Origin of the sequence: Acinetobacter sp. C13, from assembly GCF_016809775.1 — a bacterium.
Classification (GTDB): Bacteria; Pseudomonadota; Gammaproteobacteria; order Pseudomonadales; family Moraxellaceae; genus Acinetobacter; species Acinetobacter pittii.
On record NZ_JAFBJL010000001.1, the window covers coordinates 748,892 to 806,562 of the forward strand.

Here is a 57,671-nt window from a genome sequence, read left to right on the forward strand (position 1 = left end):
AAAGTATCAACAGCTCAGCTTGAAAATGTTGAAGCGTTCTTGGCGATAGATATAACAATATTACTTTGGCATAAACTATTTTTTATCAAGTAATTGCAGCTAAATAATCAGACTTAATATTCTATCATCTGATAGTTTGATACAAAACAGTTAAAGCCCCAATTTTTCTAAATAAGTCCATTTATATAGGGGATGGTGTTTTTATTCTCTCAAATTATTTTTACAACCTTAAAATAAATCATTAACCTGAAGTTAATAACAGCTCATCTAGGTTGATTGATTGAAACTCCATAAAGCGTTTTTATAGATTCAGAACAAAACTGCGATCTATATAGGTAAGCACATGGAAGGCTCAGTTCAGAATAAAGAACGTTTATGGACAAAGCGGCGTCATGCCAAACAACTAAAACTAGAGATGGCAAACCAATATACCGATGGTGTGGTGATTCCAACTCAAGACATTATTAAAGTTTTAGAAACTTTAATTACACCGGGTGACAGAGTTGTACTCGAAGGGAATAACCAAAAGCAGGCTGATTTTTTATCGCGCTCTTTGGCTCAAACCAATCCAGATGTTTTACATGATTTACATATGATCATGCCAAGCGTTGGGCGTTCAGAACATCTTGATCTGTTTGAAAAAGGCATTGCCCGTAAACTCGATTTTTCTTTTGCTGGTCCACAAAGTTTACGTATTAGTCAATTAATTGAAGATGGTTTACTAGAGATTGGTGCCATACACACCTATATCGAACTATATTCACGTTTGGTAGTCGACCTCATTCCAAATGTGGTGCTCTCAGCGGGCTTTATGGCAGACCGTCAAGGCAATATCTATACAGGCCCAAGTACCGAAGACTCTCCAGCACTCATTGAACCTGCTGCTTTTAGTGACGGTATCGTGATTGTTCAGGTCAATGAACTGGTCGATGACGTCTCAGAGTTACCCCGTGTCGATATTCCTGCTTCTTGGGTGGATTATGTGGTGGTCGCAGATCAGCCATTTTATATCGAACCGTTATTTACTCGTGATCCGAAACACATCAAGCCAGTGCATGTGCTTATGGCCATGATGGCAATTCGCGGAATTTATGAAAAGCATAATGTGCAATCGTTAAACCATGGTATTGGTTTTAACACTGCGGCAATTGAACTGATTTTACCGACCTATGGTGAGTCTTTAGGTTTAAAAGGAAAAATCTGCCGAAACTGGACTCTGAATCCACATCCAACCTTAATTCCAGCGATTGAAACAGGGTGGGTTGAAAGCGTGCATTGCTTTGGTACCGAACTCGGTATGGAAAAATATGTTGCTGCTCGTCCCGACGTTTTCTTTACAGGTCGTGATGGCGCTTTACGTTCCAACCGCATGATGTGTCAGCTTGCAGGTCAATACGCTGTTGATCTATTTATTGGCGCAACTTTGCAAGTGGATGGTATGGGGCATTCTTCGACTGTCACCAAAGGTCGTTTGGCTGGTTTCGGTGGTGCACCAAACATGGGGCATGATCCACGCGGACGTCGTCACGATACGCCAGCATGGTTAGATATGCGCTTGCAAGGTGCCAATGAAACCGAAACTTATTTGGCACGTGGTAAAAAGTTAGTTGTTCAAATGGTGGAAACCTTCCAAGAGGGGGGCAAGCCAACTTTTGTAGATCGCCTTGATGCGATTGATGTTGCTAAAACTGCAGGCCTACCTTTAGCTCCGATCATGATTTATGGCGATGATGTCACCCATTTACTCACCGAAGAAGGCATTGCTTATTTATATAAAGCAAGCAGCCAAGAAGAGCGTCAAGCCATGATTGCTGCGGTGGCAGGCGTGACCAGTATTGGTTTAACTCAAGACCCTAAAACAACAGCACGCTTAAGAAGCGAAGGCTTGGTGGTATTCCCTGAAGATTTAGGTATCCGCCGCACCGATGCAACACGTGAGCTTTTAGCAGCGAAAAATATTGCCGAATTGGTGACATGGTCTGATGGTTTATATCAACCCCCTGCAAAATTCAGGAGTTGGTAATGATGGCACAAGTTCAATATCAAACATTTAGCGAAAGTCAGCTTTTGGCAAGTTTAGCGGTCGAAGCGTTAATTGATGAAGTGAATCTGACACCGAAACCAGCTTTGGTAGATCGCCGTGGCAGTGGTGCACACAATGACCTGACTTTGGAGTTAATGGAGCGCTCTGCAAAAAGTTTACGCCCGATGTTTGAAGAAATGGCTCAAGCAGCCATACATCATGGTGAGATTTGTTTAGCCTTACGCGAAGACATTGGAGAAATTGGCCGTCAAGGTGAAAAGACCATGATGTTGGCGACAGATGGTGTAAATACACATCGCGGCGCAATTTGGGCTTTGGGTTTAATGGTTACGGCAGCAGCATTGGCGCGCACGAATCAACAGTATTTATCGGCTGTTGAGCTATGCCAGTTAGCAGGCCAGATTGCCCAGCTTGAAGATCGTTTTATTCCAAAGCAGGCCTTGAGTCATGGTCAGCAAGTACAAAAGAAATTAGGCATCTTAGGTGCTAAAGAACAGGCACAACAAGGCTTTCCAACTATTGTGAATTTTGGGTTAAAGCAACTTTATCAAAGTCGTAGTAAACCCATGAAAGAAGAGTTCGCTCGCGTAGATGCCTTACTTGCCATGATGACAGATTTGACCGATACCTGTGTGCTTTATCGCTCTGGCACAAATGGTTTAAAGCGTATGCAACAAGGTGCTCAGCAAGTATTGGATTTGGGCGGTAGCTCAAGCTTAAAAGGTCGACGTGCCTTGCATCTTTTAGAGATTGACCTGCTTCGGATGAAAGCTTCAGCTGGTGGAGCCGCAGATTTGTTGGCAGCAACATTGTTTATAGACCGTGCTGAGCATTCATCTTTAAAAAATAAAAAGGGATTTTAATTATGGAAACACTTCATTTTGAATTTGTGGCCACAGAGCCACCTGTAAAAAAAGCACTAGTAGGATGTGTTGGTTCAGGTGATTTAGAAATTTTGATGGAACCTGGTGAAACAGGCAAAGCCTCTATTCATGTCGTTACCTCTGTAAATGGCAGTGCAGCACGTTGGCACAATCTTTTTGAACGAATTTTTACTGCGCAAATACCACCTGCCGTCAATATTGATATTCATGACTTTGGTGCAACCCCCGGTGTTGTTCGCTTACGTCTGGAACAAGCATTAGAGGAGATTGCTCATGACTGATATCGAGAGTTTGTTAAATAAACAAGATTTTATTGAGCTGAGTGCGAGAGAGCGTGCTAAAGCATTATTAGATGAAGGGACTTTTCGAGAGTTACTCGATCCATTTGCTCGCGTTATGTCGCCTTGGTTGGCTCAGCAAAATATTGTCCCGCAAGCCGATGATGGTGTAGTGATTGCAAAAGGATCGATTCAAGAACGCCCAGTGGTTTTAATTTCAATTGAAGGCTTATTTCAAGGTGGAAGTTTAGGCGAGGTGGGTGGAGCTAAAATTGCAGGTGCCTTAGAACTTGCGGTTGAAGATAATCTGAAAGGTATTCCAACAGCGGCAATTTTACTATTAGAGACGGGCGGCGTTCGCTTACAAGAAGCAAATCTGGGTTTGGCAGCAATTGCTGAAATTCAGGCTGCAATTGTGAACTTACGTCAGTATCAACCCGTGATTGCAGTGGTCGCAGGCAGTGTAGGGTGCTTTGGCGGTATGTCAATTGCGGCTGGCCTATGTAGCTATATTGTAATGACACAAGAGGGACGTTTAGGCTTAAATGGCCCGCAAGTGATCGAACAAGAAGCTGGCGTGCAAGAATATAACTCCAAAGATCGTCCATTTATATGGAGTATTACTGGTGGTAATCAGCGTTTCGCTAGTGGTTTGGCAGATGCTTATGTTGACGATGATCGCCAGAAAATTCGTCAGCAAGTCATCGATTATTTAACTCAAGGCGTGCCTCAGCAGCATCGTAGTTCAAATTACTCATTCTATTTAGCGAAGCTACAACAAGTCGATACTGCTGAGCAGATTACCCCAGCACAGGTTCAAGCTTTGTATCAAGGAGAGCAAGCATGAATATCGCCGTTGATACATTAAAAGCATCTACACGTGGTGCACATTGGTTTAAAGCACTCACGCAGGGATTTAAGACAGTTGAAGGTTTTCCAGCTTCTATTTGGGTGGCTGATGGTCAGATTGACCAGCAAGCGGTACGTGTGATTGCAGTTGTCCAAGACAGCAATAATCTGTTCCCACGCGCGAGACAAGGTGAGGTTGGGCTACTGGAAGGCTGGAGTTTGGCAAAAGCAGTTGATGACGTGATTCAAGCCGATGCACATGCTGAAACTAAACGCGCTATTTTATGTTTGGTTGATGTCCCAAGTCAGGCCTATGGGCGCCGTGAAGAATTATTAGGTATTCATCAAGCTTTAGCAGGTGCAGTAGATAGTTATGCCAGAGCCAGATTGGTAGGCCATCCTATTGTGAGTTTATTGGTTGGTAAGTCGATGTCGGGTGCTTTCTTGGCGCATGGATACCAAGCCAATCGTATTATTGCCTTAAAAGATTCAGGTGTTATGGTGCATGCGATGGGTAAGGAATCTGCTGCACGCGTTACCTTGCGATCGGTTGATGAGTTAGAGCAATTGGCCTCAAGCATTCCGCCAATGGCTTATGACATTGAAAGTTATGCAACTCTAGGTTTGTTATCTGAACTGTTATCTGTTGAAAACCCTGAACAACCAACAACCGATGATCTTTTGTCAGCGAAGCAGGTGATCGCTCAAGCGTTTAAAGAAATTAATGCTGATCAATCGAGAGGATTGGAACAACGACTTCACGGTCCAAACCGTCAGATGTCTAAAAGAGTCCGTGAATTATTGCGTGAGCAATGGTCATGAAACTTAAGCTTGAAGCCCATGATTTACTGTGGGGTATGACGGTCGATTGCTTGGCCGATGATGCTCCGCATTGGGTGAAAGAGGTATTGCAACGAGGTGATCCTGTTGTGGTTCGACGGGCAATTACTCCTGTAGATCAGGTGGCTGTGGGTATAAGAGGGCAATTTCGTCATCAACGATATGCAGCTCAAATGCCACGATCAGCGATTAGCAGACAGCTCAAGCCAGAAGCGCTGACTCGCATAGATACGCAACAGTTTGAGCACTTGGCAGAACGTTTAAAGAGCATTTCTAGCATTATGAAAAACTTTTCAGGATGTTGGGGATATACAGGAAGTTTCGGGTTTGAGCTTGCAACTGGCATTGAAACAGTAACCCCGCAAAGTGACATAGATGTGTTGATTCGAGCTGAACAGCCCTTTGCCAAAAAACAGGCAATTGAGCTACTCGAAGATTTTCGGCAAGCCGGGCTCAATGTGGATATACAGCTGCAACTACCACAAGGCGGTTTGGCGTTAAAAGAGTGGGCTAGGAATAGCGGAAAAGTTCTATTGAAACGTCCTGATGGGGCCGTTTTAGTAGAAAACCCATGGAGTTAGGGAAATAGATATCATGGCCTCAATTTGGGTATATCCGGGACAAGGTGTGCAACGAAGCAATATGCTGCACGACTTACCTCAAAACGCTCTGGTTAAAGAATACCTTGAGCGTGCATCGGATGCACTCAAAGAAGATGTCTTGATGCTAGATAGTCCGGCTGCATTGCAGTCGACACGTGCAGTACAGCTTTGTTTACTGATTTCAGGTGTGGTGAGTTCAGCTTTATTAACAGCGGAAAACTTAACACCTGATTATGTAGCGGGTCTATCAATTGGCGCATGGTCGGCTGCGGTTGTAGCAGGAGTTTTAGCCTTTGAGGATGCCGTTCGTTTGGTTGCCTATCGAGGTGAACTCATGCAAAACGCCTATCCAACTGGCTATGGCATGACAGCTCTGATTGGTACAGATCGTGCAGCAGTTGAAGCATGGGTCAAACAGATTTATGAAATAACGCCAGAGGTTTTTGTCGCGAATATTAATGCACATAACCAGATCGTTATTTCAGGAAGCTTTGAAGCCATGAACCAAGTTGCTGTTTTGGCAAAGCAACAAGGCGTGGTGGCAAAAAAATTAGATGTATCGGTGCCATCGCACTGTGAATTATTAAGCCAGCAAGCAAAGCAACTTGCAGCGTTTATGGAGGGAGTCACTTTAAAGCAGCCTAAAATACGTTATTTAAGTGGTACAACGGCTCGTACACTTGGCAGGCCAGAACAGATTGGTGATGACTTAGCTTTTAACATGAGTCGAACTGTAGATTGGGAAAGTACCATCCAAGCTGCATGGGAGCGAGGTGTGAGATTGCAGATAGAAGCTTTACCGGGAACGGTGCTTACTACACTTGCACGTCGAATATTTAAAGAAGGAACTGTATTGTCATTTCAGGGAACACGTTTAGACAGCATTCAATTGGCAATGCAAAACGAAAATAATGCTTCTTTGTAATTACAATACAAATTAAAAATTGAGTAATAACCCAAGGATATGAGGGATTTACAATGATTATTTATGGAACAGCAATATTAGCAATCTGCCATTTATTAGGTGACTATCTTGGCAACACCTTAGGCATGGTATTAGGCGTTAAAGCCAATGTCGGTGGAGTGGCTATTTCGATGATTTTGTTAATCTTATCTAAAGAATTATTGGCAAAAAAAGGTTACTTACCTCAAGTCACACAATTTGGCGTCCTGTATTGGTCAGGTATGTATATTCCGATCGTAGTTGCGATGTCAGCAGGTCAAAATGTCGTTGCCGCTTTATCAGGTGGCATGTTAGGGCTGATTGTCTCTATTGCATCGTTGATCGGTACGGTTTTAGTCATCCGTTATTTAAATAGAATTAGTGGTGACTATGAAACTTATGAATGGACAATAGAAACCAAAGAAAAAATAGCCTAAGCAAACATAAACTACAAAAAGTTCAATCAAAAAGGATTTAAATGATGGACGCTATAATTGCTGTGTTATCAAAAAATGCATTAGTTACTGCTCTTGCCGTAACGGGTTTAATGATGTTCGTTTCCCATCTACTCTCAAAATATTTGACGAAGGGAAAATTACAAAGCTCTGCAATCGCGATTACTTTAGGTTTGGTTGTTGCTTACTTCGCAGGGGTTTATACGCAAGGAACCAAAGGCGTTTCTGACATCGCTATTTTTTCTGGTTTTGCGCTGTTGGGCGGAGCCATGATTCGTGATTTGGCTATTGCTTCAACTGCATTTGAAGTTGATGTGAAAGAAGTGAAGAAAGCAGGCAAAATTGGTCTAATTGCATTAATGCTTGGTTGTGTTGTGCCTTTTGCAATTGGGGTTATGGTTGCATGGGTTATGGGCTATCGAGATCCTATTTCTATGACAACGATTGGTGCAGGCGCAATGACTTATATTGTTGGTCCAATTACAGGCACTGCAATTGGTGCAAGTTCTGATGTCATCGCACTTTCTATTGCAATTGGTTTAATCAAATCAGTTTTCTTTATGGTCGGTACGCCGCTGCTTGCTAAATTTATGTACCTAAAAAGTCCACGATCTGCCATGGTGTTTGGTGGCTTGGCAGGAACAACCAGTGGTACGGCTGCTGGATTGGCAGGTACAGATGTACGATTGGTACCTTATGGCGCTTTAGTTGCAACCTTCTATACAGGACTAGGGTGCTTACTTGGACCTTCTGTATTTTTCTTAACGGTTAATGCGATTTTTGGATAAATTTTTGAAAATCGCACAACGGCAACTCATTATTTTTTAATAAGTTGCCGATATTTATCTTTTAAAATTAGTGGCGAACATACGACATTCAGCAATCAGAGCAAGTAAGTTTGGGTCGCGCTCTTTACTTTTTAAAAAGACCAGACCAATTTCTTGCTGCATATGATATTGCTGTTTTAGTGGAATAAGTTTTACTGAACTTTCATAAACTGCAGAAATACGGCCGGGCAATAGAGCAAAACCGACACCTGAGCTGACCATACTAATGAGGGTAAAAATATCATTGACCTGTAAAGCAACTTTTGGTGAAAAACCTGCTTTTTTAAAAATGATGTCGCTGTCGTTATGAGTTGCAAAACCCTTGGTTAAAGTTAAAAAAGTTTCTTCTTTTAAAAGGCTTAAATCAATATCTTTAAAATCGGCATATTTTGAATCTTTATTAACTGCCAAAAAAATATCATCTGAAAACATCGGCAAAATTTCAAAGTCATCATCTTGAGTGGTTTCATTTAAAGCTACAATTATTGCATCAAGCTCAGTTGCCTTAAGCTTTTTGACCAAATCCTGATTCGAACTCAGCAACAGTTGAATATCAAGCTCACTACGTCTGAGCTTAAGACCGCTAATCACATTTGGAATGGTGTTTACAGTCAAAGAATAAAGAGAACCTAAATGTAAAACCTTAGCCGCAAAACCAGCAGCTTCTCTGGTTTTATTTACGGTAATAAAGATGTCTTGTACGATTTTTTGCGCCCGTTCTTCAAAGACATAAGCACTTTTTAAAGGAATGAGATTACGGCCTTCATTTTTAAAAAGAGGGCAACGTAAAGCGCTTTCTAAAGAGTGTAAGGCTTTATGAACACTGACATTACTCAACTGCATTTCTGTCGCTGTTTTAGACAAATTTCCACAGCGCATAAAAGCTAAAAAAATCTGTATTTTTTTCAGGGTGAGTTCTTCATCAATTTCCATATTAATTCCTTGAACCTGTTTCCCTTAAAACTATAGATTTGAGCTATAAAGTTACCACAAAATAAAGTCTATAAAATTGTGCTTAGGTCGAAGCATTTCTTTAGAGATTTGCTTCAACTCTTTGTTGAATGGTTTTGATAACCTGATCTAATGCGTCTTGAATTTTAGTGTTCCATTCAAAAGAGCAATTGATTCTCAAATAATGCTGTTGTGCAGGTAAAACGCTAAACAGAGGGCTTGGCGCAACGCCAATATCTTGCTGAATCAACTCTTCATAAACTTGCATACTGTCTAACGCACTAGGAAGTTTGACCCATAGAAAATAGCCACTTGGGTAGTAATACACTTCGCAAGAGCTAGGCAGATGTTGCTTTAAATAGTGATAAAACTGTTTTTTATAACGCTCAAGCGAAAGTCTAAGTGTACGCAAGTGCTTTTCATAATGATGATGAGATAAAAACTCAACCAATGCATTTTGAATGAGTGCATTCACTGAAATGGTACTCATGAGTTGCAAGTGTTGAATATGGTCTGAAAATTTACCTGCATACACCCAACCGACCCGAAAACCTGCACCTAATGTTTTAGAAAAAGACGAGCAGTGAAGTACCAGATTTTGTTGGTCAAAATACTTCATTGAAAGTGGTTTTTGGCCGCCATAAAAAAGCTCTTCATAGACATCATCTTCAATCAAATAAATTTGGTGCTCGTGAAGCAACTTGGCAATTTTATATTTAATGTCATCACTGACGGTAAAACCAATGGGGTTATGAGCATTCAGCATCAGCCAACACACCTTGATTGGATATGTTTGAATAACCTGTTCAAAAGCTTCTAAGTCAAAACCATGCTGAGGATGTTCAGGAATGGTAATCACTTTAAGCCCTAAACGTTCGGCAGCTTGCCAAGCGCCATAAAACACAGTTTGCTGTAATAAAATATAATCGCCAGGTTGAGCAACTGCTTGCAACGAAAGGTTTAATGCATCTAAACCTCCTGATGTAATGACAATGTCATCTGGGTCGGTCTGTATGCCTTGCATACAGTAGCGCTGAGCAATCAGTTTTCTTAAGGCTAAATTGCCTGGCGGTAGGCTGGTGGTCTGGTCATAACTTTGTCTTTGCCGCGCAAGCTGTCCCATAATTTGAATGAGTTTGGGGGCTGTTAAAAGCTGACTGTCCGGAAAAGCTGACCCAAAAGGTACGACAGATTCATGTTGAATCGATTTAAGATATTTAAAAACTAAGGAATTAATTTCAATTTTAGAATTTAATGAAACAACTGAATATTGCTCGAGTGGCTTTAGTGCAATTTGCTCTGCAACAAAGTACCCGGATTTTTCTTTTGAATAGATCAGACCTTGTGATTCAAGCTCCTGATAAGCATTCATTACGGTCATTAAACTAAAGCCAGAGCGTTGTACCTGATCTCTTAATGAAGGTAATTTTTCATGCGCACTTAAAGTGCCACTTTCAATGAGTTGGCGAATGCTATGAGCGAGTTGTTCTGATTTATACATGTATGAGCTGCACGAAATAAAAAAAGATGCACTGAATCAATAATAAATGCCGTTTGCAGAATCTACAAACGGCATTTGTTTAGAAAATTGGAATTACTTTAAGTAAGGGGCTGCATAAATCAAGATAACTTTAAACAATCCTGCAATCACTGCTAAGGCTAAAAAACCGCCAAGCCATAACAGAATAAACCATTGAGTTTGATTGAGTTTAACGGATGACTTTTTCATAAAACCCTCCATACTTAATGATAACCTTCGTCACCTACACGAACTTTATCTCTAAATACCCAATAAGAGACAATGGTGTAAGCAATAATGATCGGGATTAAAATAAGTGCGCCAACCAAAGCAAACATCTGGCTTGAATGCGGTGCTGCTGCTTGCCAGATTGTGACTGATGGCGGAATAATATATGGCCATAAACTAATTACAAAACCAGTAAATGCAAGGAAAACGAGGGCCAATGTATATGCAAATGGTTTAAGGTCATGATCCTGCTTTTTACATGCCGATAAAATCAGACCAACAAACAATAAGACCAAAATCGGTACTGGGCTAAAATAGAACAGGTTTGGTAACGAGAACCAGCGATCTGCAATTTCAGGATGAGTCAACGGCGTATATAAACTCACGCCACCAAAAATAATGAGCAGTGCGATAATCAGCTTTGGCATAAGCTCATACATACGTTGCTGCAAACCTTTTTCGGTTTTTAAGATCAGCCATCCACATCCTAAAGTGGCATACATCGCAACTACGCCAATACCTGTAAAGATCGTAAACGGGGAAAGCCAATCAAAAGACCCACCAGCAAAAATACCATTTTCGGTTTTAATCCCTTGAATATAAGCACCCAAAATAATCCCTTGAAGGAAGCTGGTTAAAACTGAACCCCAAATGAAAGCCAAGTCCCAAAGGTGTTTGGTTCGATGAGCTTTAAAACGAAATTCAAAAGCAACGCCACGGAAAATCAAGGCAATGACCATGAAAATGATAGGCAGGTAGAGTGCTGATAAAACTGTTGAATAAACCAGCGGAAAGGCTGCATACAGACCAGCACCACCGAGAACCATCCAAGTTTCGTTACCATCCCAAACAGGAGCGACGGTATTCATCATGACGTCACGTTCTTGGCTGTTCTTAATGAAAGGGAACATAATCCCGATTCCTAAGTCAAAACCATCCATGACCACGTAAATTAAAACACCTAAACCAATAATACCGACCCATATTAAAGAAAGATCAATCATGATGTTTCTCCCCAGATTTTTGATTATCGTCAATGTTTTCATCGACAGCACTGAGTGGACGCATTGGTGTTTTAAAGTGTCCAACACCACCAGATTCAATAGTTGGTGTATCGATAAATACAGGGCCTTTATTAATGAGTTTTAAGGTGTAGTAAATACCGCTACCAAAAACGATGGTATAGACCACCACAAAAATAAAGAGACTAAGTCCAACTTGATCTGCAGAAACCGTATGTGAAAGTCCATCTTTAGTTCGCATAATGCCGTATACAACCCACGGCTGACGGCCAACCTCAGTAGTTACCCAACCTGCAAGCATTGCGACATAACCAGATGGTCCCATCACCAAGGCAAATTTATGGAACCATGAAGTTTCATAGAGTTTTCCACGCTTACGTAACCAAAGTGCAATGAGTGACAAAGTGACCATGAGTACACCAAGACCCACCATCACACGGAAGCTCCAGAAAACAATCGTTGAATTTGGACGATCTTCAGGTGCGAAATCTTTTAAGCCTGTCACTTGGCCATCTAAGCTATGCGTTAAAATTAAGCTACCCAAATAAGGAACACCCACTTCGAAGTGGTTACGTTCTTCTTTCATATTTGGAATTGCAAATAGCAATAATGGCATAGGTTCATTGTGATTGGTTTCCCAGTGACCTTCCATTGCTGCAAGTTTGGCTGGTTGATGTTCACGGGTGTTTAAACCATGGTTATCGCCAATTACTACTTGTAAACATGAAGTCACAAGCACCATCCAGAGACCCATCGAGAACGATTTTTTCACCAATTCATCACGACGGCCTTTTACTAAATGCCATGCAGATGTTCCGACGACCAATAATGATGAAACCAAAAAGGCTGCTGCACCCATGTGGGCAAAGCGGTAAGGGAAGGATGGGTTAAAGACAATTGCAAACCAGTCTTTTGGCACAATAATACCATTTTCGATGGCAAAGCCTTGAGGGGTCTGCATCCAACTATTAGAAGATAAAATCCAGAACATGGAAATACATGTTCCGATGGCAACCATAAGTGTTGCGAAGAAATGGGCTCGAGGACCAACACGTCCCCAACCAAATAACATAATGCCTAAGAAACCTGCTTCTAAGAAGAAGGCACTCAAGACTTCATAGGTAAGTAAAGGACCAGTAATACTTCCGGCGACACGTGAAAATTCACTCCAGTTCGTACCGAACTGGTAACTCATGACCACGCCCGAGACCACACCCATACCGAAGGCAACGGCAAAGATCTTAATCCAGTATTTAAAGAGATCTTTATAAATCGGGTTTTGGGTTCTTAACCATTTCCACTCTAGCACTGCTAAAAAGCAGGCAAGACCGATGGAAGTGGCTGGAAAAATAATATGGAAGGATACTGTAAAAGCAAATTGTATTCGCGCTAATTCTAGAGCGGTTAGACCGAGGCTCATAAACTTTCCCCCTGTGAACTAGCTGATGATGGTTAAATGAGTTAAATACTTATTTTCAGGCAACAAAGTATTTTGACGATTAAACTTGCTTCTGTGATAAATGTTCTTAGCAAGTAAAATGCCAACAGGGTTAAGCAATATAATTGCTTGATATTTCAAGAGAATAGACTGATTAATTGTTCTCAGTCTGTTAACAAAGTTTATGCTTGATGTTGCATTTGTAAAAATGCATGTTGCATTGAAACATTGATGAAATATCTGGCGATATGCAATAGATCGTCTCATGAAAACTACCTACCTTAAGAAGTTTCCTTAATCATGCACTTACTAATTTTGTATATGTAGATACAGAAATTTTTTATAAAACTATAACAGTCTGGAGCAGTCATGAGGTGTGCTATAGTTTTTTTTCAATTATCTGTAGCTATGTATCCATTCTTCAAAAGTCCAAAATAAATGAACAAGATTTACGAATGGCCAAAATCACTCTCCAAAATACAGCGAATGCGACTTTGGGTAATAAGCGCAGAATAGTTTCTTCTCTTTTATTCCTTTGTTGTTTTGCGTGAGGTCTGGTTGTTACGTAGGTTATTAAAGACCTGATTTAAGTGTAGCTCTTCTAAAATAGCTTGGATGTTAAAAAATGTTTATTACTTCTCAACTAAATGTTCTACATAAAATTATTAAAAATCAGCCTGTTCCTGTTTCTATATTGGCTCAGTTAGAGCAAACCTATGTTAATTTTGAAGCTACTTTATTAAGAGCGAAAGTACTCAGAGACTTTTCTAAATCTGAAACTGTATATTTAGTCCAATCTCATATTGAGCCACAGCAAAGTAGTGTGGCTTATCTATTTTCACCATTTATTTTTGCCAACTTAAACAAGGCTGCTATTTATACAACGCCTGCGACAACGCCTGTGCTTTCTATTCTTAATAAATATTACCAAGCTGAGAAAAAAGCACTATTCAAAGTAGATGATGTTTTAGACAGCTTAAAAATTTATATCGACTTGGAGCTTGCTGAGCTTAATGAAGTTGAATTTATCTATTTAAGCCTAATCAAAGCACTATGCCGAAGTGATCTCTCTACCGTTTTTTTAATTACGAGTTTAGACGTAGATGTCGAGCATTTAAAAGCACTGGAGCAATTTTTAAAGGTCAAAATTTATTGGATTAAAACCACAAAAGATGATGACTTAAAAAACCTAAATAGCTTAGAAATGCGGAAATTATTATTCAAAAATAAAGATGAAACTTATGTCAAATTATGCGCGGAATTTGCTCAAATGAACGCAGAGTTGGTAGGGCTGTGTGACACTTTCACGACACCTCAAATGACACATTTAATTGATGATATGTTTTATTCAGAACATATTTTCGAGAAACTATCTGTCTATTCAGAATATATACAAACCTTATTACAAAGCCAGCAGAGCATTCGGCAAAAAGAGGCGTCTTAGACTTTGAGATGTGAGCTTTTTATCTTTGTGTTTGGGTTCTTATATAAAGAATGAATACAGTTATAAAAAAATAATCGTTTTCATGTGAAATAAATATTTTATGGTAAAAGCAAAGCAATATTGGTTTTACTTACATGACAAATTTAAATTTTGAGCATCATCTCGGTTCACTAACGCATGCAGCACTTAGTCAGGCCTCAATTATTTCTCGTGTGTGGGGTGAAGGGCCTTCAGAACGTTATGATGAATTGGCAAAAAATTTCAGACCAACTTTTGCCCGTATTAAAGAAGGGACTTTAATCCGTGAGCAGCAGCATATTTTGCCCTATGAACAGCTTCAGTGGCTTAAAGATATTGGTTTTACGCGCTTAAGACTTCCCAAAGCTCATGGTGGCTTTGATGCAACTATTCCTGAATTATTTGCATTGCTCGTTGAACTTGCAGAAGCTGACTCAAACTTACCGCAAGCTTTGCGTGTGCATTTTGGTTTCACTGAAGATGTCTTGGTAAGTAAAGACAAAGCGTTTCAACAGCGTTGGCTTAGCCGAATTGCAAATGGCGAAACGGTGGGTAGTGCATGGTCTGAAGGTGGAAAGGAGTCAATTGATCAGTTCGAAACTCATTTGTATCGAGACAGTGACGGAAAAATTCGTGTTAAAGGTAAAAAATATTACACCACTGGTAGTCTATATGCAGACTGGGTAGATGTGGGAGTAACAGATTTAAAGGGTGAATCTGGCTCGGTGGTTGTTCGCCGTGAAGATGAAGGTGTCGAAATTGTTGATGACTGGAATGGCTTTGGTCAGCAACTCACTGCAAGTGGTACAGCATATTTCCATGACGTATTGGTCGATGAAACTGAAATTTTACCTGATGATGACCGTTTTAAATATTCAGCGGCTTACTATCAACTGGTCCAACTGGCAATCATTACAGGTCTAGGGCGTGCTGCAACCTATGATGTTTCTCAAGCTGTTGCTAAACGGGCCCGAAACTACACGCATGCAAATGCTCAATTTGTAAAACAGGATCCGCAAATTTTACAAGTAGTAGGCCAAATCCGTGGCGCGGCTTACAGTGCAGGGGCGATTGTTGAAAAAGTCGCACAAAGCTTACAACGTGCTTACTTGGCTGCATTTCAAAATAATGAGCAGCTTGAAGAAGAGCAAAATGCACTTGCTGAGCTTGAAAGTGCACAATCTCAAACGGTTATTACCGATTTGATTTTAAATGCTTCTACGATTTTATTTGACGCTTTAGGTGCTTCCGCAACAGACAAAGATTTAGGCCTAGATCGATACTGGCGTAATGTACGAACTTTATCTTCACATAACCCGAGAGTATTTAAAAATCGTATTATCGGTGATTTTAGTGTAAACGGCACATTACCACCGTATCAATGGCGAATTGGGAATGTTGCTAAACAATAAATTATAGTTTTAGATATTAAGCTGCTGTTTTAGTAGCTTAATATTGTTTGTGTTTTTTAAATAAATTATAAAAACCTATTAGAATAAAATCATATTTTGTTTGGGGTTTATATTATAAAGAAAACATAAAAATTGCTTTAGTATAAAAATTAAATAAAATGCTGGTTGATATTTTATGACTAAGAAAATTAGTTTTAATGCTTTTGAAATGAATTGTATTGCCCATCAATCTCCTGGATTATGGCGGCATCCTCAAGATCGATCTGTTGAATATAAAGATTTAGAATATTGGACAGACTTAGCACAAATACTTGAGCGTGGTTTTTTTGATGGTATTTTTATCGCAGATGTGCTTGGTATTTATGACGTTTATCATCAAAGTGCTGAACATGCCTTAACAGGTGCAGTACAAGTTCCGGTCAATGATCCGCTACAGATTGTGCCAGCGATGGCCGCAGTCACCAAGCATTTGGGTTTTGGTGTCACAACTTCGATTTCCTTTGAACATCCTTATCCTTTTGCTAGACGTATTAGCACACTAGACCATTTAACCAAAGGGCGAGTTGGATGGAATATCGTGACTTCTTATTTGGAAAGTGGTTCGAAAAACTTGGGCCTGAAAACTCAGGTTAATCATGACAATCGTTATGATATTGCTGATGAATACTTGGAGGTCCTTTACAAACTTTGGGAAGGTTCTTGGGAAGAAGGTTCGGTACTTCGTGATCGTGAAAGCGGTATTTTTGCTGACCATAAAAAAGTGCATCCAATTCAGCACGAGGGTAAATACTTTACTGTACCGGGCATCCATATTTGTGAACCATCACCGCAGCGAACGCCTGTACTCTACCAAGCAGGTGCGTCATCACGCGGGCAGAAGTTTGCTAGTCAAAATGCCGAGTGTGTATTCATCGCAGCGCCGTCTAAAATTGCCACTAAAAAAGTGGTACAGGGCATTCGCCAAAAATTGGCTCAAGAAGGCCGCGATCCGTACTCAGTTAAAATTTATGCACTTTTGTCGATTGTCACTGATGAAACCGATGCAAAAGCACAGGCTAAGTTTAAAGAATATCAAAGCTATGGAAGCTACGATGGTGCTTTAACATTACTGTCTGGCTGGTCAGGTGTGGATTTTTCACAATATCAACCCACCAATAAAGTTGAATATATTCAAACCAATGCTATTCAATCTTTATTAGATTCTTATGTAAATGCAGATCCAGAGCGTGTTTGGACCATTGAAGAAATTGCAAATTGGAACAGCTTAGGTGGGAATGGACCTGTGTTAGTGGGTTCGGCTGAAACAGTTTCAGATGCTCTACAGCAATGGGTTGAAGATACCGATATTGATGGCTTTAACCTTGCCTATATTTTGGCGCATCAAACTTTTGCCGATGTAGTTCAGTTTATTGTTCCAGAGTTGCAAAAACGTGGGGTATATCAAACTTCGTATGCACAAGGAACATTAAGAGAAAAACTATTTGGTGCTGGGCCATATTTACCTGAAAATCACCGTGGTGCAAAATATCGTAATCTAAAAGATTTAAAACTTGCTGAGGCGAGTTAATATTTTAGAAAACCTTTAAATAAATAGCTGGTTAAATACCAGCTTTTATTTTGTCTTTTTATATCGGTTTTACTGCTGAGTAAATAATGAAAAGATAATTCTATAATTTAGATTAAAACATCAGATTAATTTGTTTTTATATGATGTGAATAATCATTATTTTGTTCCTGTTATTAAAATTCAGGAATTATTAAGTGAGCACACAAGAACTCGATCATAACCATCGTTATGAAATTAAATCTCCCGATGATGTTTCACAATTAATTTCCAAATTTGCAGGGAAGGGTAAATCGAATAAAGTTATTTGGTTGGCACTGATTGGGGTGTTTATTGATGCTTATGATTTAACAACGCTGTCCTTTGGTATTGAGCAAGTTATCTCAGAGTTTTCTTTAAGCCCTGTGATGACTGGTGTAGTGGCTTCAGCAATTGTCTGCGGAACCATTGTGGGTAACCTGATTGGTGGTTGGCTGACAGATAAAATTGGCCGTTATCGGGTCTTCATGGCGGACATGGTGCTGTTTGTCATTGCGGCAATTGTCGCTGGTTTTGCTCCGAATGTATGGGTTTTGATTTTAGCCCGATTTATTATGGGAATTAGTGTTGGTATTGATTTGCCGGTGGCAATGTCATACTTATCTGAGTTTTCCAAATTTAACGGGAGTAGCAACAAGGCAGCGCGTTTAGCTGCATGGTGCCCAATGTGGTATGCCGCTTCTTCGGTCTGTTTTGGTCTAGTTCTGGCGCTTTATTTTCTTTTACCCCCTGAGCATAGCAACTGGCTATGGCGAGCATCTTTAATTTTTGGAGCAGTGCCAGCGTTACTCATTATTTTTATTCGTGGTAAATATTTAACTGAATCACCAATCTGGCTTGCAAACCAAGGCGATTTAAAAGGGGCGGCTAAAGTTCTACAAGAATCCTATGCAATTAATGCAGTCGCTACAGTTGAAAAAGTAGAAAGAACTGCTGAAAAGAAAAAGCGCGAGGGGTTTGCGGTTTTATTTAATAAAACCTATTTGCCAAGAACTATTGTGGCAATTGTGATTCACATTTCGGTGGCATTTCAGTACACGACCATTGCCTTCTTTTTACCTTCTATTTTAACGCGTTTTTTTCATACCGATGTCTTAACGACCATTACTACCACACTCGGACTCAATTTGCTGTTTGCATTTACGGGCGGACTGTTAGGCGTATTTGTTGCTAGCAGATTTAAATCTCGTCATGTGTTGCTCACAGGCTTTTTACTCCAGTTTATAGCCCTCATTGCTTTGGCATTCATTGGTGAACCCGGTAATAGCTTTTTACTCTACACCGCAATTGGCATGCTAGGTTTGTGGCTTTTTGCCGAAGGCTTTGGACCTGGGGCACAAATGATGGTGTATCCGACTATGGCTTATCCAGCTTCGATTCGTGGCGTTGGTGTTGGCTTTAACCGTGCGGTAACGGGTGTTGCTCAAGCAATCGCTTTGTTTGTTTTACCGATCTGGATGGCGGGATATAAAACCGATGTTTACCTGATTATTTCTATCTTTGCGTTTATTCCTTTAATTGTGATTGGACTACTGATTAAGTTTGAGCCTACCGCCCAAGATGTCGATGTTATCGATGAGGATAAAACAGAACTTCCTCTCAATAATTCACCAGTAATCGACTAGAGTAAAAATAAATATCTAGATAAAAATAAAGGCCAACATCTGTTGGCCTTTATTTTTAGAATTAGAAGTAATAAGCAAAAATCACAAATGCTTTTTTGTTCCATTTATCATTACTTCCACCAGCTGCAAGGCCTTCACTGTCTCCTAGATATGGATCGTGTTTACCCATCAGCAACTCGGCTTGTACTGTCAATTTTTGATAGTTAAAGGCAATGCCGGGAATAAAACGGGTGGAGTCTTTAAACCCGTCTTGTTCTTTTCGATAAGAACTATAGTTTAGATAAGGGCGAACAGAGGTAATTGGGCCAAATTGCTGAGGAAATAAATAGCTGAGCTCGGCTGAGTAAATCTGACCTTTGGTTGCGGAGTTAAATGAATAATCGAAACCGCCCAAAGTTAGGTGATCTTTATATTCACTGTCGGCATTATCAATGTCTTGATAACCAGCCAAAAGCTGTAAATTCCATTGGTTATAATTGGTATTGCTAAAAACCGAATAAATTTGGCGATCGCCATCTTGCCCTGAACGTTTATTTTCAATGGTGGAATACCATGCAGAGGCGCCCAGTTGGGTAGAGAAATTTTCTTGGCCTAAGACATTCTTAAATGTATGAGCACCGCGAACAACAATCGAGTTCTTTTCTTTAGTGTTGGTGCCTTGTGGTACTGAGTCATCCGCATTGACAGGATTGATACTAAATCGACTCGAGTCTTTGCTTTTACCTCTATAGGTGCCACCATCGGTAGGATAAAAGGCGAGTTGTGCTTCATTGGTTCCATCATTGAAATCATATTTCACCCCAAGGTTGTGTACATCTTCCCAACCGGCACTATTGGCAATGCCTAAATAATAAGTATTTCCCCAAAAGCGACCCAAGCCAAAAGGAACGGGGTTTAAGCCAGCAATAATTTTACTGTTGTCATTAATTTTATAACCCATCCATGCATCGGTGAGCCAATTGGCATCGCCTAAATGCCCGTAATATTCATAAACCCGATAATCTAAGCGGCCAATCCATTTCGGGGAGTTGTAATCTAGCCATAATACGGCGTCATTAAAAGAAAATTTACTGGTAGAGGGTTCAGAGTCAAAATCATAAACATATTTAGCCCGAACAGTACCACTTACTTTAAGTTCACCTTCTTCAGCATTGCCAAAGGTAAGCGCTGCATGACTTGAGAGGCTGAATGTAATTAAAGACGTTGTAATTAATGTTTTTTTCAAAATTTGAGAATGTTTAAACAAAAGAATTTTTCTCCTCTTAAAAATAAAAATTAAATTTGCGTCATGTATAAACCAGAAAAAGATTTGCCCAAATCTCAATATTTGCAGAAGATTTAAGATAAAAAGATAATAAAATCTGAACTTTATATAAAAGAATGAAAATTAATTAGATGCAAAACTCTGGATGGAATAAGCAAAAATAAAAATGATCAAATAGGAGAGGATAAAATACTTAGAGGGTGTCTGTCAGGTTTTCCTGGTCATATGATTTGTGAATATCGTTTTTAGTTATTGATATATAAGTATTTTAATTTTTATTTTAATCTGTAAGTTTACTTAGAATTTGCTTTTTACCAAAAGATAAAAACTTATAAGGAAAAGTTATTTATAAAAATTAGATAAGCAACTCATATTTTTTTATTTTTCATTATAAAGCCGGCTGCATACCATGGGCTTATATTATTGAAAGATCATGAAATTATGAGCACAAAGACCAAACCGTTGATTATCACGGCAATTGTGGTTGTAGCAATTGTTGCATTTATCGTATGGCAAAATAAGAAAGATAATAATACGGGTGCTTCAGTTCGTGACAACAAACCTGTCGTAATTGCTTATCAAACAGGGGTGGACCCAAGCAAAGTTGCGCAGGCTAACGGAGATTATGAAAAACATAGTCAACGGACCATTCAATGGAAAAAATTTGATGCGGGTTCAGATGTAGTTAATGCACTTGCTTCAGGTGATGTGGTACTTGGCAATATTGGTTCAAGCCCACTTGCTGCTGCGGCAAGCCGTGATTTACCGATTGAAGTATTCTTAATTACTTCAAAACTTGGTGGGTCTGAAGCATTAGTGGTGAGTAATAAATCAGGCATTAAAACCCCTCAAGATTTAATTGGCAAAACCATTGCTGTACCTTTTGTTTCAACAACCCATTACAGCCTTTTGTCTGCACTTAAACATTGGAACATTCCAGAAGACAAAGTAAAAATTATCAACTTGCGTCCACCTGAAATTTCAGCTGCTTGGGAACGTGGTGATATTGATGCTGCTTATGTTTGGGAACCTGCTTTAAGTAAAGCCAAAGCATCTGGTACGGTTTTAACCGACTCGAAACAAGTGGGTGAATGGGGCGCTCCAACTTATGACTTATGGGTTGTACGTAAAGACTTTGCAGAGAAAAATCCTGATTTCTTAAAAGCTTTTGTCCAAACCACGCTTGAGCAGCTTGAAAAATATAACCAAGACCCAACCGCTTACGTTAAAGATGCCGATAACGTGCAAAAAATTGCGCAGCTCACAGGTTCTGATCCAAAAGATATCCCACTTTTATTAAGTGGAAATATTTACCTTGACCACGCTCAGCAAAAACAAACGTTAGATGGTGAATTCGCGCAAAATATTTTTGATACAGCGAAGTTCTTAAAAGGTCAGGGTAAAGTCGATCAACTGAAAGCCGATTATAAAGGCAATGTGAATTCTTCATTTTTGCAGCCTTAAGGAGTTGTCATGAGTGTACTAGAAGCCAAACATATTCATCAGACTTTTCCTAAACAGCAAAAGCCAGTTTTACAAGACATTAACCTAACCATTGAAGAAGGTTCTTTAACCGTGATTTTAGGTGAGTCGGGTTGTGGCAAAACAACTTTGCTTAATATCTTGGCAGGGTTTCAAAAGCCAAGTTCTGGTGATGTGCTTGTAAATCATGAAGTCGTAACTGGACCAGATGTAACTCGTGCTGTTGTATTTCAAGATCACGCCTTACTTCCTTGGCTAAATGTTGCAGATAATGTTGGCTTCGCTTTGCAGTTAAAAGGTTTAAAGCGTGCAGAGATCGAAGCACAAGTAAACGCAATTTTAAAAATTGTGGGTTTAAGCCACGTTGAAAAAGCCAATATCTGGGAACTTTCGGGTGGTATGAAACAACGTGTTGGTATTGCCAGAGCTTTGATCAGTCACGCGCCGTTTATTTTATTAGATGAACCTTTTGCCGCATTAGATGCTTTTACACGTGAAAACATGCAGCAGTTAGTGCTCGATTTATGGATTCAACAAAATAAAAGCTTCTTTTTGATTACTCATGACATTGAAGAAGCATTATTACTCAGCAATCAGCTGGTACTAATGACAGCGCATCCAGGCAAAATTGTAGAAACTCTACACCTCGATTTTGCCCAACGGTACCGTCAGGGCGAGTCTATTCGTTCAATTAAATCGGATCCTCAATTTATTCAGCTCAGAGAACAGTTATTTGAAAGTTTAAGGGCACAAAAACAAAGCGGTAAGGAGGCGTTACCTACATGAACACTAAAGATAACGTCTATGAATATGACAAAGCAGAGCTTAAACCTGAGTTAAATGTGCAAACAGAAAATGCTTCATTTCTATCATCATTTTTTGAGAAGCATCGTACTTTGGCGGTCAGCATAATCAGTGTGGGAAGTGTAGTTGCACTCTGGTTCCTCATTACTGCTTTGCATGTTGTACCTGAACTGTTTTTACCGAGTCCACAGGCAGTCTGGCAAAAATTTATATCGGTCAGCCAAGAAGGCTTTATGAAAGCAACTTTGTGGCAACATTTGGCAGCCAGCATTTCTCGTGTATTTTTAGCTTTGATTGCTGCCGTTGTGATTGGTGTTCCGCTGGGTTTGTGGATGGGGCTGAACAAATGGGTTCGTGCTGTTCTAGATCCTTTGGTTGAATTATTACGTCCAGTTCCACCGTTAGCTTATTTGCCATTACTTGTTATTTGGTTCGGTATTGGTGAAACCACAAAAGTACTTTTGATTTTCTTCTCGATTTTGGCGCCTGTCATTATTAGTAGTGCGCATGGTGTGTTAAGCCATCAGCTTAATCGTGAACGTGCGGCATTGTCATTAGGGGCAAGTCAGTCACAAGTCTTTTGGCATGTCATTTTACCAACCGCTTTGCCTCATATTATTACCGGTATTCGTATTGGTCTTGGGGTGGGCTGGTCAACATTAGTTGCAGCTGAGTTGGTTGCAGCGGACCGTGGTATTGGTTTTATGGTGCAATCGGCAGCACAGTTCTTAATTACCGATACGGTGATTCTGGGCATTATTGTGATTGCGATTGTCGCAGTTAGTTTTGAGCTGTTTTTACGTTGGTTACAAAAACAGTTTTCTCCTTGGTATGGTCAGCAGTTGTAGTAAAGAAGATGAATACAGTAGTAGCAAACTTAAATATAGAAGTGATCAAGCCTACCATTGGCGCAATTATTCACGATATTGATTTGAATGCGTTAAATGAACAGACAACGAAACAAATCCAGCAGGCTTTGCTTGATCATCAAGTCATTTTTTTTCGAAAGCAACAATTAGCTCCGCAAGCACAAGCAGACTTGGCCCGTAGTTTTGGCACGTTGCATGTGCACCCGATTTATCCTTCAATTGAAGATGTACCTGAGGTGATGGTACTCGACAGTTGGAAACAAGATTTGCGTGACAATGAACTTTGGCACACAGACGTGACTTTTAGTAAAACTCCACCTTTAGGTTGTGTGTTGCAAGCCATTAAAATTCCATCTGTAGGCGGTGACACGTTGTGGTCGAGTAATACAGCAGCTTTTAAAGGGCTTCCGCTTGAGTTACAGCAAAAATTGCGTGGCTTAACTGCAACACACGATATTCGTAAGTCTTTTCCACTTGAGCGTTTTGCCCATAACGAAGAAGAGCGTGAAAAGCTTTTACAAACCTTTAAGCGTAACCCGCCAGTAGTTCACCCAGTGGTACGTACTCATCCGGTTACAGGTGAGCCTTTGTTATTTGTAAGCGAGGGTTTTACCACACACATTAATGAGTTACCCGAGCAAGAAAGTGAGCAATTACTTAACTTCTTGTTTGAACATGCGACCCAAGAGCAATTTCATTTACGCTGGAAATGGCAAGACGGTGACGTCGCGATTTGGGATAACCGTTGCACACAACATAAAGCATTATTTGATTATGGCGACGCCCATCGAATTATGCACCGCGCAACTATTAATGGCGATGTGCCATTTTATAAAGAAGAACAACAGCCAGAGTTAGCAGAGGCTTAATTCTTTTGATTATTTTTCGTTTCAATTCCAACTCTGAGTTTTGAGCTGGAATTGAAACAGTAAATCTTTAGCGTACTCCAAAACCTGACAATATGCCTGTGTAGTTCTTTACAGGAGGTGAGGCCCAATCACCAACTTTGCTGGTTTTTAAATTTAACTGAACTAACATTTCAGCTTGTTTAACTGCTGCTGCAACGCCGTCAATAACAATCACTCCCAATTCGTTTTGTAGTTTTAGGCATAAATCACTCATACCTGCACAGCCTAAAACAATTGCATCGCTTTTATCTTCTGCGAGTGCTTTTTTGCACTCATCTCGTATGGTCCGATAAGCATCTGAGTCAGGAAGCTCTAACTCTTCAACTGCAATGTCACAAGCTCGAATATTTTTGCAAAATGGTGTAGCCCCATAGCGATGAGCCAGATGCCAGCTCATATTCACTGTGCGTTGTAATGTCGTGACTACACTAAAACCAGTACTGACATAACTTGCAGTTCGCATAGCTGCTTCGGCAATCCCAATCACAGGTGCCGAACTGATTTCACGGGCGGCATAAAGCGCAGGATCACCAAAACAGGCAATAACGTAAGCATCTACATCTAGAAGTTCACCTTGGCGAATTTCCTCTAGCACACCTATGGCACTTAGGGCTTCATCATAATAACTTTCAATTGTTGCAGGGCCCATTTGAGGACTCACAGCAATAATTTGAGTATCAGAATTTGCGACTATCTTTGCTGATGCAGCAATTTTGTCAGTCATGCTTTGGGTGGTATTAGGATTAATAATTTTAATTTTCATTGTACTTTTACCTTAGTCATTGCCGATTTAGCATGGGCAAGCGGTTGGTTAAGAAATCGATAAATGACAAAACCGAATCCCATCCCAATAAACCATGTGAAATTAGCCAGCCCAGACAGTTGTGGTAAAAGTACGCAGAGAATAGGAATTAATGAAGCTGGAATTAACGCATAAAAGGCAGAGTGGTTATAACCATTTTTGTACCAATACGAACCTTTGGTATCTAATGTATATAAATCATCTACCACAATTTTTTGTTTTTTAACGAGGTAAAAATCGGCTATCAATACGCCAAAAAGCGGACCGATAAATGCACCTAAAATATCAATGGTGTAATGGATCACTTGAGGATTATTAAACAAATTCCATGGGGTAATGAAGATCGAACCAACTGCTGCAATCATTCCACCCATGCGCCAGCTAATTTTGCTCGGTGAAACGTTGGAAAAATCAAAGGCAGGTGAAACAAAGTTAGCGACAATATTAATCCCAATGGTGGCAATCATTAAGGTCAAACTACCTAAAATGACTACAAATGTGTTATCCAGTTTACCAACCATCTCGACAGGATCTGTAATGAGCTTGCCGTACACTGGAAGCGTTGCCGCAATACAAACCACAGTAAGTAAAGAAAAGCCTAAGAAATTGATCGGTAGGCCAAGAAAGTTGCCCATTTTAATCGCGTTAAAGCTTTTACCATAACGAGAGAAGTCACCAAAGTTCAGCATCGGCCCTGAAAAATATGAAACTACAAGCGCAATAGCACCAATCATGACAGGTACAACCGCAAAGCCGTTGTATTGAACACCACTCAAGTTTAAATCAATATTTTGCCAGCCAGCTTTCCAGATCAGCCATACTGCCATCGCAAACATAATTACGTAGACAGCTGGGCCTGCCCAGTCAATAAACTTACGAATACTGTCCATGCCAGACCAAAAAACAATCGCTTGCAGTAGCCAAAGCAGCATGAAGCCAACCCATCCTAAATAGGAAAGCCCGAGAAAGCCGTAAGTTGAAACATCAGCATAGGCTGACCATTCTGGAAAGAACTTTAAAATGACCAATAAGAATGCACTTGAGGCCAAATAGGTTTGAATGCCATACCATGCGACAGCAATAAGACCACGAATAACAGCAGGAATATTTGCACCAAGCACACCGAAAGTGGCACGACAAATAACAGGATAGGGTGTGCCTGTTTGTTGGCTAGACTTGGCAATCAGATTTGTAAAAAACTGAACTATGGCAATGCCGATGAGTAAAGATAAAAGTACCTGCCAGCTATTTAGCCCAAGTGCAAAAAGGCTCCCAGCCATGACATAGCCACCGACACTATGAACATCAGACATCCAAAAGGCAAAAATATTATAAGCGCCCCAAGTTTGCTTTTTTAAAGGAGCTAGGTCTTGATTTGTTAGCTTTGCATCATAAGAAGGTTTAATTATTGCTTCGGTATTATTCATCTTGAACACTCACTTCCCTTATGTTGGGCGGGCACGTTCTTCAGCAGCTTGAAACTCTGGCTAAAAGAATGAAGTTAAAATTGTGCACAATGTGATATTTGGATTGTGCACAATTATATTGAGCAAAAGTTATGCCAAACTTGAGATGTGGTATTGATGAGTGATTTCGCTTGATACGATTTTGGAATATGAAGAGACAGATTTATAAAATGATAAGTGCTTAATTTTTTATAAAAAGTAAATAAATTTAGGTGTATAAGTTGATATTTTAAGGTTTATTTTTGAATTGTTCAGCAGCACATAGTTGCTGTGGAAATGAGAGTAATATTCCCAAAAGGTTAAGTTAAACTTACACTACAGTTATTAGATAAAGTTTTAAAAAGAGGAGGCGTTAATAAAAATGGAGAAATCAATGCCATCGAATGCACCAAAAAAAGCCTTAGAAATGAGCAATGATGAAATTGATGACCATATATATAACGCAATTGTAGATGCTATTTTAAATAGGCAACTTGCCCCTGGCGCACGTTTAGTTGAAGCACCTTTGTGTGAGGCATTTGGTGTAACGAGGGGAGTGTTAAGACGTGTTTTCGTGAAACTTGCCCATGATAAGGTCATCGAAATTCAGCCCAATCGTGGGGCACTCATCGCAAAGCATAGTGCTCATGAAACAAAAGAGGTCTTTGAAGCACGCAGCATGCTTGAAATCGCCACTGTAAAAAAGCTCGCTCAAAAGTCACATAACCTAGATTTTAGTGAGCTTAGAAGCTTAGTAGATCAAGAGTCTCATGAGCGTTTAGCTGGCAATTGGGCCGAGTGGATTAAGCTATCGGGGCAATTTCATTTAAAGCTGATTGAAGCAAATCAAAATACGATTATGACCAGTTATTTGCAGACGCTTATTGCAAGGACTTCATTATTAATTGGCTTATATGAAATTCCAAAACATAATAATTGTTCGGCAGATGAACACCGTGCAATTTTAGATGCGATTGAACAAGGCGATGAAAAACGAGCAACTCAATTGATGGAAGAGCATTTAGAACACTACGCGACGACATTTATTGAACAAGACAGCACAGCGTCAGCAGAACAAAATTTATTAAATTTATTTAAAAATAAGAAGATTGAATCCATTTAAACTAACTAAAAAATAATGGGGCCAATTCTTCTGGAAAAGGCCCAGATTGGTTATTTTATGGGAACGATTTGACGTGTTAGAAAATCAATAAATAATTTTACTTTCTTCGATAAAATCTTACGGTTTGGCCATGTAACGTATAGGTGAAGCGGCTGACTGGTGTAGTCTTCCAAACATTTCTGTAATTTACCTTCTTTGTAGTAAGGCTCCGCAATAAACTCTGGAAGAAAAACAATGCCATGGTCTTTCAAACACATATCTAATAATAATTCACCATTATTGCAGGTCATTACAGGGAAGCAATTGAAAGACACTTCCTTCTGATCTTTTTGGAAAATCAATTTTTTATGTCGGCTATCTTGATAGTAAATTAGAAACTTGTGTTCTTTAAGTTCTTCTAATGAATTTGGTAATCCATGCTGATTAAAATACTCAGGGGTTGCATATAAATATCGTTGATAGGTATTTAATATTTTACTATTTGCCAAATTTGGAGGAGAGCCATCTACACGGATTGTTAAATCAAATTTATTATTATTCATATCTAACAGCTGATCAGTCATGAATAAATCAATTTTTATGCTGGGATATTTCTCTATAAAGTCCGAAATGATATGTTGAAGAAAAATGTTGCTAAAAGACATTGGTGTATTGAGCTTGAGTTCGCCTTCTGGGTACTGCTGATTGTAGCTAATTTCGTATGCAGCCCATTCGAACTCACTTAAAATGACTTTGCTATGTTGATAAAACTTTTCCCCACAAGAGGTGAGGTTCATCTGTCTTGTTGTTCGAGTTAAAAGTGTGGTTCTGAGGTCGTTTTCGAGGTAGCAAACACGTTTGGCAACTAAGTCACGAGAAATATCGAGTGCTCTGGCTGCGCTACTAAAATTCCCATGTTCTACAACACTTACAAAAGTGGAAATACAGTCTAATCGATCCATGGATAAGCGAAAGTTAAAAAATATATATCAATGATTAAACTATAAAAATTAAAAAGCAATCATTGTTTTGATTGTATTCGTACAGAATACAGATTCGTGCTGATTTGCTGTCTATGCTTTTACATTTTTATCTGTTTTCATAATAACCAGTAAGCAATTTTAATGCATTACTCATAAGGAATAATGGAGTTTACCCATGAATAAATCACTTTTAGAACAACTATCACCAACCAATTGTCAGGTTATTTTTATTGATCATCAGCCACAAATGGCTTTTGGGGTACAGTCAATAGATCGCCAAGTATTAAAGAATAATACTGTAGGGTTAGCAAAAGCAGCTAAAACATTCAATATTCCTGTCACCATTACCACGGTTGAAACGGAAAGCTTCTCTGGTCATACCTATCCAGAACTTTTAGACGTATTTCCAGATGCTCCATTACTAGAACGTACTTCAATGAATTCGTGGGATGACCAAAAAGTACGTGATTCGCTTGCAAAAAATAATCGTAAAAAAGTGATTGTTTCAGGTTTGTGGACTGAAGTGTGCAACAACACCTTTGCTTTTGGTGCGATGCTTGAAGGGGATTATGAGATTTATATGGTCGCGGATGCTTCAGGTGGTACATCGAAAGAGGCACATGATTATGCCATGCAGCGTATGATTCAAGCGGGTGTTGTTCCGGTAACTTGGCAACAAGTATTACTTGAATGGCAGCGTGATTGGGCACACCGTGATACGTATGATGCAGTTATGGCAATTGTACGCGAGCATTCTGGTGCTTACGGTATGGGTGTTGATTATGCCTATACGATGGTACATAAGGCACCTGAGCGTACAACATCAAAACATGAAGTACTTGCACCAGTTCCTGCAAAATAAAACACTACTGATTTAGGTAAAGGCATGTCTAGTATTCAATATTTAAGTGATATTAATACAGATATGCCTTTATTTTTTAGAACGATAATTCACAAGAATGGAGTTCAGAATGACCGAAATAAACCTCATACTCATAAACGGTAAAATCACAACATTAGACCCCAAAAGTCCAGAAGTACAAGCAATTGCGATTGCAGATGGTAAAGTGTTACGCACGGGTACAAATGATGAGGTAATGAAACTCGCAACTCCAACAAGTAAAGTTGTAGATTTAAATGGCCGTCGCGTTATACCAGGTCTAAATGACAGTCATTTGCATATTATTCGTGGTGGCCTAAATTACAATATGGAGCTGCGCTGGGAAGGTGTGCCATCTGTTGCAGATGCATTACGCTTACTCAAAGAACAAGCAGATAATACGCCAGCTCCACAATGGGTTCGTGTAGTAGGCGGTTGGACTGAATTCCAGTTTGCCGAAAAGCGTTTACCGACTTTAGAGGAAATTAATAAAGCTGCACCAGATACTCCTGTATTCGTTTTACATCTATATGCCAGTGCTTTGTTGAACCGAGCTGCACTTGATGTATTAGGCTTTAACAAAGATACACCTGACCCACCTGGTGGCAAGATTGTACGAAATGAAAAAGGTGAGCCAACAGGTCTGTTGCTCGCAACTCCATCCGCTATGATTTTATATTCGACTTTAGGTAAAGCGCCGAAATTGCCAGTTGAAGATCAAGTCAATTCAACTCGTCATTTCATGCGTGAACTGAACCGATTAGGTATTACTTCAGCAATTGATGCAGGCGGTGGTGGTCAAAACTACCCTGAAGATTATGATGTGATTAAGCAATTGCACGATCAAAATCAAATGACGGTGCGAATTGCTTACAACCTATTTGCTCAAAAGGCAGGCCAAGAGCTTGATGATTATCGTCGCTGGACAGAAATGACCTTTCCGGGCGATGGTGATGAGCTATTTAGAATGAATGGAGCAGGCGAGAATCTGACTTGGTCAGCGGGGGACTTTGAAGACTTCTATGAGCCACGTCCGGATTTACCAGAAAAAATGGAAGGTGAGCTCGAAGCTATTGTAGAGCACTTGGCTGAAAAGAAATGGCCATTCCGTATTCATGCAACTTATGATGAAAGTATTAATCGCTTACTGAATGTATTTGAGCGCGTCAATTCAAAACAGCCATTTGCGACACGATTTATTATTGACCATGCCGAAACCGTATCTGAGCGTAATATCGAACGTATAGGTGCGTTGGGTGGTGGTATTGCCATTCAACACCGTATGGCATATCAAGGTGAGATTTTCGTAAAACGCTATGGTGCTGAGGCTGCTCAGGCAACGCCACCCGTTAAGAAAATGTTAGAACTCGGTGTTCCTGTGGGTGCGGGAACAGATGCGACTCGTGTTGCCTCTTATAACCCTTGGGTGTGTTTATATTGGTTGAGTACGGGTAAAACAGTGGGTGGATTACCTTTGTATGAGGAAAAAAATCTATTAGACCGTCAGACAGCACTCAAACTCTGGACTAAAGGTTCCGCTTGGTTCTCTGGTGAAAAAGATGTTAAGGGCTCATTAACAGCAGGAGAACTTGCTGATCTAGTGGTATTGTCTGATGACTACTTTAAAGTAGAAGCTGAGGATATCCAGTGGATTGAGTCTGTACTTACTGTCTTAGGTGGCAAAGTGGTCTATGCAGGGGCAGAGTTTAAGCAAGACGATCCGCCGTTACCGCCAGCATCTCCAACATGGTCGCCGGTAAAACGCTTCGGTGGTCAGTGGCGGTTATCTGAAAACCGTAATGCTCCTTCCAATCAATCATTACAGTCACAAAGTGCTTTGTGTGCATGTGCTAGCAGCTGTGGAATGCATGGACACAGCCATGCTTGGATGCTTGATGTTCCTGTAAATGATAAGGACAAAAAATCTTTCTGGGGCGCACTTGGGTGCTCGTGTTTTGCATTTTAAATAAAACAGTATGGGAACCTGCTTCATTAAATGGCTTAATTCTCTAAGGTATGTACGATGAAAATGTACTTGTTATCTTTGGCTGTAGGGTTGCTTGTTGGTGTCTTATATTACGTCTTAAATGTTAAGTCACCAGCTCCACCTCTTGTTGCATTAGTCGGTTTATTAGGCATGGTAATAGGAGAGCAACTGCTTCCTTTTATTAAATCCTATTTTTAATCCGTTTCATTCAGAAAAAGCTAAATGGTGCCATGCCATTTAGCTTTTTATATTAATAAATATCTTCAATTACTTTATACGGCGGCCTTGTTCATCAATGATTACTTCGCCATCTTCTTTTGCAAAATAGCTTAAGTTTTGTGAATCTAAAATGTCCAGTACAATCTCAGAAGGTCGGCAAAGTCGCGTGCCTTTTGGTGTAACAACAAATGGGCGATTAATTAAAATTGGATATTGCAACATAAAATCAATTAACTGTTCATCGGTCCAATGATCTTGTTCTATCTCTAAATCTTTATAGGGATCAACATTTTTACGAATTGCTTCACGTACAGTTAGGTTTGAATCCTTAATGAGTTGAATCAATTCATCTTTACTTGGTGGTGTTTGCAAATATTCAATAACGATAGGTTCAATTCCTGCATGACGAATAAGCGCCAAGGTATTGCGAGAGGTTCCGCAACCAGGGTTATGGTAAATCTTCACTAGCTCAGTCATGGTAAATTTATTGTCAAATTAAGATATTGCATTTATATATGGATATCCGTATATTTGCAATAACGAATATATTCTGTTGAAGATATGATCAACCAAGTCGATTTCTTTAAATGTCTATCTGACCAAACTCGGTTAAATATTCTTAAATTAGTTCTAAATAAACAAAATATTTGTGTTTGTGAGCTAACAGAACAGCTTGAGTTGAGCCAACCGAAAATCTCCAGACACTTAGCTTTGTTACGAACTCATGGCATTTTACTTGATGCACGACAGGGGCAATGGGTGTATTACAGCGTCAATCCAGATTTACCCAATTGGGCTGTTGAAGTTTTGAAAACTATAGCAAACCAAGATGAAAGTTTAGTGAATCAATCATCTTCACAGTTTTCTTCTATTTCTACCTATTGTGAGTAACACCATGAAATTTTTATTTTTATGCACTGGAAACAGTTGCCGTAGCATTTTGTCAGAAGTTTTATTTAATAGTCGTGCACCAGAAGGTTGGAAAGCTTATAGCGCTGGCAGTAAACCATCAGGACAGGTACATCCATTAACCATTGAAACACTTGAAAACTTAGGTCTTTCAACAGATGGGCTATGGAGTAAAACTATTGATGACTGCGAGCAGTATCAACCAGATGTTGTGATTACAGTCTGTGATTCTGCTGCACAAGAAGCATGCCCACTTTATTTAGGTGGCGCAATCAAAGCACATTGGGGTTTAAGTGACCCATCTCACTTAGACTTGCCGAAAGAAGAAAAGCTTAAAGCATTCCAAGAGACTGTAGATCATATCAACCGTCGTTTAGATGCATTGTTTGCACTTGATGTTGCGAACTTAAGCCGTTCACATTTGATTGCTGAGATTAATAAAATCTCTCATATTGAGTGAGAGAGCCGAGATGACTAAGCAAAAGCTTTCTTTTTTAGACCGTAACCTGACGCTATGGATTTTTATAGCCATGGCTTTAGGTTTGGCAATTGGGGTGTTCTTTCCTCAAGCCTCGGTTTCTTTGAACAGAATGAGTGTAGATAACGTCAATATTCCAATCGCAATCGGCTTAATCTTGATGATGTATCCACCTTTAGCTAAGGTTGACTACGCTGCGTTACCAGAAGTATTTAAAGATAAGAAAACCTTAACTTTATCGTTAGTACAAAACTGGTTGATTGCACCGGTTTTAATGTTCGTACTTGCGATAGTTTTCTTGCATAGCTATCCGGAATACATGACTGGTCTTATTTTGATTGGTTTGGCACGTTGTATTGCAATGGTTTTGGTGTGGAATGGGCTGGCTTGTGGTGATAACCAATATGTTGCAGCGTTGGTTGCATTTAACAGTATTTTCCAGATTTTATTCTTTAGTACTTATGCATGGCTTTTCTTAACTTTCTTACCGCCTTATTTTGGTGTGGCAGGGCAAGTCATTGATGTGAATTTTTGGACCATCACACATGCGGTTTTGGTGTACTTAGGTATTCCATTCTTAATGGGGTTCTTGACGCGTTTGGTTTTAGTTAAATCAAAAGGGTTAGATTGGTATCAAACTAGATTTTTACCAAAAATCAGCCCGATTAGTTTAATTGCTTTACTTTTTACCATTGTGGCGATGTTTAGCCTAAAAGGTGGTGATGTAGTGAGCTTACCTTTAGATGTATTACGTATTGCAATCCCACTGACGATTTACTTTGTGGTGATGTTCTTCATTAGCTTCTTTATGAGTAAACGTATGGGGAATAACTATCCCCGCACCACCGCTATTTCATTTACTGCGGCAGGTAATAACTTTGAATTAGCTTTAGCGGTTGCCATTGCAACATTTGGTTTGGCATCACCTGTGGCATTTACCACAGTGATTGGACCATTGGTTGAAGTTCCCGTTTTAATTTCACTCGTTACCGTTTCTCTTTGGTTAAAGAAAAAGTATTTCTCAGATGAACAGTCTTAATAATGATTTATCAAATGTAGCATTAGATCTTCTTGATAAGCCTACATTTGAGCAAGTGCAAGCACAGCAATTTGAACATCCACCACGCATTCTATTGCTATATGGTTCTAATCGTGAGCGTTCTTATAGCCGTTTTGCTGTGTTGACGGCTGGACGCATCCTTGAATACTTAGGTGCTGAGGTCAAAATCTTTCATCCTAAAGGTTTACCTTTACCTGAGGATGCAGGAACAGATCATCCGAAAGTGCAAGAGTTGCATGAGCTTTTAGCTTGGGCAGAAGGTATGGTGTGGTGCTCACCTGAACGTCATGGTGCGATGAGTTCAATTTTAAAAGCCCAGATTGACTGGATTCCTTTGGCAGCTGGAGCAATCCGTGCAACTCAAGGTAAAACCTTAGCAGTCATGCAAGTTAGTGGTGGTTCGCAGTCATTTAATGCGGTCAATCAAATGCGTATTTTAGGGCGTTGGATGCGCATGATTACCATCCCAAATCAGTCTTCGGTTGCTAAAGCTTTTTTAGAGTTTGAAGAAGATGGCAGTATGAAACCATCTTCTTACTATGACCGAATCGTTGATGTAATGGAGGAGTTATATAAGTTCACTTTATTAACACGTGGGCAAAAACAGTATTTGACAGATCGCTATTCTGAGCGCAAAGAATCAGCAGAAGAGCTGTCAAAACGAGTAAATCAAAAATAAACAGTTTCATAAAAAAGTGCTCCACTCGGGGCACTTTTTATTGTTTAGCTTTTACATTCAGGCCATTGTGGGCAAAAGTTTTTGTAATAGTTCAATAAAGTTTGAAACTTTGGCAGAACTCTCATTTTCCCGAGTAATCAGGTAAAGAGGCGCATTTAGTTTCATTGAATCATCAAACTCGCGATATACAATTTCATGTTCCCAAAAATTATGCATTGAGGCCGGCACAATCGTTATACCAATTCCAGCAGCGACTAAATTTAATGTAGCGGTAGGTCGAGGCGCTTCTTGAATAATGCGTGGACTAAAACCTGCTTGGTAGCAACTATATAAAATATTGTCATATAAACCTTGTCCTGAAGAACGACGGTATAAAACAAAATTTTCATTTGATAAGTCATTTGAACTAATTTTTTCTTTTTGTGTAAGTGGATGGCCTATAGGCAATGCCACTATCATTGGCTCATCTAATATATGAAGATGTTTTAACCCGATATCACGACTGATCGGTGCTCTCAAAAAAGCAATATCAAGTTTCTCAGAGATTAATCGATCTAATTGTTTTTGGCTGCCTGCTTCTTCAAGTTTGGTTAGTACCTTTGGATATATTTCTCGATATGACCGCAATACTAATGAAATGAGCGGATGCAAACCTGCGGAACTTGTAAAACCAATATTGAGTTGTCCAGTTTTACCTTGGCTAACATCTTGGACTAATTTTGGAATATGTTTGGCATGTTCTAATAAAAGTTGTGCTTCTTTAAATAAGGCTAAACCAGCCTCAGTTGGTTCAATTCCTCGAGGCTGGCGAATAAGTAATTGTGTACCAAGTTCTTCTTCGAGTTTTTTAAGTAAACGCGTTAGAGGCGGCTGTTGAATAAACAATCGGTTTGCAGCATGCGTAATATTCCTTTCTTCAACTACCACAACAAAGGCATGGAGCTTATGTATATCGAGCATAGGAATACCTTTATGGTATGGTTAATGAAAATAAAAGCATTTGTAGATATATCACAAAAGTATCATTCTATCTTGGTCAGATAAAGTGAAAAGTAACGAAAATGAACCATGTTGAGATTGCTGTGCAGAAGGAGAGTGTCCCGACCAGCACAGAGTTATTTTTAGGTTTTTTAACATTAGGTTTAATTGGGTTCGGTGGCGTGCTGCCTTTAGCCCGTAAAGTTATTGTAGAGCAGAGACAGTGGTTAAGCCCTGAAAAATTCACTGAGTTACTTGGTCTGTGTCAATTTTTACCAGGCGGCAATATTATTAATTTATCGGTTGCGATTGGCATGGAGTTTCGCGGTGTTCGTGGGGCAGTGAGCTCACTCATTGGTCTGATCCTTGCACCTACGATAATTGTTGTACTTTTACATTATGTCTATGAGCAGTTCCAAGATAATTTAATGGTTAAGCATCTTTTCGAAGGTTTAGCGGCGGCGGCAGCTGGACTTCTAGTTGCAACAGGTTTGAAAATGCTTAAGCCATTATTACGTAATCCATTAGCGATTTGCGTGGTTGTCGCTGCAATTATCAGTATTGCTTTTCTAAAAATCTCTTTACTAGTGACGATGCTGATTTTGTTGGCATTTTATTCAGCTATCATTTGGAGACGTGTGTAATGGGTGCAGTTCTACTTACTTTAGCGATCATTTTTACTCAATTGTCTCTTATTGCATTTGGTGGCGGCAATACAATTTTGCCTGAGATGCAACGCCAAGTAGTTGATATTCATCACTGGATGACGGCACAAGAATTCAGTGCATTGTTCGCCATGGCTCAAGCTGCACCTGGTCCGAACATGATGATTGTACCGTTGGTGGGATGGCATGTAGCAGGGTTGTCAGGTCTACTTGTAACGTCTACTGCTAAATTTTTACCTTCATCTCTTATTACTGTATTTGTGATGAGAGGCTGGTCAAAATTTAAAGATAAGAAATGGCGCCGTGTTTTACAGCTTGCTTTACAACCTGTCACTGTGGGAACTGTACTTGCTAGTGCTTGGATTATTTCTGAGGCAGCGGCAGTAAATACGTTACTCATTATTATGGTAGTCATTGCAACTTTATTATCTTTAATTAAAAAGGTTCATCCTTTACATGTCTTGATTGCTGGGGCTGTATTTGGTGTGGTCTTACTCTAGTTTAACCAGTTTGCCGACCTGCGCTGGATGAGTTCAGGTTGGTTTTTTTTTAATGAAGTAAATAATAAAATCTAAAAAACCGATTAAATACATAAAAACATACTGTTTCACCTATTTTATGTTTTCACGTACTATGCATCTATTGAAAGAATTTGGATGCATTGGAGTAAAAACAGATGTTAGATCAAAACATTAAAACTCAATTAAAAGCTTACTTAGAACGTTTAGAAAGTCCAATCGAATTAGTTGCTGCTTTAGATGAATCAGATAAAGCTGCTCAAATTAAAGAGCTGGTAAGTGAAATTGCTGAACTATCTGACCAAGTCACTGCCCGTTTTGATGGCAACAATACACGTCGTCCAAGCTTTGGTGTGGCTAAAGCAGGTGAACAGCCTCGTGTGTTCTTTGCAGGCTTGCCAATGGGCCATGAGTTTACGTCTTTGATCTTGGCACTGTTGCAGGTCTCTGGCTATGCACCTAAAGTGTCTGATGAAGTGCTCAACCAGATTAAAGGCTTAAACCTCAAAGCCAACTTTGATGTGTTCGTCTCTTTAAGCTGTCATAACTGTCCGGACGTGGTACAGGCGCTTAACTTGATTGCGATTTATAACCCGAACACTACAGCAACCATGATTGACGGTTCATTCTTCCAAGACGAAGTGGAACAACGCAAAATCATGGCTGTACCAATGGTGTTCCAAGACAACGAGCACATTGGTCAAGGTCGTATGACCCTTGAAGAAATTGTGGCAAAACTTGATACCAACTCAGCTGAAAAAGATGCGGCAGCACTCAATGCTAAAGATGCTTTTGATGTGTTGGTGATTGGTGGTGGTCCTGCGGGCGCAACAGCTGCAATCTATGCTGCACGTAAAGGTATTAATACCGGTATCGTGGCTGAACGCTTTGGTGGTCAGGTCATGGACACCATGGACATTGAAAACTTCACTTCTGTGCAAAAAACGCAAGGTCCTAAGTTTGCTGCCGAGATGGAAGCACATGTCCGTGAATATGATGTCGATATCATGAACCTGCAACGTGTCAGCAAAATCACAGGTGCCAACCAGACTGCAAATGGCTTGGTTGAAGTTGAACTTGAAAACGGTGCAAAACTTGAATCGAAAACTGTAATCCTTTCAACAGGTGCACGTTGGAGAGAAATGAATGTACCGGGTGAGCAAGAATACCGTACCCGTGGTGTTGCGTACTGCCCACACTGTGATGGCCCATTGTTCAAAGGTAAACGTGTTGCGGTGATTGGTGGAGGTAACTCAGGTGTTGAAGCAGCAATTGACCTTGCAGGGATTGTTGAGCATGTAACTCTGGTTGAGTTCGATACCAAACTTCGTGCTGACCAAGTCTTGCAAAACAAATTGCATAGCTTGCCAAACACAACGGTGATTATGAATGCCTTAAGTACAGAAGTGTTAGGTGATGGTGCACAAGTGACTGGTCTTAAATATAAAGACCGTGCGACTGATGAAGAGCATGTGGTCGAGCTTGCAGGGATCTTTGTACAGATTGGTTTACTGCCAAACACTGACTTCTTGAAAGACAGTGAAGTTGAGTTAACCAACCGTCGCGAGATCATTGTGAATGACCGCAACGAAACCAATGTGCAAGGTGTGTTTGCTGCGGGTGACTGTACCACTGTACCTTACAAGCAAATCATTATTGCTACAGGTGAAGGCGCTAAAGCATCACTCTCAGCGTTTGATTACATCATCCGTTCTGGGCAATAAAATTTAAGTCCAAAACGAAAGAGCCAAAGGATAACCTTTGGCTCTTTTTCTTTTTATGGTTTATATAAACCGTGTTCGACTAAATGCTCTCGTAAAATACGACGTAACTCTAATACAGCTTGTGGTGTCAGTTGGATTGAATGACCACCTGGAAGAACTTTCTCAGATTTTGCACCTTCTAAGTGAGCACTCTTAAAAGGGACAATACCATCGGTAATCACATTTGGATCATCACTCTTGGTGATGTTACCCATAATAGAGTGGAAAACTAATCCTTGGTGTGGATTAATATCTTTTGTGAGTTCCATAAATTTAGATTGATGACTTAGATCGCTCGGTCCATTTTGAATCAAACCATTATCAATATTACTAAAGAAATCTTTAACATCTAAATTTTCAGTTGTCAGTGAAGTCGCTACAGCCGACAAAAATGCACCCGGTAAACGAATAATTTTACGTGCTGCCAAGGTAAACCAACGATCCGCATAATCTGTACCGCGATGAGGAGAAGCCAAGAAAATTGCACGATCAAAATTATTGATTGAATGCATTTGCAATCGTTCAGTAACCATTGGATGTTTTTTAAAGCGGTTTTGCTGACGAATCGTCATCAACTCTAAGGCAGGTTTAGTAATATCTCCATCACTGACCAGTAAACGGCTGATAATACCTCCCATACTATGTCCAACAAGGACCGCATCATGCGCGGCAGGGTCACTTGGGTTTAATGAACCAAAAGCTTGTTTCAAGAGAGCATAAATCTGAAAACGACTTTCCAAAATTGGCATGTTGGTCGAATAGAAAACTTGCCAAACTTGGTAATTGTCTCTTAAAACCGTATCGCCCATAACATCATTGGTCAGCGCAATCCATGCCTCGGGGCTACTTGCCAAACCATGTACTAACACAATAATTTTCTTATTTGGGTTGTATGGTTCAAGCATATAGAGATGCGGCATAGTTAAATGCTGATCGCGGTCAATCAGAGTTAAATAAGCTGCAACCCCTAAATTGTTTTCGGCTAACCATAGGCCATAAGGTGCTGAAAAGTTAGCTGCTAGAGGATATTGTTTGCCTGCTACATTAATATTATCTGTTCGATATGGGTCATAAACTCGAATCACGAATTCTGGATTATTAATAATTTCTTCGACAGTGGTCGCGTGTTTGGGTTCAGCTATAATAGTCGCAGCTAAGTAGCGTGCATTATGAATATTTGGATTAACACCATTTTTATAATTATATTTAAGTGGGTCTAGGATATATTCATTAATATCTTCATTTCCTGAACTCGGAAAAACAGCCACAAATTCGGAGCCAAAACCATCGCGGCGGTTAATGGTTCTTAAGCCAGAAAAATTCAGGTTATAACTTGAAATTAATTTTTCTAGTTTTTGACCCGTTAATTGTTTATGAAATTCAAAATCGATTGAATAAATACTTTTACCAATATGAATTTGTGGTTCAACAACATTTTTCTTTGGGTGTCTTAAGTCATAAACACCGACCATTTTGGCGATTGCTTGATTATAGAAATCGCGAATTTGAACTTGTCTATTATCAAAAATACGGTCGTTAGGCTTACGTTTTGTTGAAAATAGATAGGCATAGCTATAGCGAATACTTTTATCTAATAGGCTCAATTGCTGGTCTAAGCAATCATCATATCTATTCAGGATATTCTTTTGTTCTTCTTCAGATTTATGTTTAGTAAATCTACTTACTTTACAGTCAGATGTATCTGATAAAGCCATTGCTTTTGCGAGATACATCTCGCTTGCTGCTGATAAGAACTGTTCATCTAAAATTTGAGGAAGGTTTTTGAGTTGATTTACACAGGTTTCAGGTGTATCTGTACAAACTTTAGCTTCCTGACCAGACATTGATAAAACATTCAGACTCGCTTCGCTGAGTTTATCTTGGGTAAGAATACTATTACGTTCATTTGCAATCGTTACATTCAAAGCTTGCTGTTTAACATTTACGACCTGACAACCACTCAGAATTGAACCGAGTAGTATGACCGTCAACAGTGTTTTGCTTCTTTTTATTGAAAACATTATGGTCAAAATATAGTGGCTCAATGGTAGGTAGATCATACAAATTTTAAAATATTTTTCAAATGATCAAATATAAAAAAGGGCTGTCAAAACAGCCCTTTTTTATAGAACTAAGCTTATTTTTTAGGTGCAGTAGCAGGAGTAGTTGCTGACATTGCTGGGTTAGTTAAAACTTGCCATACGTTCCAACGACCTTGTTTTTCAATTTCTTGAATTAAACGATCAGCAATTTCCGCTTCATCTGGATATTTAACTTTATAGTTCTTTAGCGTCTGGATCGCGTTTTTCTTTTGCTCCATTGCAATATAGTTATTTGCAGCAGCTAAATATGCTTCTTGAACATTACCTTTAATGGCTTTGTCTAAGTATGGAATCGCTTCACGTTGACCGCCACCTTCAGATAAACCAAAACCGAACCAGAAATTTGTCTCCGCATCATCTGGATTAATTTTTAAAAGTCTTTGAGCATATTCTAAAGATTTAGTGGTATGAACAGTACCTAAATCAAGGTTACGTGCAAGAACACTTGCTTTAAAAGCACGAATTAAAATATCAAATGATGCATTTGGATTTGCAGCAAGTGTATCAAGTTGTTGTGTTACTTCTTTAAGTTTACTTTCAAAGCCTTTACGTTCTTGACGGTCAGTAAAGCGAGGCGGGTAGTGACGTGCTTTACCTTCTACTAACTGTAAAAAGTCATCAATAGTAGTCACGTCAATTTCATTTTCACCGGCTAAAACTGCGTATTTCATTGAACGTTGTGAATTATTGACAGTTGGAACGATCAGTTTATTGACGTCGAGAGTAAGCTGTTTGGTTGGATCATCTTGACGATTAACGACCATTTTGGTTACAGGCTGTGCAGCAGCGTCTTTTAATGCAACTTCAAATGCCGGTGGCTGATCATAGTTAAAAGGGTTTAGCGCATAAAAAGGAGGAGTAAGCTCTGGTTCCTTGAAAACAAAAGGCTCAATTTTTTGTTGTTTTACGGGTGCCATTGTACAAGCGGTTAAACTTGAGGTCGCAAGGATTATATATGCCAAAGGCTTAAAATTCATAGGATCTTCCGTTCATTTTAGTAAAGTCAGATTTGGTACAGGTAAGTCTAGAAAAAGCTAAACAGACATGCAAGGGTAAGCGTGTTACATTATGAATCAAGAATATTACGTTTTTGATGTCTTATCTTGCGCACCGCATTCACGACGTACTTCTTCAATAATTTTCAGTTCTTCATCACTAAAAGGCTGTTCATCCTGACTTTCTTTTTTGAAGCTCGGATCTAGCTCTGATAAACGCTGGCATAAATTATTCATACGCGTTTCATTATGCTGAATACGATCAAGTAAAACGCGCATACCCTCTAAAATAGGGTCTGACTGATCAGCAGTTGTCGCATATGGGGCAAAGCCAATACTTTGCGCATAATCACGGCGACGTTCTTCATCTTTATTCTTGTCGGGTGCATCTTTATAAATATAGCGAGCAGGGTTTCCTACAGCGGTCACACCAGCAGGGACTGCTTTGGTCACTACAGCATTTGAACCGACTTTAGCGCCTTTACCAACCGTAAATGGACCTAAAATTTTTGCACCAGCGCCAACAACAACACCATCTTCTAAAGTTGGGTGGCGTTTGCCAGTCTTCCATGTTGTACCACCTAAGGTCACACCATGATAAAGCGTAACATCATCACCAATTTCAGCAGTTTCACCAATCACAACACCCATACCGTGATCAATAAAAAAACGTTTACCAATTTTAGCACCAGGATGAATTTCAATTCCTGTTGCAAAACGGCTAAATGAAGAAAGTAGGCGAGCAGCTCCTTTACAATCTTTTTGCCATAATTCATGCGCGACACGATGCATCATAATCGCATGAATGCCAGGGTAGGTCGTGAGAACTTCGAGTGTATTGCGGGCAGCAGGATCTCGCGCAAATACAGCCTTTATATCTTCTTTCAGCTGTTTAAGCATGGGGTTGATCCTCCTTGTCAGATAATGCTTTTTTCCATTTACCACTTGTTAGGGCTTGTACTCGACTAAAAATACCGCGAAGTAAATGATATTCCATACGATCTAATTGTATACGACCAAATAAACGACGCAAGCGTAAAGGTAACAAACGTGGATTATCTGGATCTAAAAATTCAATTTCAGTCAGCATTTTCTCTAGATGAGGATAAAACTCTTCCATTTGTTGCTGAGTAACCAAAGGCTCATCCCATTGCATGCTTTGACCTTGCACTAATGGCATTTCTTCTGCATCTTGATCCACGTTTTGTTGTTCTAGAGCAGACATGCGAAGCTCGTAACATACGACTTGAATCGCTTGCGCAACATTTAATACGCCATAGTCTGGATTGACAGGAATTGTTAAATGATAATTTGCCAGTGCTAATTCTTCGTTGGTTAAACCACGATCTTCACGGCCAAAAACAATCGCAATTTGTTGCCCTTGAGTAGTGGCCTTAATAGCTTCTTTGGCAGCAGGTCTTACGTCAAGTAAAGGCCAAGGAATAGTACGGCTGCGTGCACTTGTTCCAAATACTAAATGGCAATCTTTAATAGCATCTTCTAAGGTATCGACAATCTCAAGATGTTCAAATAAATCTTGGGCACCAGCAGCAAGCGCTTGTATGTCTGGGTGAGGATATGTTTTAGGCGCAACAAGAACTAATTTAATTAGTCCCATTGTTTTCATGGCGCGTAAAGCACTGCCAATATTAGCTGGCAAGGTAGTGTTTACCATGACAATACGCACTTGTGCTAATTTTTTTGACACAGTGTTGTGATCAAACGAACTCATAAGATTTCCAGAAATTACGAATATTGAGAAACTTCGCTTTGGTATAAATCCAATGCATCGTCCATAGTCATGTCCGCAGGAGGGGAAGCAACGGTTTGCGGACGAGCAGGTTCTGCTGCTTTAGCTGCTTTCGACTTTACTTGATATTCAATATAAATATTATCTTTACCAAAATAATCTCTGAGTTTAGCAAGTAATTCATCGAGAGGAGCAACTTTCCATTGCGGACCAAGTTGAAGCTCAGCTTGAGCATAAGGTTGATCAATCTGTAGCTGTAGAGTGATATGCTGATGCATATCTACATTGCAAAATGGCAAGATTATGTTTTGTAAATCTTTTGCCAAAGTGGCTTGCATAAACTCTTCTGCTAATTTGATCTGAATACTGTTAGCACGTTTTTGTCGTATTTCATTTAAAGTAAAAGCCTTGGTTAAACGGCCCATTGGACGTTCAAAGCCTTCTCTTTCATAAATTTCGCCTTCAAAGACGACAACACGCTCAACTTGGATAATATCTTTAAAACGTTGGAAACGTTCATGGTTGCAACTTACTTCAATACGAGCTGTACCATCATCTAGTACAATAACTACGCGATTTGGGAAATTTGCGACGTCAATGACTAAACCTGCATAGACTGTTGTAACACCGCGACGTGTAGCCGTAATTTCATTAAGTTTTACAGGAATAAAAGCTTTAAGCTCTTGGCGGTAAACATCAATTGGGTGACCAGTGAGATATAGACCAAGCGTATCTTTTTCGCCTTTTAGACGAACTTCATCACTCCACGGTTTAACGGGTTTAGCTGGCTTACGCTGAACTTCTTCAACCTCACCAAATAAATCCATAATACCGCTTTCACGGTTACTGCGCGCTTGTTCAGCAGCTTGAACAGCTTCAGGCAATTGTGCCATTAAGCTTGCACGTTCAATTCCCAAGCAATCGAGTGCACCCGCACGAATTAAAGCTTCAAGAGTACGCTTATTGATTTTCTTCAAATCAATACGATGGCAAAAATCGAATAGATCTGTATAAGGACCAAATTGTCGACGAGAGTCAATAACTGACTGCATTGCTTGTTCGCCAACGCCTTTAATTGCACCTAAACCATACACAATAGTTTTATCATCGCTCGCATGGAAATGATAAGTCGACATATTGACTGATGGTGGTAAAACTTCTAGGCCATTATTTCGGCAGTCATCAATTAAAAATACAACACTGTCAGTGTTCTGCATTTCCGATGACATTACTGCTGCCATAAACTCAGCAGGATAATGTGCTTTTAACCATGCAGTATGGTAGGCAACGAGGGCATAAGCGGCGGCGTGAGATTTGTTGAAACCATAGCCTGCGAACTTCTCCATATAGTCAAAGATATGGTTGGCTGTACTTTCATCAATTCCTTTTTCAGCAGCACCTGCCAAGAAGATTTGGCGTTGCTTAACCATCTCCTCAGGTTTCTTTTTACCCATTGCACGACGTAGTAAGTCCGCGCCACCGAGCGTATAACCCGCACAGATCTGTGCTGTCTGCATCACCTGTTCTTGGTAAACCATAATCCCGTAAGTTGGCTCTAATACACCTTCAAGAAGTGGGTGAAGATATTCAAAATCTCCACCATGCATACGGTGAATAAAGTCAGGAATAAGATCCATTGGACCAGGACGGTACAATGATACGAACGCAATAATCTCTTCAAATTTACTTGGACGTGCTTCTTTAAGCATTCGTTTCATGCCGACGGATTCAAACTGGAATACCGCTGTTGTATTTGCATCGGCAAAGACAGAATATGCTTTAGCATCATCAAGTGGAACATGCGAAATAATGAGTGGATCATTACTATCGCGATTTTTATTAATATTTTGAATTGCGTCTTCAATAACGGTTAAGTTACGTAAACCCAAGAAGTCGAATTTGACGAGACCTGCTGCTTCTACATCGTCTTTATCATATTGAGCAACACGGCTAGTTCCATCTTCATCACAAAGTACAGCCGAGAAATCGGTAATCTTACCGGGTGCAATAACAACACCACCGGCATGTTTACCAGTATTTCGGGTGATACCTTCTAGTTTTAATGCCATTTCCCAGATTTCGCTTGCATCATCATTATCTGGGTTAGATGGGTTGGTAACGATATCTTTAAGCTGAGGTTCCATCTCGATAGCAGTGGCTAAGTCCACACCGAGCGGTTTAGTCGGTACCATTTTTGAGATACGGTCAGCTAAACCATAAGACTTACCCAATACACGGGCAACGTCACGAATTGCACCTTTTGCCGCCATCGTACCGAAAGTTGCAATTTGTGATACGGCTTCACGGCCATAAGTACGGGAAACATAATCAATAACGCGGTCACGTCCGGCAATACAGAAGTCGACGTCAAAGTCGGGCATCGAAACACGTTCTGGGTTTAAGAAACGTTCGAAAAGTAGATCGTAACGAAGTGGATCAAGGTCAGTAATTTTTAAGCTATATGCAACGAGCGAACCCGCACCTGAACCACGGCCTGGTCCGACAGGAACGCCATTATTTTTTGCCCACTGGATGAAGTCCATGACGATAAGGAAGTAACCAGGGAAACCCATTTTGAGGATAATGCCGACTTCGTAATCAATTCGTTCATCGTAAGGTTTACGAATCTCAGGCCAGTCTTCGCCACGTTTTTCGACAGGGTAGAGATAATCTAAACGTTCTTCTAGACCTACTTTTGACAAATGCTCAAAGTAAGTGTCGATGGTAAAGCCATCTGGAATTGGATAGTCAGGTAAAAAGTAGGTGCCTAGTTGTAAGCTAACATTACAGCGTTTTGCAATGTTATAGGTGTTTTCGATAGCACTTGGGATATCTGAAAACAACTCAATCATTTCATCGGAGGTTTTAAAGTGTTGCTCAGGACTATATAAGCGTGGACGACGGTCATCTGCTAATACATAGCCATCAGCAATACAAACACGTGCTTCGTGGGCCTCAAAATCTTCTTTTTCTACAAAGTGCACATCATTATGCGCAACTACACCGACATTATATTGGGCAGCAAGTTTAGCGGCTTCTTGAATAAAGTCTTCTTCACCGGGACGATCGGTACGTGTTAAAGCCAGATAAACACGGTTACCAAATTTTTCAATCCATGCCTCTAAAAGCGGAGCTGCTTTTTGAGGGTTAGATGAGCAAAGCATCTGACCCACATCACTATGTTGGCCAAGTAAAACAATAATATCTTGATGCTGTTCAAGTACCCATTCTTTTTTTACACATGGAATACTGAGTTGTTGCCCTTCAATAAAACCGCGTGAAACGATTTCGGTGAGACTTTTCCAGCCTACATTACTCATTGCAAGTAAAGTTGCACGATGTTGAGCATCGTCAAGGCGAATTGTGCTACCTAAAAGCGGCTTAATCCCTTTTTTTAAACAAGAATTATAAAATTTTACTGCTGCATGAAGGTTTGATAGATCGGTTAATGCCAGCGCAGGCATTTGGTCTTTAACCGCAGCGTTGACCAAGTCAGGTATGCGAACTATCGACTCTGTAATCGAAAATTCTGTATAAATACCGAGATGAACAAACTGCATAAGCCAATCCTTAATACGACTGCAGCATAGTTTAGCACGCAAAGTTAAAACGAAATGCTTAATATTTTGGCAAACTGTTAAGGATTTTATTATTTAAGAAGAATGATTTGAATATCTATTGTACAGATTGAATATAAAAGAGCTTATTTTTAAGAAATAGGACCAACCCAAACTTTATGTTTGGGTTGGTTGAAAAACTTAGTACTGCCAGAACATGCGCTGAATTTCTTTCGTGTCATTAGTCTTAGTAAGAGCTAAAGCTGCAAGAAGACGCGCTTTTTGAGGGTTTAAATCATGCGCTGCTACCCAACCATATTTAGAGTCAGGTTGTTCTGCATCACGTAATACGAAACCTTGTGCGACACGTGATGAACGGATAATTTGAATACCGTTTTTGTCGTGAAGATTTTGTAAGGTTGGTACGATATATTTTGGTACAGAACCGTTACCAGTACCTGCATTAATGATCGCTTTAGCACCAGCTTTTGCATACGCTTCATATGCATCTGGAAGCATAGAGTCCGAACCATAAACGATCTGTACAGTTGGAAGTGCATCGCCTTTAATATTTTCAATATTAAATTCTGAAGCATTTGTATGGCGTTTTACAGATTGTCTGAACCAGTATGGTTTGCCTTCAACTAATGTACCTAAAGCGCCCCATTGGCTAACAAAAGCATTGGTATGAATGTTAATGCCTTTAGTTACATCACGTGCAGCAAAAATAGAGTCGTTCATAAGAACCATAACGCCTTTATTTTTTGCATCATCAGAAGCTGCTAAAGCAACTGCACTATAAAGGTTAAGTGGACCATCAGCTGAAAGAGCAGTTGAAGGACGCATTGAGCCAACAAGTACAATCGGTTTATCAGTATGAACAACCAAATTTAAGAAAAATGCTGTTTCTTCTAAAGTATCTGTACCGTGTGTAATTACGACACCATTAACAGATGGCTTTTTAACAAGCTCATTCACTTGACGAGCAATTTCTAATAATTCCTTGTCAGTAATACTCTCAGAAGCGATTTGTAATGCTTGAATACCAGTTACATTTGCCAAATCTTTGATTTGTGGAACTGCGTTAATTAGCGTATCAACAGGAACTTTTGCAGCAGTATAAGTTGCACTATTTGCCGAGCTTGCGCCAGCACCAGCGATAGTACCGCCAGTCGCAACTACAACAACATTATTTTTTGCATAAAGTGGGAGAGAGCAGGCTAATAAGCCCATCGCTAAACCTAAAGATTTAACAGTTTTAGTCAACATCGAAAATATCCTTATGAAGTGACGAAGTAAAAGTTTGTTGAATATGACTGCTTTTCCTAAGCAAAATACATACCATGTAAAACATATTCATAACTTGTTTGAATAAGAAGCATCCTTGAATAGCATTTTGTTTCACCAACAACCGCTTAATCATTGCTTTTATTTAGCGCTAATAAATAACATGAATAAAATAAAAAATCTATTAAGTTTTTCTAATTTATCTTGATTTGTTTACTTTTTAATATAAATAAAACAAATGATTTTTTTATCTGTATAAAATTAAAAAATAATAGAGGTGTTTAAGTGATTTTTTGCCATTTGGTATTTTTATATTGTTGATTTTTATTGTTATAATTTAATATTAAGATGATTTTAAATTTTTCAGTATGAATTGAAAAATAATTCCATTAATTTAATATAATTTAATTGTTGTAAATTGAATTAAAATTTAATCACTTGGTATTTATTTTTAAAAATATAAAATTTGTTTGAATCATTTTTATTCTATTTTTAAGGTTTGATTTAAGAAAATTTAATAGCAGTTTAAAGTCATTATTTAATATAAAAATATAGGTGAATTTCTGCTAGTAATTTTAAAATAAAAAAAGAGCAATTTTATAAGGTCATATAAAATTGCTCTTAAGTTGGGAGAGTGGGAGAAAAGAGAAACTTATGCGGTCGTTTGTTCTTGAGTTGATTTAATTAATACTGGCTCTGGTAGTTCTTCAGTATCAGCCACTTTATCACCTTCAAGCTTGGCAACAACTGCGGTTGCAATACTGTTACCTACTACGTTTGTTGCAGTACGGCCCATATCAAGGAACTGATCGATACCGAGTAATAAAAGGATGCCAGCTTCAGGTAAATGGAACATAGTGAGCGTCGCTGAAATAACTACAATAGAAGCTCGAGAAACACCTGCAATACCTTTACTTGTTACCATTAGAGTTAACAAAATTAAGATTTGTTGAGTGAAACTAAGATCAATATTGTAGGCCTGAGCAATAAAGAGTACTGCAAACGTGGTGTACATCATTGAACCATCAAGGTTGAATGAATAACCTAAAGGTAATACAAAGCTCGTTACTTTTTTAGGCACACCAAATTTATTTAGTGCATCCATTACTTTAGGATAGGCTGATTCACTTGAAGCTGTAGCAAAAGCAAGCGTTACAGGTTCACGAATTAATTTACCTAAACGGAAAATATCTTTTTTAAGTACGATTGCACCTACGGAGAATAAGATGATCCAGAGTAATAAAAGACCAAAGTAGAACTCCGCGATTAAAATGCCATAGTCAACAATCAAGCCTAAACCTTGTACTGTAATTGCTGAAGCGATTGCTGCAAATACTGCAACAGGTGCAAACATCATGACGTAATCAGTAATACGGAACATGATTTTGCTGAGTTCATCAGTCAAACGAATGATAACTGAATCTTTTTCTTTGCCTTGATTTACAAAAGCAAGGGCTGAGCCAAAGAAAATAGAGAAAACAAGGACTTGCAAAATATCGTTATTTGCCATTGCTTCGGCAATACTGCGTGGGAAAACATGGCTTAAAAATGATTGTAGAGTGAAGCCTGTAGTCGCTGGAGCAGAAGAGCTACTCAATTGTTGCGCAGTTGGTAATACTAAATCTAAAGCTGCACCTGGTTGGAAAAAGTTTGCCAGACCCATACCGATAGCAAGCGATACGAACGAAGCAGTAATAAACCAAGTCATTGATTTAAGGGTGATACTGCCGATCGATGTAGATTTCCCCATTGATACAATGCCTGAAACAATAGTGGCAAACACCAATGGAGCAATAATCATTTTGATAAGGCGTAAAAAGATATCTGTAGGTATGTTGAGATAAGAAGCGATTTGCTTCAATTGTTCACCCTCATTAAAGAAGTGGTGACAAATCCAACCTGTCAGTATGCCAAGTAAAATAGCAACAACAATATACTTGAGCAATTTCTTTTGCTTCATATGAACCTCTATCCATTTGATTCAATCATCCTTTGATGGGATTTGGATGATTGAAAGCTTTCCTTGTTAGTTCAGTTCGGTCGTTCTAACGATGTTATCTTCCAAGATCTGTATCTGTTTTAACCGAATCGAATATGGTGATGTTGTTATGGAGATGGATTGTTGCTCGATTTTGATGCGGTGTGAAATGCAAAAAAATATTGATCCATGCATTTTTTGCATAATATAGTTTGAGTAGATTTAAAAAAATCAAGTGATTTTAAACGTATGGTAAAAAATATATAAATCAAAAAATTAACTAATTTTAATAGTTGAAATAAGTGTAAATTTAATAAAAATTACTTAAATTTTAATTATTTATTCTGTGGAGATAAGATTGTTGTGTGGTTGGGAGATTCTTCTTTTATAAAAATGAATAAAATAGAATTATAAAAAAGGCACCTATTTAGAGATGCCTTTTTTGTTATGCATTTTTTTAACGACGATTGGCTAAAAAACGACCTAGACGGGTAATAGCTTCACGTAATTCATTTTCAGCAGGTAAGAAAACCACGCGGAAATGATCAGGTGTTGGCCAGTTGAAGCCTGTACCTTGTACCAATAAAACTTTTTCTGCACGTAGCAAATCAAGCATTAACTTTTCATCATCTTCAATTGGGTAGATGTTCGGGTCAAGGCGTGGGAAACAGTACATTGCTCCATCTGGTTTTACACAACTTACGCCTGGAATTTCATTAAGCATTTCCCAAGCAATATTACGCTGTTCATATAAACGGCCACCAGGACGGATCAAGTCATTAATTGATTGATAACCGCCTAGAGCAGTTTGAATCGCATATTGAGCTTGAACGTTTGCACATAGGCGCATTGACGCTAACATGTCCAAACCTTCGATATAGTCGGCAGCACGGCTTTTATCACCCGTAATTGCCATCCAACCTGAGCGGAAGCCTGCAATACGATAAGCTTTTGATAAACCATTAAAAGATACACAAAGCTGCTCGCCTGCTAATGACGCTACTGAAACATGTTCAATGCCGTCATAAATAATTTTGTCGTAAATTTCATCAGCAAATAAAATTAGATCGTATTTTTTTGCAATCGCTACAATCTGTTCAAGAATGTGGCGTGGATATACCGAACCCGTAGGGTTGTTCGGGTTAATGATGACAATACCGCGAGTATTCTGAGTAATCTTACTTTCAATATCAGCAATATCTGGATACCAGCTATTTTCTTCATCACATTTATAATGAATTGCTGTGCCACCTGAAAGATTAACCGCTGCTGTCCAAAGCGGATAATCCGGCATTGGAATCAGCATTTCGTCTCCATCATCTAATAGGCCTTGCATAGCCATTACGATGAGTTCAGATACGCCATTACCAATATACACGTCATTAACATGCATATTGAGAATTCCTTTTTGCTGGTAATACTGACAAATTGCTTTGCGAGCAGGGAAGATACCTTTTGAGTCAACATAACCAATTGCGTTTGGTAAGTTTAAAGCAACATCATTAATAATTTCTTGGGGTGCTTCAAAACCAAATGGAGCAGGGTTGCCGATATTCAGCTTAATGATTTTATGTCCTTGCTCTTCCATTTCATTGGCGGCTCGTAAAACTGGCCCACGGATGTCATAACAAACATGCTCAAGCTTCGATGATTTTTTGATTTCTCGAGTAGATGGCATGGAATGGATGGTAGCAGTATTTTTAGACATAACGGGATTCACTTTTGCATATCGGTATAAATAACTTTTAAATGTTTTAACTGTTACCAAATTTAGATCATGTTGATCTTTCAATAGTTCAACAATTTTTTCATGGGTAAAACCCGATTGTTGATATTGTTTAATAATTGGTAGTAGTTGTTGGAAAACCACACTTTTTTTCTGAGACATGTTCTGTCCTATACAACCGTGCGCACTTAGAATAGCACTATGTTTGCTTGCTTTAAAGAAGATTAGTAATAAATTTGCTTACTTTTGATTTTGTGTTTTGCTTACTTTTTGCTTTTTGTTCTTTATATGTTTAAATTCCAACAAATTTTACGTTCAGAGACTAGTGTTTTTGTGATGAATGGCGTAAATATAAAACTCGATCATCAGAAATGTTTACTTCAGAATAAAGGTGTATGTCATGGGAAAAGTCAATAAAACAGACCGGGAATGGCAAAGAGAGTTATCACCAGAAGAGTATCGGATTACACGACAAAAAGGCACTGAACCTGCATTTACGGGGCAATACTGGAATACTAAGCAACATGGTACCTATGTTTGCCGTTGCTGCGGCGCAGAGTTGTTCTCATCAGATACCAAATATGATAGCGGTTGCGGTTGGCCAAGTTTCTTCCGTCCGATCAATGGTGCTGTCATTGATGAACATGAAGATTTAACGCATGGTATGGTCAGAACTGAAATAGTTTGTCATGATTGCGAAGCTCATTTAGGGCATGTATTTGAAGATGGACCACAGCCGACAGGTTTGCGCTACTGTGTAAACTCGGCATCATTACAACTGAAAACAGAAGAAAAAAATGATGAGGAAACCTATCCATGAGTAATATTTATCAGTTTGAAGCTGAGCTGTTAGAGGGTGAAGTTAAGCAATTGGCTGATTACAAAGGTAAAGTTTTACTAATTGTAAACACTGCCAGTAAATGTGGTTTTACGCCACAATTTGCTGGCCTCGAAAAACTTTATGAAAAATATAAAGATCAAGGATTAGAAGTTTTAGGTTTTCCCTGCAACCAGTTTGGTGGGCAAGATCCAGGAAGCAATAAAGAAATTGGTAGCTTCTGTCAGCGTAACTATGGGGTGAAATTTCCCATGTTTGCTAAAGTTGATGTAAAAGGCCCGGAAGCCCATGTGATTTTTAGATATTTAACACGTGAAGCTAAAGGTATTTTAGGTAGTAGTAGCATTAAATGGAACTTTACCAAATTCTTGGTAGGTAAAGATGGTGCTGTTTTAAATCGCTATGCACCTACGACTAAGCCAGAAGCTTTAGAAGCTGATATTGAAAAAGCATTAGCGAGTTAATCGTTTAAATGAATGCTATTCCTCAAGCTTTTGAGTTTTGGCAAGATGGGCGAATGCCGTATGTTGAAACCAGAAGGTCCTGTTTTAGCCGAACGTGTTATAAGTCTCATAGTCATCCAACGTTTTCTATCGGAGCTATAGACGAGGGGAATAGCATTTTTCAAAGTACATTTGGTACGTCCCAAAAGATTGATGCTGGTACTTTGGTGATTGTACCAGCACATATTGAGCATTCATGTAACCCTTTGCCAGATAAGGCTTGGAGCTACCAAATGCTACATTTGGATATAAGGTGGTTAAATCAGCTTTATTCAGAATTTCAAGAGCAAGGTCTGAATTTACATCTGCCACAGCATAAGCCGCTCATAATAAAAGAAGAAACTTTATATCAGGCTTTTTCTGATATGAATGAAACTTTGTTTGATCCTGAAAAATTAATTATTGAAAAAGAACAGTCGCTGATCTATTGCCTTACCCAGTTGTTACTTCCTCATTTCGTATTGGAAGAAATACAAAAAACTGAATATTTGTATGAAGATTTTTTGGACTTAATTCATATTATTAAATCGTCAGAACGATTTATTTCTCTTGAAGAGCTTGCAGAGCAGGTTGGTCTTAGTCGATATGCAATCATTCGTTTATTCAAGGCCAATGTTGGTTTAACTCCACATGCATTTCAAATTAATTTAAAGATTAATCAAGCCAGAGCTCAATTAAAGCAAGGGATTTCACTCGCAGAGCTAGCTGTCAATTTAGGCTTTAGTGATCAAAGCCATTTTCATAAAGCTTTTAAAGCACATACGGGAATTACTCCTCGACAGTTTCAACTTGCAGCCGCGCAATAATTTACAAGAAATTATTTTTCTCTATTTTTAAGCTACTCCATACAATTTTAAAGATGAAATCGTTATGGAAGTTTTTTTGGTTATCGCCTTTACTCACTTTTTAGCACTACTATCTCCAGGTCCAGATTTTTTTCTTATTTTGACCAGTCTTTTGCAAAAAGGAGCGCGTTATACCTATGGCGTTATTCTGGGAATTACTTTGGGTAATGCTGTTATCTTAATGGTGTGTATATTTGGATTTATGGTGCTTGGCAATTTAAGCACAACGATTCTTTTAGTACTTAAATGGCTGGGGGCTGGATATTTAGTTTATTTGAGTTTTCTTTGTTTTAGAGCCACTCAAGGAACAATCTTAAATATTACAGTTGCTGAAAATAGTTTGTTTGAACAAGAGTCTAGTTATAAGAGTAAAGTTAAAAGCTTAGCTTTGGGTTTGCAATCCAGTCTTCTTAATCCTAAAAATATTATGTTTTATAGTAGTTTAATGCTACTTATTCAACAGGAATTTAGCTTATTTCAAAAATTACTAATGAGTATATGGATGACAGGAGTAGTTTTTGGCTGGAATTTATTATTGGTTCGTTTATTGCGTCAAGAGCGGGTATTAGCACAGATTAAACGTTCTGCTAGAGGAATATATTATTGCTCTAGTCTGGCTTTCATTTTTTTCGCAGTGTTATTGGTTGTCTATAGTTAATATGCATTGCATAGCCTTCTAAATAATACTGAAGGCTATGCAATTTGCTGGGTTTAAAGAATCGCTTTTAAACGTTTAACCACTTCTTCGCATTGTGCCAAATCTGCTACTAAAGCCATACGCACATGGTTGGCACCAGGATTACCTTGTTCGGTATCACGAGATAGGTAACGACCCGGTAAAACTTTAATGTGTGCTTTTTCCATCAGCATCTTGGCAAAAGTTTCATCATTATCGACTTTTAACCAGTAATAAAAACCGGCATCAGGTTTTTGTAATGGGAGGAGATGACCTAGCTCAGATTGGAATAAATCAAACTTTGCACGATATTGCTTACGGTTTTCTTCAACATGGTTTTCATCGTTCCACGCTGCGATTGAAGCAAGCTGGTGTTGTACTGGCATTGCAGCGCCGTGATAGGTGCGGTATTGCAAATATGGCTTTAACAGATCGGCATCACCCGCTACAAAACCTGAGCGCAAACCCGGTAAGTTTGAACGCTTTGAAAGTGAATGAAATACGATACAGTTTTTGTAGTCATCACGTCCAAGCTCAGCACAAACTTCTAATAGACCAGTAGGTGCTTGGTCAAACCAAAGCTCTGAATAGCATTCATCAGAAGCAATAACGAAATTATATTGATCAGATAAGGCAATTAGCTTTTTAAATTGTTCTTTAGAAAGCACAGTACCTGTTGGGTTACCCGGTGTACATACAAAAAGAAGGGCTGTCTTTTCCCAAACTTCGGCTGGTACAGCATCAAAGTCGCCTAAATAGCCATTTTCTTCTGTGCAATTAATGAAGTATGGCTTTGCACCCGCAAGTAAAGCCGCACCTTCATAAATTTGATAAAATGGGTTCGGCATCACCACATAAGGTGCATCTTCACGATTAATTAATGCCTGTACAAAAGAGAAAATCCCTTCACGTGTACCAGAGACGGGCAAGATGTGGTTTTCAGCGCTAATGCTGTTAAGTTTAAAGCGCTTAGTTAACCAATCTGCAATGCTTTGGCGAAGCTCAGGTAAGCCTTTGCTGTTTGGATAAGTTGATAAATGGTTAAAGTTATCAATAATAGCCTGTTTAACAAACTCTGGTGCTGGATGCTTAGGTTCGCCAATTGATAGAGGAATCAAGGGAAGGTTAGCAGGAGTAGTATCCTTAAAAAGTTGGTTTAACTTTTCAAATGGGTACGGGTGTAATAACGACAAGCTAGAGTTCATTAAACAGTTACCAAGTAGTTGAGTTTCAGTGCTGACAAATTTGATTAGATGCTTCATCTAATGCAGCTTTCAGTTTTTCCGAGAAGAGTTTGACCTCTTCGTTATTCAGCGGTTTCCCATCTTTTTTGGTGACAAAGAAAATATCTTCGGCACGTTCACCTAAAGTTGCGATTCGGGCTGAATGGATGTCTAAACCTTGCATCATAAATAAACCACCCACACGTGCAAGTAGGCCGGGGTGATCGAGTGTTGAAATTTCGACCATATTTTGCTGTAAGGCTTCATTTAATGTTACGTCGACTGTATTTTCAATATCGAAGTGACGTAATTGACGTGGAATACGACGTTGCATGAGTCCCGGATATTGGTCTGGTTGGCTAAGGGCTTTCACTAATGCATTTTTAACGGTTTCTTCACGTTCTGGGTCGGTAAGCAATGTACCGAAACGATCGAGTACAACATAAGTGTCTAAGCTAAATGCTGTACTGGCCGTGATAATTTTTGCGTCCTGAACGTCTAAGTTCATTCGGTCTAAAACGGCAACAGTTGTGGCAAATAGGTTTGGTTGATCGCGAGTATAAATAAAGATTTGCACCGCATCTTGAGCTGCTTTACGGTGAGCACGTAAGAGGACTAATGGCTCTGGATTATCGCCGTGTTTTAAAATTGCTTGTGTGTGCCATGCAATTTCATCTGCCGATTCTTTAATGAAGTATTCATCACCAAGTTCTTGCCAAACTTTTTCGACATCTGCCAATGCGAAGTTATTTACCAGCAATTCACTTGCTGCAAACTTAGTGTCTTCAATCAGCATTTGGTAGTCAACAGGACGGCCTAAACCTGTACGGATTACATCACGAGCGTGCGTATAAAGTTGACGCATGAGAGAAGCGCGCCATGTGTTCCATAGTTTTGGATTTGTCGCGTTAATATCGGCAACCGTTAAGGTATATAGATAATCAAGATGCTCCATATCGCCCAGTTTTTCAGCGAAATCTTTCACGACATCAGGATCAGAAATATCTTTTTTCTGAGCGGTCAAAGACATGAGCAAATGGTTTTGAATAAGCCATGCAATTAATTTACATTCACGCTCTGTAAAGCCATGTGCACGGCCAAACTCAATCGCGTCTTCTGCGCCAAGTTCGCTATGGTCACCACCGCGACCCTTTGCGATGTCATGGAATAAAGCGGCAATGAATACAATATCTTGACGAGCAAGACGTTGGAAAACTGAGCTTACCACAGGGAATTCTTTGGCAAATTCAGGTTCTCTAAAACGATTTAAATTACGCAGCAATAATAATGTGTGAGCATCGACTGTATAGATATGGAATAGGTCATATTGCATAAGGCCCATAATTTGGCCAAAAGCAGGAATATAGTTTCCTAAAACCCCATAACGTTTCATCGCAACCAAGGTATCGTATAA

The 57,671-nt window shown here is 39.3% G+C and carries 53 protein-coding genes (1 of these 53 cut by a window edge); 32 read left to right on the forward strand and 21 right to left on the reverse strand.

What is annotated here, in order from left to right:
* The first annotated feature begins 343 nt into the window (after positions 1–343).
* Genes mdcA through madM form a run of 9 tightly spaced genes read left to right on the forward strand, consistent with a single transcriptional unit; the run spans position 344 to position 7,683 of the window.
* Positions 344–2,023: a malonate decarboxylase subunit alpha gene (mdcA, locus tag JGE69_RS03665; RefSeq protein ID WP_199112338.1), complete on the forward strand. Its 1,680-nt coding sequence runs from the start codon at positions 344–346 to the stop codon at positions 2,021–2,023.
* Complete coding sequence (locus tag JGE69_RS03670) at positions 2,023–2,907, forward strand: triphosphoribosyl-dephospho-CoA synthase (RefSeq protein ID WP_199112339.1); 885 nt, start codon at positions 2,023–2,025, stop codon at positions 2,905–2,907. Before mdcA ends, JGE69_RS03670 begins: the two co-directional genes overlap by 1 nt.
* A 2-nt stretch (positions 2,908–2,909) precedes the next feature.
* Complete coding sequence (locus tag JGE69_RS03675; protein ID WP_199112340.1) at positions 2,910–3,209, forward strand: malonate decarboxylase subunit delta; 300 nt, start codon at positions 2,910–2,912, stop codon at positions 3,207–3,209.
* A complete protein-coding gene (locus JGE69_RS03680; RefSeq protein ID WP_199112341.1) occupies positions 3,202–4,053 on the forward strand; it encodes a biotin-independent malonate decarboxylase subunit beta in 852 nt (283 codons plus the stop codon). Before JGE69_RS03675 ends, JGE69_RS03680 begins: the two co-directional genes overlap by 8 nt.
* Positions 4,050–4,877, forward strand: a complete 828-nt coding sequence (mdcE, locus tag JGE69_RS03685; RefSeq protein ID WP_063098642.1) for a biotin-independent malonate decarboxylase subunit gamma — start codon at positions 4,050–4,052, stop codon at positions 4,875–4,877. The genes JGE69_RS03680 and mdcE overlap by 4 nt, the downstream gene beginning before the upstream one ends.
* Positions 4,868–5,476, forward strand: coding sequence for a malonate decarboxylase holo-ACP synthase (locus JGE69_RS03690; protein WP_199112342.1), 609 nt, complete (start codon positions 4,868–4,870; stop codon positions 5,474–5,476). The genes mdcE and JGE69_RS03690 overlap by 10 nt, the downstream gene beginning before the upstream one ends.
* A 13-nt stretch (positions 5,477–5,489) precedes the next feature.
* Positions 5,490–6,422 (forward strand): malonate decarboxylase subunit epsilon, encoded by a 933-nt coding sequence (mdcH, locus tag JGE69_RS03695; RefSeq protein WP_087400504.1) that lies wholly within the window; start codon positions 5,490–5,492, stop codon positions 6,420–6,422.
* Between the two features lie 53 nt (positions 6,423–6,475).
* The gene (madL, locus tag JGE69_RS03700) at positions 6,476–6,877 is read left to right on the forward strand and encodes a malonate transporter subunit MadL (protein ID WP_000587901.1); all 402 of its coding nucleotides are present in this window, start codon (positions 6,476–6,478) and stop codon (positions 6,875–6,877) included.
* Positions 6,878–6,921: 44 nt separating this feature from the next.
* Complete coding sequence (madM, locus tag JGE69_RS03705; protein WP_002114328.1) at positions 6,922–7,683, forward strand: malonate transporter subunit MadM; 762 nt, start codon at positions 6,922–6,924, stop codon at positions 7,681–7,683.
* A gap of 54 nt (positions 7,684–7,737) precedes the next feature.
* Here the strand turns inward: madM and JGE69_RS03710 are convergent, their stop codons facing one another.
* From JGE69_RS03710 to JGE69_RS03730, 5 genes are all read right to left on the reverse strand, one after another.
* Positions 7,738–8,655: a LysR family transcriptional regulator gene (locus tag JGE69_RS03710; protein WP_019458888.1), complete on the reverse strand. Its 918-nt coding sequence runs from the start codon at positions 8,653–8,655 to the stop codon at positions 7,738–7,740.
* A 100-nt stretch (positions 8,656–8,755) separates the two neighbouring features.
* Entirely contained in the window at positions 8,756–10,174 is a 1,419-nt protein-coding gene (locus tag JGE69_RS03715; RefSeq protein ID WP_199112343.1) for a PLP-dependent aminotransferase family protein, read from the reverse strand.
* A 93-nt stretch (positions 10,175–10,267) separates the two neighbouring features.
* Positions 10,268–10,402, reverse strand: a complete 135-nt coding sequence (locus JGE69_RS03720; RefSeq protein ID WP_000749813.1) for a hypothetical protein — start codon at positions 10,400–10,402, stop codon at positions 10,268–10,270.
* Between the two features lie 14 nt (positions 10,403–10,416).
* The gene (cydB, locus tag JGE69_RS03725) at positions 10,417–11,424 is read right to left on the reverse strand and encodes a cytochrome d ubiquinol oxidase subunit II (protein WP_005076463.1); all 1,008 of its coding nucleotides are present in this window, start codon (positions 11,422–11,424) and stop codon (positions 10,417–10,419) included.
* Positions 11,417–12,862 (reverse strand): cytochrome ubiquinol oxidase subunit I, encoded by a 1,446-nt coding sequence (locus tag JGE69_RS03730; RefSeq protein WP_199112345.1) that lies wholly within the window; start codon positions 12,860–12,862, stop codon positions 11,417–11,419. Before JGE69_RS03730 ends, cydB begins: the two co-directional genes overlap by 8 nt.
* A gap of 643 nt (positions 12,863–13,505) precedes the next feature.
* On the opposite strand from JGE69_RS03730, the gene JGE69_RS03735 reads away from it, so the two are divergent.
* From JGE69_RS03735 to JGE69_RS03750, 4 genes are all read left to right on the forward strand, one after another.
* On the forward strand, positions 13,506–14,324 hold the full coding sequence (locus tag JGE69_RS03735; RefSeq protein WP_017399082.1) for a hypothetical protein: 819 nt from the start codon (positions 13,506–13,508) through the stop codon (positions 14,322–14,324).
* Positions 14,325–14,458: 134 nt separating this feature from the next.
* Positions 14,459–15,754 carry an acyl-CoA dehydrogenase family protein gene (locus tag JGE69_RS03740; protein ID WP_199112347.1) on the forward strand — a complete coding sequence of 432 codons (1,296 nt, stop codon included), beginning with the start codon at positions 14,459–14,461 and terminating at the stop codon, positions 15,752–15,754.
* 175 nt (positions 15,755–15,929) lie between these two features.
* Positions 15,930–17,321: an LLM class flavin-dependent oxidoreductase gene (locus tag JGE69_RS03745; RefSeq protein ID WP_199112349.1), complete on the forward strand. Its 1,392-nt coding sequence runs from the start codon at positions 15,930–15,932 to the stop codon at positions 17,319–17,321.
* A gap of 194 nt (positions 17,322–17,515) precedes the next feature.
* Positions 17,516–18,982 carry an MFS transporter gene (locus tag JGE69_RS03750; RefSeq protein WP_005304407.1) on the forward strand — a complete coding sequence of 489 codons (1,467 nt, stop codon included), beginning with the start codon at positions 17,516–17,518 and terminating at the stop codon, positions 18,980–18,982.
* A gap of 61 nt (positions 18,983–19,043) precedes the next feature.
* Here the strand turns inward: JGE69_RS03750 and JGE69_RS03755 are convergent, their stop codons facing one another.
* On the reverse strand, positions 19,044–20,228 hold the full coding sequence (locus JGE69_RS03755; protein WP_199112350.1) for a hypothetical protein: 1,185 nt from the start codon (positions 20,226–20,228) through the stop codon (positions 19,044–19,046).
* A 441-nt stretch (positions 20,229–20,669) separates the two neighbouring features.
* Here JGE69_RS03755 and tauA point away from each other — a divergent pair, with 441 nt between their 5' ends.
* From tauA to tauD, 4 genes are read left to right on the forward strand one after another with little or no spacing between them, the layout of a single operon-like run.
* Complete coding sequence (gene tauA / locus JGE69_RS03760; protein ID WP_081035460.1) at positions 20,670–21,710, forward strand: taurine ABC transporter substrate-binding protein; 1,041 nt, start codon at positions 20,670–20,672, stop codon at positions 21,708–21,710.
* 9 nt (positions 21,711–21,719) lie between these two features.
* Positions 21,720–22,514, forward strand: a complete 795-nt coding sequence (locus JGE69_RS03765) for a taurine ABC transporter ATP-binding protein (protein WP_199112351.1) — start codon at positions 21,720–21,722, stop codon at positions 22,512–22,514.
* Positions 22,511–23,380, forward strand: coding sequence for a taurine ABC transporter permease TauC (gene tauC, locus JGE69_RS03770; protein WP_163049825.1), 870 nt, complete (start codon positions 22,511–22,513; stop codon positions 23,378–23,380). Before JGE69_RS03765 ends, tauC begins: the two co-directional genes overlap by 4 nt.
* Before the next feature lie 8 nt (positions 23,381–23,388).
* Positions 23,389–24,270 (forward strand): taurine dioxygenase, encoded by an 882-nt coding sequence (gene tauD / locus JGE69_RS03775; RefSeq protein ID WP_199112352.1) that lies wholly within the window; start codon positions 23,389–23,391, stop codon positions 24,268–24,270.
* Between the two features lie 67 nt (positions 24,271–24,337).
* Here tauD and JGE69_RS03780 read toward each other — a convergent pair whose 3' ends face one another.
* Together JGE69_RS03780 and JGE69_RS03785 are read right to left on the reverse strand one after the other, a co-directional pair.
* Positions 24,338–25,072, reverse strand: coding sequence for an aspartate/glutamate racemase family protein (locus JGE69_RS03780; RefSeq protein ID WP_199112353.1), 735 nt, complete (start codon positions 25,070–25,072; stop codon positions 24,338–24,340).
* Entirely contained in the window at positions 25,069–26,538 is a 1,470-nt protein-coding gene (locus tag JGE69_RS03785) for an NCS1 family nucleobase:cation symporter-1 (protein ID WP_199112354.1), read from the reverse strand. The genes JGE69_RS03780 and JGE69_RS03785 overlap by 4 nt, the downstream gene beginning before the upstream one ends.
* A 400-nt stretch (positions 26,539–26,938) precedes the next feature.
* Here JGE69_RS03785 and JGE69_RS03790 point away from each other — a divergent pair, with 400 nt between their 5' ends.
* Positions 26,939–27,679, forward strand: coding sequence for a GntR family transcriptional regulator (locus JGE69_RS03790; RefSeq protein ID WP_199112355.1), 741 nt, complete (start codon positions 26,939–26,941; stop codon positions 27,677–27,679).
* Positions 27,680–27,729: 50 nt separating this feature from the next.
* Here JGE69_RS03790 and JGE69_RS03795 read toward each other — a convergent pair whose 3' ends face one another.
* Positions 27,730–28,620, reverse strand: a complete 891-nt coding sequence (locus tag JGE69_RS03795) for a LysR family transcriptional regulator (RefSeq protein ID WP_005069746.1) — start codon at positions 28,618–28,620, stop codon at positions 27,730–27,732.
* 196 nt (positions 28,621–28,816) lie between these two features.
* Here JGE69_RS03795 and JGE69_RS03800 point away from each other — a divergent pair, with 196 nt between their 5' ends.
* From JGE69_RS03800 to JGE69_RS03810, 3 genes are all read left to right on the forward strand, one after another.
* A complete protein-coding gene (locus tag JGE69_RS03800) occupies positions 28,817–29,503 on the forward strand; it encodes a hydrolase (RefSeq protein ID WP_001043290.1) in 687 nt (228 codons plus the stop codon).
* 109 nt (positions 29,504–29,612) lie between these two features.
* Positions 29,613–31,487: an amidohydrolase gene (locus JGE69_RS03805; protein WP_199112357.1), complete on the forward strand. Its 1,875-nt coding sequence runs from the start codon at positions 29,613–29,615 to the stop codon at positions 31,485–31,487.
* Positions 31,488–31,544: 57 nt separating this feature from the next.
* Complete coding sequence (locus JGE69_RS03810; RefSeq protein WP_000784879.1) at positions 31,545–31,706, forward strand: DUF1427 family protein; 162 nt, start codon at positions 31,545–31,547, stop codon at positions 31,704–31,706.
* A gap of 69 nt (positions 31,707–31,775) precedes the next feature.
* Here the strand turns inward: JGE69_RS03810 and arsC are convergent, their stop codons facing one another.
* Positions 31,776–32,204, reverse strand: a complete 429-nt coding sequence (gene arsC / locus JGE69_RS03815; protein WP_000138022.1) for an arsenate reductase (glutaredoxin) — start codon at positions 32,202–32,204, stop codon at positions 31,776–31,778.
* A gap of 84 nt (positions 32,205–32,288) precedes the next feature.
* Between arsC and JGE69_RS03820 the strand changes: the two genes are divergently transcribed.
* The 4 genes from JGE69_RS03820 to arsH are packed head-to-tail and all read left to right on the forward strand — an operon-like array spanning position 32,289 to position 34,853.
* Positions 32,289–32,618: a metalloregulator ArsR/SmtB family transcription factor gene (locus JGE69_RS03820; RefSeq protein ID WP_000610143.1), complete on the forward strand. Its 330-nt coding sequence runs from the start codon at positions 32,289–32,291 to the stop codon at positions 32,616–32,618.
* A 4-nt stretch (positions 32,619–32,622) separates the two neighbouring features.
* Positions 32,623–33,096 carry an arsenate reductase ArsC gene (locus tag JGE69_RS03825; RefSeq protein WP_032056306.1) on the forward strand — a complete coding sequence of 158 codons (474 nt, stop codon included), beginning with the start codon at positions 32,623–32,625 and terminating at the stop codon, positions 33,094–33,096.
* Positions 33,097–33,106: 10 nt separating this feature from the next.
* A complete protein-coding gene (gene arsB, locus JGE69_RS03830; protein ID WP_000166122.1) occupies positions 33,107–34,153 on the forward strand; it encodes an ACR3 family arsenite efflux transporter in 1,047 nt (348 codons plus the stop codon).
* Positions 34,140–34,853, forward strand: coding sequence for an arsenical resistance protein ArsH (arsH, locus tag JGE69_RS03835; protein WP_001086870.1), 714 nt, complete (start codon positions 34,140–34,142; stop codon positions 34,851–34,853). Before arsB ends, arsH begins: the two co-directional genes overlap by 14 nt.
* Before the next feature lie 57 nt (positions 34,854–34,910).
* Here the strand turns inward: arsH and JGE69_RS03840 are convergent, their stop codons facing one another.
* A complete protein-coding gene (locus tag JGE69_RS03840; RefSeq protein WP_199112359.1) occupies positions 34,911–35,813 on the reverse strand; it encodes a LysR family transcriptional regulator in 903 nt (300 codons plus the stop codon).
* Between the two features lie 101 nt (positions 35,814–35,914).
* On the opposite strand from JGE69_RS03840, the gene JGE69_RS03845 reads away from it, so the two are divergent.
* The 3 genes from JGE69_RS03845 to ahpF all read left to right on the forward strand — a co-directional run bounded on the left by JGE69_RS03845 (position 35,915) and on the right by ahpF (position 38,738).
* The gene (locus JGE69_RS03845) at positions 35,915–36,475 is read left to right on the forward strand and encodes a chromate transporter (RefSeq protein ID WP_086266134.1); all 561 of its coding nucleotides are present in this window, start codon (positions 35,915–35,917) and stop codon (positions 36,473–36,475) included.
* On the forward strand, positions 36,475–36,996 hold the full coding sequence (locus JGE69_RS03850; RefSeq protein ID WP_000501459.1) for a chromate transporter: 522 nt from the start codon (positions 36,475–36,477) through the stop codon (positions 36,994–36,996). Before JGE69_RS03845 ends, JGE69_RS03850 begins: the two co-directional genes overlap by 1 nt.
* 176 nt (positions 36,997–37,172) lie before the next feature.
* Positions 37,173–38,738: an alkyl hydroperoxide reductase subunit F gene (gene ahpF, locus JGE69_RS03855; protein WP_199112361.1), complete on the forward strand. Its 1,566-nt coding sequence runs from the start codon at positions 37,173–37,175 to the stop codon at positions 38,736–38,738.
* Positions 38,739–38,791: 53 nt separating this feature from the next.
* Here the strand turns inward: ahpF and JGE69_RS03860 are convergent, their stop codons facing one another.
* From JGE69_RS03860 to JGE69_RS03895, 8 genes are all read right to left on the reverse strand, one after another.
* Positions 38,792–40,798: an esterase/lipase family protein gene (locus JGE69_RS03860; RefSeq protein WP_199112363.1), complete on the reverse strand. Its 2,007-nt coding sequence runs from the start codon at positions 40,796–40,798 to the stop codon at positions 38,792–38,794.
* A gap of 116 nt (positions 40,799–40,914) precedes the next feature.
* Positions 40,915–41,856, reverse strand: coding sequence for an ABUW_2363 family tetratricopeptide repeat lipoprotein (locus JGE69_RS03865; RefSeq protein ID WP_057061769.1), 942 nt, complete (start codon positions 41,854–41,856; stop codon positions 40,915–40,917).
* A 105-nt stretch (positions 41,857–41,961) separates the two neighbouring features.
* Entirely contained in the window at positions 41,962–42,774 is an 813-nt protein-coding gene (cysE, locus tag JGE69_RS03870; protein ID WP_064784036.1) for a serine O-acetyltransferase, read from the reverse strand.
* Positions 42,767–43,606 carry an RNA methyltransferase gene (locus tag JGE69_RS03875; RefSeq protein ID WP_199112365.1) on the reverse strand — a complete coding sequence of 280 codons (840 nt, stop codon included), beginning with the start codon at positions 43,604–43,606 and terminating at the stop codon, positions 42,767–42,769. Before JGE69_RS03875 ends, cysE begins: the two co-directional genes overlap by 8 nt.
* Positions 43,607–43,620: 14 nt before the next feature.
* Positions 43,621–47,184, reverse strand: a complete 3,564-nt coding sequence (dnaE, locus tag JGE69_RS03880) for a DNA polymerase III subunit alpha (protein WP_199112367.1) — start codon at positions 47,182–47,184, stop codon at positions 43,621–43,623.
* 198 nt (positions 47,185–47,382) lie between these two features.
* A complete protein-coding gene (locus JGE69_RS03885) occupies positions 47,383–48,450 on the reverse strand; it encodes a type II asparaginase (RefSeq protein ID WP_014206524.1) in 1,068 nt (355 codons plus the stop codon).
* A 670-nt stretch (positions 48,451–49,120) separates the two neighbouring features.
* Positions 49,121–50,428 (reverse strand): dicarboxylate/amino acid:cation symporter, encoded by a 1,308-nt coding sequence (locus JGE69_RS03890; protein ID WP_002114420.1) that lies wholly within the window; start codon positions 50,426–50,428, stop codon positions 49,121–49,123.
* Positions 50,429–50,903: 475 nt separating this feature from the next.
* The gene (locus JGE69_RS03895) at positions 50,904–52,334 is read right to left on the reverse strand and encodes a pyridoxal phosphate-dependent aminotransferase (protein WP_199112369.1); all 1,431 of its coding nucleotides are present in this window, start codon (positions 52,332–52,334) and stop codon (positions 50,904–50,906) included.
* Positions 52,335–52,572: 238 nt separating this feature from the next.
* Here JGE69_RS03895 and msrB point away from each other — a divergent pair, with 238 nt between their 5' ends.
* The 4 genes from msrB to JGE69_RS03915 all read left to right on the forward strand — a co-directional run bounded on the left by msrB (position 52,573) and on the right by JGE69_RS03915 (position 55,016).
* The gene (msrB, locus tag JGE69_RS03900; protein WP_002114184.1) at positions 52,573–52,992 is read left to right on the forward strand and encodes a peptide-methionine (R)-S-oxide reductase MsrB; all 420 of its coding nucleotides are present in this window, start codon (positions 52,573–52,575) and stop codon (positions 52,990–52,992) included.
* Positions 52,989–53,474, forward strand: a complete 486-nt coding sequence (locus JGE69_RS03905) for a glutathione peroxidase (protein WP_002114194.1) — start codon at positions 52,989–52,991, stop codon at positions 53,472–53,474. The genes msrB and JGE69_RS03905 overlap by 4 nt, the downstream gene beginning before the upstream one ends.
* 8 nt (positions 53,475–53,482) lie before the next feature.
* On the forward strand, positions 53,483–54,319 hold the full coding sequence (locus JGE69_RS03910) for an AraC family transcriptional regulator (protein ID WP_167563723.1): 837 nt from the start codon (positions 53,483–53,485) through the stop codon (positions 54,317–54,319).
* Positions 54,320–54,383: 64 nt separating this feature from the next.
* On the forward strand, positions 54,384–55,016 hold the full coding sequence (locus JGE69_RS03915; protein ID WP_199112372.1) for a LysE family translocator: 633 nt from the start codon (positions 54,384–54,386) through the stop codon (positions 55,014–55,016).
* A gap of 53 nt (positions 55,017–55,069) precedes the next feature.
* Here JGE69_RS03915 and dapC read toward each other — a convergent pair whose 3' ends face one another.
* Both dapC and glnD read right to left on the reverse strand, forming a co-directional pair.
* Positions 55,070–56,239, reverse strand: a complete 1,170-nt coding sequence (gene dapC, locus JGE69_RS03920) for a succinyldiaminopimelate transaminase (protein ID WP_025469676.1) — start codon at positions 56,237–56,239, stop codon at positions 55,070–55,072.
* A gap of 25 nt (positions 56,240–56,264) precedes the next feature.
* Positions 56,265–57,671, reverse strand: the 3' portion of a protein-coding gene (gene glnD / locus JGE69_RS03925) for a [protein-PII] uridylyltransferase (RefSeq protein WP_000608324.1). Its footprint extends 1,257 nt past the window's final position; 1,407 of the gene's 2,664 nt are visible here — the last part of the coding sequence; the start codon falls outside the window, past its right edge — the gene reads right to left on this strand; the stop codon is at positions 56,265–56,267.

What these genes read in the sequence shown, in the direction of transcription:
- mdcA (WP_199112338.1), top strand. Translation starts at nt 344, where the DNA reads ATGGAAGGCTCAGTTCAGAATAAAGAACGTTTATGGACAAAGCGGCGT.
- JGE69_RS03670 (WP_199112339.1), top strand. Translation starts at nt 2,023, where the DNA reads ATGATGGCACAAGTTCAATATCAAACATTTAGCGAAAGTCAGCTTTTG.
- JGE69_RS03675 (WP_199112340.1), top strand. Translation starts at nt 2,910, where the DNA reads ATGGAAACACTTCATTTTGAATTTGTGGCCACAGAGCCACCTGTAAAA.
- JGE69_RS03680 (WP_199112341.1), top strand. Translation starts at nt 3,202, where the DNA reads ATGACTGATATCGAGAGTTTGTTAAATAAACAAGATTTTATTGAGCTG.
- mdcE (WP_063098642.1), top strand. Translation starts at nt 4,050, where the DNA reads ATGAATATCGCCGTTGATACATTAAAAGCATCTACACGTGGTGCACAT.
- JGE69_RS03690 (WP_199112342.1), top strand. Translation starts at nt 4,868, where the DNA reads ATGGTCATGAAACTTAAGCTTGAAGCCCATGATTTACTGTGGGGTATG.
- mdcH (WP_087400504.1), top strand. Translation starts at nt 5,490, where the DNA reads ATGGCCTCAATTTGGGTATATCCGGGACAAGGTGTGCAACGAAGCAAT.
- madL (WP_000587901.1), top strand. Translation starts at nt 6,476, where the DNA reads ATGATTATTTATGGAACAGCAATATTAGCAATCTGCCATTTATTAGGT.
- madM (WP_002114328.1), top strand. Translation starts at nt 6,922, where the DNA reads ATGGACGCTATAATTGCTGTGTTATCAAAAAATGCATTAGTTACTGCT.
- JGE69_RS03710 (WP_019458888.1), bottom strand. Translation starts at nt 8,655, where the DNA reads ATGGAAATTGATGAAGAACTCACCCTGAAAAAAATACAGATTTTTTTA.
- JGE69_RS03715 (WP_199112343.1), bottom strand. Translation starts at nt 10,174, where the DNA reads ATGTATAAATCAGAACAACTCGCTCATAGCATTCGCCAACTCATTGAA.
- JGE69_RS03720 (WP_000749813.1), bottom strand. Translation starts at nt 10,402, where the DNA reads ATGAAAAAGTCATCCGTTAAACTCAATCAAACTCAATGGTTTATTCTG.
- cydB (WP_005076463.1), bottom strand. Translation starts at nt 11,424, where the DNA reads ATGATTGATCTTTCTTTAATATGGGTCGGTATTATTGGTTTAGGTGTT.
- JGE69_RS03730 (WP_199112345.1), bottom strand. Translation starts at nt 12,862, where the DNA reads ATGAGCCTCGGTCTAACCGCTCTAGAATTAGCGCGAATACAATTTGCT.
- JGE69_RS03735 (WP_017399082.1), top strand. Translation starts at nt 13,506, where the DNA reads ATGTTTATTACTTCTCAACTAAATGTTCTACATAAAATTATTAAAAAT.
- JGE69_RS03740 (WP_199112347.1), top strand. Translation starts at nt 14,459, where the DNA reads ATGACAAATTTAAATTTTGAGCATCATCTCGGTTCACTAACGCATGCA.
- JGE69_RS03745 (WP_199112349.1), top strand. Translation starts at nt 15,930, where the DNA reads ATGACTAAGAAAATTAGTTTTAATGCTTTTGAAATGAATTGTATTGCC.
- JGE69_RS03765 (WP_199112351.1), top strand. Translation starts at nt 21,720, where the DNA reads ATGAGTGTACTAGAAGCCAAACATATTCATCAGACTTTTCCTAAACAG.
- tauC (WP_163049825.1), top strand. Translation starts at nt 22,511, where the DNA reads ATGAACACTAAAGATAACGTCTATGAATATGACAAAGCAGAGCTTAAA.
- tauD (WP_199112352.1), top strand. Translation starts at nt 23,389, where the DNA reads ATGAATACAGTAGTAGCAAACTTAAATATAGAAGTGATCAAGCCTACC.
- JGE69_RS03780 (WP_199112353.1), bottom strand. Translation starts at nt 25,072, where the DNA reads ATGAAAATTAAAATTATTAATCCTAATACCACCCAAAGCATGACTGAC.
- JGE69_RS03785 (WP_199112354.1), bottom strand. Translation starts at nt 26,538, where the DNA reads ATGAATAATACCGAAGCAATAATTAAACCTTCTTATGATGCAAAGCTA.
- JGE69_RS03790 (WP_199112355.1), top strand. Translation starts at nt 26,939, where the DNA reads ATGGAGAAATCAATGCCATCGAATGCACCAAAAAAAGCCTTAGAAATG.
- JGE69_RS03795 (WP_005069746.1), bottom strand. Translation starts at nt 28,620, where the DNA reads ATGGATCGATTAGACTGTATTTCCACTTTTGTAAGTGTTGTAGAACAT.
- JGE69_RS03800 (WP_001043290.1), top strand. Translation starts at nt 28,817, where the DNA reads ATGAATAAATCACTTTTAGAACAACTATCACCAACCAATTGTCAGGTT.
- JGE69_RS03805 (WP_199112357.1), top strand. Translation starts at nt 29,613, where the DNA reads ATGACCGAAATAAACCTCATACTCATAAACGGTAAAATCACAACATTA.
- JGE69_RS03810 (WP_000784879.1), top strand. Translation starts at nt 31,545, where the DNA reads ATGAAAATGTACTTGTTATCTTTGGCTGTAGGGTTGCTTGTTGGTGTC.
- arsC (WP_000138022.1), bottom strand. Translation starts at nt 32,204, where the DNA reads ATGACTGAGCTAGTGAAGATTTACCATAACCCTGGTTGCGGAACCTCT.
- JGE69_RS03820 (WP_000610143.1), top strand. Translation starts at nt 32,289, where the DNA reads ATGATCAACCAAGTCGATTTCTTTAAATGTCTATCTGACCAAACTCGG.
- JGE69_RS03825 (WP_032056306.1), top strand. Translation starts at nt 32,623, where the DNA reads ATGAAATTTTTATTTTTATGCACTGGAAACAGTTGCCGTAGCATTTTG.
- arsB (WP_000166122.1), top strand. Translation starts at nt 33,107, where the DNA reads ATGACTAAGCAAAAGCTTTCTTTTTTAGACCGTAACCTGACGCTATGG.
- arsH (WP_001086870.1), top strand. Translation starts at nt 34,140, where the DNA reads ATGAACAGTCTTAATAATGATTTATCAAATGTAGCATTAGATCTTCTT.
- JGE69_RS03840 (WP_199112359.1), bottom strand. Translation starts at nt 35,813, where the DNA reads ATGCTCGATATACATAAGCTCCATGCCTTTGTTGTGGTAGTTGAAGAA.
- JGE69_RS03845 (WP_086266134.1), top strand. Translation starts at nt 35,915, where the DNA reads ATGAACCATGTTGAGATTGCTGTGCAGAAGGAGAGTGTCCCGACCAGC.
- JGE69_RS03850 (WP_000501459.1), top strand. Translation starts at nt 36,475, where the DNA reads ATGGGTGCAGTTCTACTTACTTTAGCGATCATTTTTACTCAATTGTCT.
- ahpF (WP_199112361.1), top strand. Translation starts at nt 37,173, where the DNA reads ATGTTAGATCAAAACATTAAAACTCAATTAAAAGCTTACTTAGAACGT.
- JGE69_RS03860 (WP_199112363.1), bottom strand. Translation starts at nt 40,798, where the DNA reads ATGTTTTCAATAAAAAGAAGCAAAACACTGTTGACGGTCATACTACTC.
- JGE69_RS03865 (WP_057061769.1), bottom strand. Translation starts at nt 41,856, where the DNA reads ATGAATTTTAAGCCTTTGGCATATATAATCCTTGCGACCTCAAGTTTA.
- cysE (WP_064784036.1), bottom strand. Translation starts at nt 42,774, where the DNA reads ATGCTTAAACAGCTGAAAGAAGATATAAAGGCTGTATTTGCGCGAGAT.
- JGE69_RS03875 (WP_199112365.1), bottom strand. Translation starts at nt 43,606, where the DNA reads ATGAGTTCGTTTGATCACAACACTGTGTCAAAAAAATTAGCACAAGTG.
- dnaE (WP_199112367.1), bottom strand. Translation starts at nt 47,184, where the DNA reads ATGCAGTTTGTTCATCTCGGTATTTATACAGAATTTTCGATTACAGAG.
- JGE69_RS03885 (WP_014206524.1), bottom strand. Translation starts at nt 48,450, where the DNA reads ATGTTGACTAAAACTGTTAAATCTTTAGGTTTAGCGATGGGCTTATTA.
- JGE69_RS03890 (WP_002114420.1), bottom strand. Translation starts at nt 50,428, where the DNA reads ATGAAGCAAAAGAAATTGCTCAAGTATATTGTTGTTGCTATTTTACTT.
- JGE69_RS03895 (WP_199112369.1), bottom strand. Translation starts at nt 52,334, where the DNA reads ATGTCTCAGAAAAAAAGTGTGGTTTTCCAACAACTACTACCAATTATT.
- msrB (WP_002114184.1), top strand. Translation starts at nt 52,573, where the DNA reads ATGGGAAAAGTCAATAAAACAGACCGGGAATGGCAAAGAGAGTTATCA.
- JGE69_RS03905 (WP_002114194.1), top strand. Translation starts at nt 52,989, where the DNA reads ATGAGTAATATTTATCAGTTTGAAGCTGAGCTGTTAGAGGGTGAAGTT.
- JGE69_RS03910 (WP_167563723.1), top strand. Translation starts at nt 53,483, where the DNA reads ATGAATGCTATTCCTCAAGCTTTTGAGTTTTGGCAAGATGGGCGAATG.
- JGE69_RS03915 (WP_199112372.1), top strand. Translation starts at nt 54,384, where the DNA reads ATGGAAGTTTTTTTGGTTATCGCCTTTACTCACTTTTTAGCACTACTA.
- dapC (WP_025469676.1), bottom strand. Translation starts at nt 56,239, where the DNA reads ATGAACTCTAGCTTGTCGTTATTACACCCGTACCCATTTGAAAAGTTA.